61 protein-coding genes (2 of these 61 only partly in view) are annotated in these 56061 nt (G+C 48.6%); 26 read left to right on the plus strand and 35 right to left on the minus strand.

From position 1 onward, the window contains the following. Positions 1 to 134 carry the 3' portion of an aldehyde dehydrogenase family protein gene (locus E4K71_RS10340; protein WP_135079270.1) on the plus strand. It extends 1369 nt beyond the left edge of the window, so 134 of the gene's 1503 nt are visible here — the last part of the coding sequence; its start codon lies beyond the left edge, outside the window; it ends in the stop codon at positions 132 to 134. 197 nt (positions 135 to 331) lie between these two features. Here the strand turns inward: E4K71_RS10340 and E4K71_RS10345 are convergent, their stop codons facing one another. Continuing rightward, entirely contained in the window at positions 332 to 883 is a 552-nt protein-coding gene (locus E4K71_RS10345) for an SLOG family protein (protein WP_135079272.1), read from the minus strand. A 91-nt stretch (positions 884 to 974) separates the two neighbouring features. Continuing rightward, the gene (locus tag E4K71_RS10350; protein ID WP_135079274.1) at positions 975 to 2543 is read right to left on the minus strand and encodes a helix-turn-helix transcriptional regulator; all 1569 of its coding nucleotides are present in this window, start codon (positions 2541 to 2543) and stop codon (positions 975 to 977) included. 267 nt (positions 2544 to 2810) lie between these two features. On the opposite strand from E4K71_RS10350, the gene E4K71_RS10355 reads away from it, so the two are divergent. The 6 genes from E4K71_RS10355 to E4K71_RS10380 all read left to right on the plus strand — a co-directional run bounded on the left by E4K71_RS10355 (position 2811) and on the right by E4K71_RS10380 (position 8653). Then, positions 2811 to 4139, plus strand: a complete 1329-nt coding sequence (locus tag E4K71_RS10355; RefSeq protein ID WP_135079276.1) for a substrate-binding protein — start codon at positions 2811 to 2813, stop codon at positions 4137 to 4139. Between the two features lie 96 nt (positions 4140 to 4235). Further along, positions 4236 to 5252 carry a branched-chain amino acid ABC transporter permease gene (locus E4K71_RS10360; protein ID WP_135079278.1) on the plus strand — a complete coding sequence of 339 codons (1017 nt, stop codon included), beginning with the start codon at positions 4236 to 4238 and terminating at the stop codon, positions 5250 to 5252. Between the two features lie 3 nt (positions 5253 to 5255). Beyond that, positions 5256 to 6362 carry a branched-chain amino acid ABC transporter permease gene (locus tag E4K71_RS10365; RefSeq protein ID WP_135079280.1) on the plus strand — a complete coding sequence of 369 codons (1107 nt, stop codon included), beginning with the start codon at positions 5256 to 5258 and terminating at the stop codon, positions 6360 to 6362. Next, positions 6362 to 7135 (plus strand): ABC transporter ATP-binding protein, encoded by a 774-nt coding sequence (locus E4K71_RS10370; RefSeq protein WP_135079282.1) that lies wholly within the window; start codon positions 6362 to 6364, stop codon positions 7133 to 7135. Before E4K71_RS10365 ends, E4K71_RS10370 begins: the two co-directional genes overlap by 1 nt. Further along, positions 7132 to 7893: an ABC transporter ATP-binding protein gene (locus E4K71_RS10375; RefSeq protein WP_135079284.1), complete on the plus strand. Its 762-nt coding sequence runs from the start codon at positions 7132 to 7134 to the stop codon at positions 7891 to 7893. Before E4K71_RS10370 ends, E4K71_RS10375 begins: the two co-directional genes overlap by 4 nt. A gap of 163 nt (positions 7894 to 8056) precedes the next feature. Further along, a complete protein-coding gene (locus E4K71_RS10380; protein WP_240796790.1) occupies positions 8057 to 8653 on the plus strand; it encodes a c-type cytochrome in 597 nt (198 codons plus the stop codon). A 69-nt stretch (positions 8654 to 8722) separates the two neighbouring features. Here E4K71_RS10380 and E4K71_RS10385 read toward each other — a convergent pair whose 3' ends face one another. The 4 genes from E4K71_RS10385 to E4K71_RS10400 form a co-directional block, all read right to left on the minus strand. After that, positions 8723 to 9373, minus strand: coding sequence for a hypothetical protein (locus tag E4K71_RS10385; RefSeq protein WP_135079286.1), 651 nt, complete (start codon positions 9371 to 9373; stop codon positions 8723 to 8725). Then, a complete protein-coding gene (locus tag E4K71_RS10390; RefSeq protein WP_135079288.1) occupies positions 9373 to 9789 on the minus strand; it encodes an N-acetylmuramoyl-L-alanine amidase in 417 nt (138 codons plus the stop codon). The genes E4K71_RS10385 and E4K71_RS10390 overlap by 1 nt, the downstream gene beginning before the upstream one ends. 149 nt (positions 9790 to 9938) lie before the next feature. Continuing rightward, positions 9939 to 12128: an NADP-dependent isocitrate dehydrogenase gene (locus E4K71_RS10395; protein WP_135079290.1), complete on the minus strand. Its 2190-nt coding sequence runs from the start codon at positions 12126 to 12128 to the stop codon at positions 9939 to 9941. 537 nt (positions 12129 to 12665) lie between these two features. Next, entirely contained in the window at positions 12666 to 12995 is a 330-nt protein-coding gene (locus E4K71_RS10400) for a multidrug efflux SMR transporter (RefSeq protein WP_135079292.1), read from the minus strand. A gap of 195 nt (positions 12996 to 13190) precedes the next feature. Here E4K71_RS10400 and rpmB point away from each other — a divergent pair, with 195 nt between their 5' ends. After that, entirely contained in the window at positions 13191 to 13484 is a 294-nt protein-coding gene (rpmB, locus tag E4K71_RS10405; protein WP_135079294.1) for a 50S ribosomal protein L28, read from the plus strand. 83 nt (positions 13485 to 13567) lie between these two features. Here rpmB and E4K71_RS10410 read toward each other — a convergent pair whose 3' ends face one another. The 6 genes from E4K71_RS10410 to E4K71_RS10435 all read right to left on the minus strand — a co-directional run bounded on the left by E4K71_RS10410 (position 13568) and on the right by E4K71_RS10435 (position 18831). Beyond that, positions 13568 to 13882, minus strand: a complete 315-nt coding sequence (locus tag E4K71_RS10410) for a hypothetical protein (protein WP_135079296.1) — start codon at positions 13880 to 13882, stop codon at positions 13568 to 13570. Between the two features lie 89 nt (positions 13883 to 13971). After that, on the minus strand, positions 13972 to 14853 hold the full coding sequence (locus E4K71_RS10415; protein WP_135079298.1) for an esterase-like activity of phytase family protein: 882 nt from the start codon (positions 14851 to 14853) through the stop codon (positions 13972 to 13974). After that, positions 14854 to 16704 (minus strand): cobaltochelatase subunit CobT, encoded by a 1851-nt coding sequence (locus E4K71_RS10420; RefSeq protein ID WP_135079300.1) that lies wholly within the window; start codon positions 16702 to 16704, stop codon positions 14854 to 14856. 2 nt (positions 16705 to 16706) lie between these two features. After that, a complete protein-coding gene (gene cobS / locus E4K71_RS10425) occupies positions 16707 to 17705 on the minus strand; it encodes a cobaltochelatase subunit CobS (protein WP_135079302.1) in 999 nt (332 codons plus the stop codon). Between the two features lie 13 nt (positions 17706 to 17718). After that, positions 17719 to 18309: a DnaJ domain-containing protein gene (locus E4K71_RS10430; protein WP_240796791.1), complete on the minus strand. Its 591-nt coding sequence runs from the start codon at positions 18307 to 18309 to the stop codon at positions 17719 to 17721. A gap of 147 nt (positions 18310 to 18456) precedes the next feature. Then, positions 18457 to 18831 carry a helix-turn-helix transcriptional regulator gene (locus E4K71_RS10435; RefSeq protein ID WP_135079304.1) on the minus strand — a complete coding sequence of 125 codons (375 nt, stop codon included), beginning with the start codon at positions 18829 to 18831 and terminating at the stop codon, positions 18457 to 18459. Positions 18832 to 19037: 206 nt separating this feature from the next. Between E4K71_RS10435 and E4K71_RS10440 the strand changes: the two genes are divergently transcribed. Beyond that, positions 19038 to 19319 carry a BolA family protein gene (locus E4K71_RS10440; RefSeq protein WP_167730449.1) on the plus strand — a complete coding sequence of 94 codons (282 nt, stop codon included), beginning with the start codon at positions 19038 to 19040 and terminating at the stop codon, positions 19317 to 19319. A 217-nt stretch (positions 19320 to 19536) separates the two neighbouring features. Beyond that, entirely contained in the window at positions 19537 to 19857 is a 321-nt protein-coding gene (locus E4K71_RS10445; protein ID WP_135079307.1) for a ribbon-helix-helix domain-containing protein, read from the plus strand. A 100-nt stretch (positions 19858 to 19957) separates the two neighbouring features. On the opposite strand, the gene E4K71_RS10450 is transcribed toward E4K71_RS10445, so the two are convergent. From E4K71_RS10450 to E4K71_RS10470, 5 genes are all read right to left on the minus strand, one after another. After that, on the minus strand, positions 19958 to 20515 hold the full coding sequence (locus tag E4K71_RS10450; protein ID WP_135079309.1) for a DUF2889 domain-containing protein: 558 nt from the start codon (positions 20513 to 20515) through the stop codon (positions 19958 to 19960). 85 nt (positions 20516 to 20600) lie between these two features. Next, the gene (locus E4K71_RS10455; RefSeq protein WP_135079311.1) at positions 20601 to 21056 is read right to left on the minus strand and encodes a CBS domain-containing protein; all 456 of its coding nucleotides are present in this window, start codon (positions 21054 to 21056) and stop codon (positions 20601 to 20603) included. Positions 21057 to 21141: 85 nt separating this feature from the next. After that, positions 21142 to 22404, minus strand: a complete 1263-nt coding sequence (locus tag E4K71_RS10460) for an HlyC/CorC family transporter (RefSeq protein ID WP_135079313.1) — start codon at positions 22402 to 22404, stop codon at positions 21142 to 21144. A 93-nt stretch (positions 22405 to 22497) separates the two neighbouring features. Next, positions 22498 to 23628 (minus strand): 3-dehydroquinate synthase, encoded by a 1131-nt coding sequence (gene aroB, locus E4K71_RS10465; protein ID WP_135079315.1) that lies wholly within the window; start codon positions 23626 to 23628, stop codon positions 22498 to 22500. Continuing rightward, positions 23618 to 24178: a shikimate kinase gene (locus E4K71_RS10470; RefSeq protein WP_240796792.1), complete on the minus strand. Its 561-nt coding sequence runs from the start codon at positions 24176 to 24178 to the stop codon at positions 23618 to 23620. The genes aroB and E4K71_RS10470 overlap by 11 nt, the downstream gene beginning before the upstream one ends. 173 nt (positions 24179 to 24351) lie before the next feature. Here E4K71_RS10470 and E4K71_RS18250 point away from each other — a divergent pair, with 173 nt between their 5' ends. The 7 genes from E4K71_RS18250 (at position 24352) to E4K71_RS10500 (ending at position 32420) form a co-directional block, all read left to right on the plus strand. Then, on the plus strand, positions 24352 to 24492 hold the full coding sequence (locus E4K71_RS18250) for a hypothetical protein (protein WP_167730451.1): 141 nt from the start codon (positions 24352 to 24354) through the stop codon (positions 24490 to 24492). A gap of 4 nt (positions 24493 to 24496) precedes the next feature. Then, positions 24497 to 26242 carry a hypothetical protein gene (locus E4K71_RS10475; RefSeq protein WP_135079319.1) on the plus strand — a complete coding sequence of 582 codons (1746 nt, stop codon included), beginning with the start codon at positions 24497 to 24499 and terminating at the stop codon, positions 26240 to 26242. Between the two features lie 3 nt (positions 26243 to 26245). Next, positions 26246 to 27175, plus strand: coding sequence for a site-specific tyrosine recombinase XerD (locus E4K71_RS10480; protein WP_135079321.1), 930 nt, complete (start codon positions 26246 to 26248; stop codon positions 27173 to 27175). Positions 27176 to 27347: 172 nt separating this feature from the next. Beyond that, positions 27348 to 28394, plus strand: a complete 1047-nt coding sequence (locus tag E4K71_RS10485; protein WP_135079323.1) for a CoA ester lyase — start codon at positions 27348 to 27350, stop codon at positions 28392 to 28394. Positions 28395 to 28509: 115 nt separating this feature from the next. Further along, on the plus strand, positions 28510 to 29691 hold the full coding sequence (locus E4K71_RS10490; protein ID WP_135079325.1) for a GGDEF domain-containing protein: 1182 nt from the start codon (positions 28510 to 28512) through the stop codon (positions 29689 to 29691). Positions 29692 to 29779: 88 nt separating this feature from the next. Beyond that, positions 29780 to 31357, plus strand: a complete 1578-nt coding sequence (locus E4K71_RS10495) for a SulP family inorganic anion transporter (protein ID WP_135079327.1) — start codon at positions 29780 to 29782, stop codon at positions 31355 to 31357. A 103-nt stretch (positions 31358 to 31460) separates the two neighbouring features. After that, positions 31461 to 32420, plus strand: a complete 960-nt coding sequence (locus E4K71_RS10500) for an acetyl-CoA carboxylase carboxyltransferase subunit alpha (RefSeq protein WP_135079329.1) — start codon at positions 31461 to 31463, stop codon at positions 32418 to 32420. A gap of 53 nt (positions 32421 to 32473) precedes the next feature. Here the strand turns inward: E4K71_RS10500 and E4K71_RS10505 are convergent, their stop codons facing one another. From E4K71_RS10505 to E4K71_RS10515, 3 genes are all read right to left on the minus strand, one after another. Further along, the gene (locus E4K71_RS10505; RefSeq protein ID WP_135079331.1) at positions 32474 to 32878 is read right to left on the minus strand and encodes a hemerythrin domain-containing protein; all 405 of its coding nucleotides are present in this window, start codon (positions 32876 to 32878) and stop codon (positions 32474 to 32476) included. A gap of 12 nt (positions 32879 to 32890) precedes the next feature. Then, on the minus strand, positions 32891 to 33943 hold the full coding sequence (locus E4K71_RS10510; RefSeq protein ID WP_135079333.1) for a quinone-dependent dihydroorotate dehydrogenase: 1053 nt from the start codon (positions 33941 to 33943) through the stop codon (positions 32891 to 32893). Between the two features lie 71 nt (positions 33944 to 34014). Beyond that, positions 34015 to 34617, minus strand: a complete 603-nt coding sequence (locus E4K71_RS10515) for a tetratricopeptide repeat protein (RefSeq protein WP_135079335.1) — start codon at positions 34615 to 34617, stop codon at positions 34015 to 34017. Positions 34618 to 34787: 170 nt separating this feature from the next. On the opposite strand from E4K71_RS10515, the gene E4K71_RS10520 reads away from it, so the two are divergent. From E4K71_RS10520 to E4K71_RS10540, 5 genes are all read left to right on the plus strand, one after another. Further along, positions 34788 to 35450 carry a tetratricopeptide repeat protein gene (locus E4K71_RS10520; protein ID WP_135079337.1) on the plus strand — a complete coding sequence of 221 codons (663 nt, stop codon included), beginning with the start codon at positions 34788 to 34790 and terminating at the stop codon, positions 35448 to 35450. Between the two features lie 12 nt (positions 35451 to 35462). Then, positions 35463 to 36818: a PQQ-binding-like beta-propeller repeat protein gene (locus E4K71_RS10525; RefSeq protein ID WP_240796793.1), complete on the plus strand. Its 1356-nt coding sequence runs from the start codon at positions 35463 to 35465 to the stop codon at positions 36816 to 36818. Between the two features lie 75 nt (positions 36819 to 36893). After that, positions 36894 to 38324: a ribosome biogenesis GTPase Der gene (gene der, locus E4K71_RS10530; protein ID WP_135079339.1), complete on the plus strand. Its 1431-nt coding sequence runs from the start codon at positions 36894 to 36896 to the stop codon at positions 38322 to 38324. 77 nt (positions 38325 to 38401) lie between these two features. Next, positions 38402 to 39175, plus strand: a complete 774-nt coding sequence (locus E4K71_RS10535) for a potassium channel family protein (protein ID WP_135079341.1) — start codon at positions 38402 to 38404, stop codon at positions 39173 to 39175. A gap of 1 nt (position 39176) precedes the next feature. Beyond that, on the plus strand, positions 39177 to 39572 hold the full coding sequence (locus E4K71_RS10540) for a BLUF domain-containing protein (protein WP_135079343.1): 396 nt from the start codon (positions 39177 to 39179) through the stop codon (positions 39570 to 39572). A 75-nt stretch (positions 39573 to 39647) separates the two neighbouring features. Here E4K71_RS10540 and E4K71_RS10545 read toward each other — a convergent pair whose 3' ends face one another. The 4 genes from E4K71_RS10545 to E4K71_RS10560 all read right to left on the minus strand — a co-directional run bounded on the left by E4K71_RS10545 (position 39648) and on the right by E4K71_RS10560 (position 43419). Next, positions 39648 to 40823: a VWA domain-containing protein gene (locus tag E4K71_RS10545; RefSeq protein ID WP_135079345.1), complete on the minus strand. Its 1176-nt coding sequence runs from the start codon at positions 40821 to 40823 to the stop codon at positions 39648 to 39650. Between the two features lie 7 nt (positions 40824 to 40830). Further along, positions 40831 to 41298 (minus strand): GNAT family N-acetyltransferase, encoded by a 468-nt coding sequence (locus E4K71_RS10550; RefSeq protein ID WP_135079347.1) that lies wholly within the window; start codon positions 41296 to 41298, stop codon positions 40831 to 40833. A 3-nt stretch (positions 41299 to 41301) separates the two neighbouring features. Next, entirely contained in the window at positions 41302 to 42144 is an 843-nt protein-coding gene (locus E4K71_RS10555) for a MoxR family ATPase (RefSeq protein ID WP_135079349.1), read from the minus strand. 66 nt (positions 42145 to 42210) lie between these two features. Then, complete coding sequence (locus tag E4K71_RS10560; RefSeq protein ID WP_135079351.1) at positions 42211 to 43419, minus strand: MFS transporter; 1209 nt, start codon at positions 43417 to 43419, stop codon at positions 42211 to 42213. A gap of 72 nt (positions 43420 to 43491) precedes the next feature. On the opposite strand from E4K71_RS10560, the gene E4K71_RS10565 reads away from it, so the two are divergent. Continuing rightward, positions 43492 to 44328: a helix-turn-helix transcriptional regulator gene (locus E4K71_RS10565; RefSeq protein ID WP_135079353.1), complete on the plus strand. Its 837-nt coding sequence runs from the start codon at positions 43492 to 43494 to the stop codon at positions 44326 to 44328. Here E4K71_RS10565 and E4K71_RS10570 read toward each other — a convergent pair. The 11 genes from E4K71_RS10570 to flgB all read right to left on the minus strand — a co-directional run bounded on the left by E4K71_RS10570 (position 44325) and on the right by flgB (position 55086). Further along, positions 44325 to 44900 carry an NnrU family protein gene (locus E4K71_RS10570; protein ID WP_135079355.1) on the minus strand — a complete coding sequence of 192 codons (576 nt, stop codon included), beginning with the start codon at positions 44898 to 44900 and terminating at the stop codon, positions 44325 to 44327. The genes E4K71_RS10565 and E4K71_RS10570 overlap by 4 nt on opposite strands. 25 nt (positions 44901 to 44925) lie before the next feature. After that, entirely contained in the window at positions 44926 to 47562 is a 2637-nt protein-coding gene (gene alaS, locus E4K71_RS10575; RefSeq protein WP_135079357.1) for an alanine--tRNA ligase, read from the minus strand. Positions 47563 to 47774: 212 nt separating this feature from the next. Continuing rightward, a complete protein-coding gene (gene recA / locus E4K71_RS10580; RefSeq protein ID WP_135079359.1) occupies positions 47775 to 48845 on the minus strand; it encodes a recombinase RecA in 1071 nt (356 codons plus the stop codon). A 170-nt stretch (positions 48846 to 49015) separates the two neighbouring features. Further along, positions 49016 to 49201, minus strand: coding sequence for a hypothetical protein (locus E4K71_RS10585; RefSeq protein ID WP_135079361.1), 186 nt, complete (start codon positions 49199 to 49201; stop codon positions 49016 to 49018). Positions 49202 to 49275: 74 nt separating this feature from the next. Next, on the minus strand, positions 49276 to 51768 hold the full coding sequence (locus E4K71_RS10590) for a PAS domain-containing sensor histidine kinase (protein WP_135079363.1): 2493 nt from the start codon (positions 51766 to 51768) through the stop codon (positions 49276 to 49278). Then, a complete protein-coding gene (gene flhB, locus E4K71_RS10595) occupies positions 51768 to 52835 on the minus strand; it encodes a flagellar biosynthesis protein FlhB (RefSeq protein WP_135079364.1) in 1068 nt (355 codons plus the stop codon). The genes E4K71_RS10590 and flhB overlap by 1 nt, the downstream gene beginning before the upstream one ends. A gap of 18 nt (positions 52836 to 52853) precedes the next feature. Beyond that, a complete protein-coding gene (locus E4K71_RS10600; protein ID WP_135079366.1) occupies positions 52854 to 53615 on the minus strand; it encodes a flagellar biosynthetic protein FliR in 762 nt (253 codons plus the stop codon). A 12-nt stretch (positions 53616 to 53627) separates the two neighbouring features. Beyond that, positions 53628 to 53894: a flagellar biosynthesis protein FliQ gene (gene fliQ / locus E4K71_RS10605; protein WP_135079368.1), complete on the minus strand. Its 267-nt coding sequence runs from the start codon at positions 53892 to 53894 to the stop codon at positions 53628 to 53630. 9 nt (positions 53895 to 53903) lie between these two features. Continuing rightward, on the minus strand, positions 53904 to 54221 hold the full coding sequence (fliE, locus tag E4K71_RS10610; RefSeq protein ID WP_240796794.1) for a flagellar hook-basal body complex protein FliE: 318 nt from the start codon (positions 54219 to 54221) through the stop codon (positions 53904 to 53906). 23 nt (positions 54222 to 54244) lie between these two features. Continuing rightward, positions 54245 to 54658, minus strand: coding sequence for a flagellar basal body rod protein FlgC (gene flgC, locus E4K71_RS10615; protein WP_135079370.1), 414 nt, complete (start codon positions 54656 to 54658; stop codon positions 54245 to 54247). A 41-nt stretch (positions 54659 to 54699) separates the two neighbouring features. Continuing rightward, positions 54700 to 55086: a flagellar basal body rod protein FlgB gene (flgB, locus tag E4K71_RS10620; protein WP_206201897.1), complete on the minus strand. Its 387-nt coding sequence runs from the start codon at positions 55084 to 55086 to the stop codon at positions 54700 to 54702. A 216-nt stretch (positions 55087 to 55302) separates the two neighbouring features. Between flgB and E4K71_RS10625 the strand changes: the two genes are divergently transcribed. The 3 genes in view from E4K71_RS10625 to E4K71_RS10635 are tightly spaced (at most 21 nt apart) and all read left to right on the plus strand, a layout consistent with a single transcriptional unit that may run on beyond the window. Further along, positions 55303 to 55701, plus strand: coding sequence for an EscU/YscU/HrcU family type III secretion system export apparatus switch protein (locus E4K71_RS10625; RefSeq protein WP_135079374.1), 399 nt, complete (start codon positions 55303 to 55305; stop codon positions 55699 to 55701). Then, entirely contained in the window at positions 55698 to 56024 is a 327-nt protein-coding gene (locus tag E4K71_RS10630) for a hypothetical protein (protein ID WP_135079376.1), read from the plus strand. Before E4K71_RS10625 ends, E4K71_RS10630 begins: the two co-directional genes overlap by 4 nt. A gap of 21 nt (positions 56025 to 56045) precedes the next feature. Continuing rightward, a protein-coding gene (locus E4K71_RS10635; protein WP_135079378.1) for a flagellar biosynthetic protein FliO crosses the window boundary here: on the plus strand, positions 56046 to 56061 show its beginning. It continues 314 nt past the right edge of the window; only the first 16 of its 330 coding nucleotides appear in the window; the start codon lies at positions 56046 to 56048; its stop codon lies beyond the right edge, outside the window.

Here is a 56061-nt window from a genome sequence, read left to right on the forward strand (position 1 = left end):
GCGGGGAAAAAGAAACCGGCGGGGATCGCGAAACCGGATCAGACGCCTGGAAAAACTACATGCGTCGCACGACAAATTCCATTAACTATTCCTCTGACATGCCACTGGCTCAGGGAATTAGTTTTGGCGATTAAACAGATATCAGAAAAGAAAACCCCACCTTGTAAACCGCAAACACAAGAAAAGTGTAAGCGCCTCAAGGTGGGGCAATGTATTGAATGTGGGGCAGCAAAAAACAAAAACACCCCAAAGCGTCATTTCCGACTTGATCGGGAAACTTCATCCTATTGAAAAGATCCCCGCATTCGCGAGGATGACGGGCTTGGGTGAGTTAGCCACACACCTTCAAAATCGTAACCTGTTCTTCTTCCATCAGGCCCTGGCGGATCAGTTCATTTACCGCTTCCTGGGTAATGCGCGGGGCGTCATCATGATTGATTTCCCAGTCCCAGTGACCACGATTATTGATCAAGCGCCCTTTACCTGCCACGTAATAATCCATGATGGCTTTTTCAGTTTCTTGCAGGGCGGCCATATCCACGCCGTAGATTTGGGTATGCACCGTAATTCCAGCCATATTGGCTTCACGCAGCATACAGCTGGCACCGGGGCTTTTCCCATCCCATAACAAGATCAATTGATCCGCATATTTTGCCATGTCGCGATTGCGCAACTCACCCGCCAAACGACCATGGGTCAGCCAGTCTGCCGGGAAACGCTTCACCGGAACATCATGGTTTCCCCCCCATTCTTCACCCATCATATCCACGCCACGGCATGTACCGGATACAATCTCGCTAATCTCAAAGCCGGAATCTGAAATGGTCTTGGCCAGTGCCTCTTTATCTTCAATCTGGCGCGAACCGGCAATAATGGTTTTCATCTTTTCCTCATTGTTCAAATAAGACGTCTCTACCCTTTATATAACACAGCCTGATCCATGCTGCACCTGCGTTATATCAAGTCGCCTTCAATTATTGGGATAAAATCGGGTCTTCCTCACGATGGGCACAATCTGTCCAGCTGCATAAGCGGCAATTCAGCCCAACTTTGGTTGCCAAACGCTCCGCCCCCATGTCCAGCCCATCGGCATAGACCGTCTGTTCTGCATAATGGGCCTCACATGCCAACATGGTCGCCTTCAAGACACGAGGTTGGGAAAAGCCCATATGTTCAATTGTTTCCGCCTTGGCAAAAAAGAGGAAATGCTCATTATTGGGAAACAGGGCCAACTGGCGCACAATGCGCCCTGGTGTTTGAAAAGACGTATAAATATCCCAAATTGGACAGGCGTTCCCATGACGGGGAATGGGCAAGCGCGACAGGGTTAAACGCTTCAACACATGACCGGCCGGGTTGGTATGCATCAAGGCGAAAGGAATGCCTTCATTACCTGGTCTTCGCAAACTCGCCAGCCGGCTCGCTGCCAACTGAAAGCTGGCCGTATATTTACGTGATAACACATCCACGTCATAACGTTCGCGCAAGGCATCTTCTAAAAAAGCATCATAAGGCATCAACAAAGCTCGTGCGAGATAATCAATCAATTCACTGGCGGCCAGTTCCTGTGCGGCAGGGGAAATCAGCAAGTCCGATTTTTTAATCTCCGCAGAAATCACATCGCTCAACGCCAGTTCGACCAACAGACATGCCATTTCATAGCGCCGTGTATGAGCCGAAGCGTAAGTCGGTACCTCCAAAATCCGTGTCATCTGATTATAAGAACATTGGTGTAGCCCGCCCTGAAGCTTTCGCCCTTCCGGGGCAAACTGAACCTGCACATCAAATTTCTGTGCCAGAAAATCCTGAATGCGTACATCACTGGCCCCGGTTTCCAATCCGGCCTCACAAAAAAGGCTTTGGGCGGCCTGTTCCAATTGCTCAAAATACCCGTGATGTTCCAAAATAAAGTCATCGACTTCTTCTGACGGGGTTAAGGATCGTGTCTGAAATTTCGTATTATCCATAAAGCCGCTTAACCCTTCGGCCACATTTGCCAGTTTTTGGCTTTCTTCTGAAAGAATAGCCAGAAAACGCTTTTTCTCATCTTCTTCAATCTCACCGGACTGACCCAAAATTTCAGATGACGAACGAATGGCTGCCGCATTGGTCAACATACGAAACACGGCTTCGTCGACATAAGGCGCATAATTCAACTTTTCCGATAGCGCCTTAATCGTTTGCGCCTGATCCAAATATGCCCGGTAAAGCGTTTTAAGCGCCCGTGCCCAACGCGGATGCTGCCCAACCAGATTCGGTGCCGTCTTATGTGTCAAATCAACCTTCTGGAAAAGTGGATCAACCGTAAGTTCCTGAAGTTCGAGAATCAAACGCCTGTCACTCTCCCCATCCAGCGCCCCTGTCTCTAATCCCAGCTCCGCTGATATGCGCTGCAACAAGGTGCCCCCAATGGCCCGCTTATTATTTTCAATCAAATTCAGATAAGACGCTGAAATCTCCAATTGTTGTGCCAGTTGGGCTTGAGTAACCCCGAGCTCTTTTCGCCTTTTTTTAATCTTCAAACCAATCGGCGCACGTGCCATTTTCGCCTCTTCACAGGTGGGTTCATACCGCACCGCAATGTCAATAATTTACAACTTAACAAAAATTACAGACATAAAATTGACAAAAAAATGACATTACGTCAAAGACTTATTGAGCTTCATGAAAATTACAGGTAACACTAATTGACAATAATAATGTTACCGCAAGGTTCAAAATTGTCTGGGATTAACGACTAAAAATTCAAATAAGCTCGAAAATCTCATTTTATAATGTCAACCAAACAGGGAGTTAAGACTTTGGTAGATATGAAAGTAAATCGTCGTTCGTTTATGAAGGGCACAGCTGTTGCTGCGGCTGGTGTAGCTGCACCTTCTTTCTTCACGCGCAATGCTTGGGGTGCTGACTTCGTAAACAATCCGGGTAACGCAAAGTCCGTTAAGCTGGGCTTTAACGTTCCACAAACCGGTGCTTATGCTGATGAGGGTGCTGACGAACTGCGTGCTTACAAGCTTGCAGTCAAACACCTCAACGGTGAAGGCGACGGCGGTATGCTCAACACAATGAAGCCGCTTTCTTTGAAAGGGAACGGTGTTCTGGGCAAGAAAGTCGAGTATGTAACGGGTGATACGCAGACTAAATCTGATGCGGCACGTTCTTCTGCGAAACGTATGATCGAAAAAGACGGCGTTTTGATGGTCACGGGCGGCTCTTCCTCCGGTGTGGCGATTGCCGTTCAGTCACTGTGTCAGGAAGCAGGCGTGATCTTCATGGCTGGTCTGACACACTCCAACGATACAACGGGTAAAGACAAGCGTCGTTACGGTTTCCGTCACTTCATGAACGCTTATATGACAGGTCGTGCACTGGGTCCGGTTCTGAAAGAGAACATGGGTACAGATCGTCGTGCTTATCACCTGACAGCTGACTACTCTTGGGGTTGGACACAAGAAGAGTCCATTAAAAACACAACTGAAGAGCTGGGCTGGGAAACTGTGAACACAGTTCGTACACCGCTGGGTGCTGGTGACTTCTCTCAGTACATTACACCGGTTTTGAACTCTGGTGCAGACGTGTTGATCCTGAACCACTACGGTAAAGACATGATCAACTCCCTGACACAGGCTGTACAGTTCGGCCTGCGTGACAAGCAAGTGAACGGCAAGCAGTTCGAAATCATTGTTCCGCTGTTCTCTCGTTTGATGGCACAGGGTGCTGGTGACAACATTAAAGGTATCCTGGGTTCCACAGGCTGGAACTGGGCACTGCAAGATGCAGGTTCTCAAGCCTTTGTTAAATCCTTCGGTCAGGAATATGGCTTCCCGCCGTCACAGGCTGCACACACGTGTTACTGTCAGACTCTGCTTTATGCAAACGCTTGTGAAATGGCTGGCACATTCTACCCGCCAGAAGTGATCAAAGCGCTTGAAGGCTTCAAATTCGACGGTATGGGTAACGGTGAAGTGCTTTATCGTGCCGAAGACCACCAGTGTATCAAAGAAGTACTTGTTGTACGTGGTAACCAAAACCCGTCTTCTCAGTTCGACCTTCTCGAAGTTGTGAAGCAGGTTCCGGCTGAGCAAGTGACTTACGATCCGAAAATCTTTGGCGGCGAACTCGGCCCATACAAAGTATAAAAACGTAAGTTTTGGGATAGTCGCCCTCTTGATTGGGGGCGGCTATTCTTTTGACTACAAAGAGAATTTTTATCCTAATTTTTGGAATTGAGAGCTATGGAAGCTGTATTTTTGCAACTTCTCAACGGTCTTGATAAAGGCGGCGCCTACGCATTGATTGCGCTTGGCTTGACCCTTATCTTCGGTACGCTCGGCGTTGTTAACTTCGCCCACGGTGCGACATTTATGATCGGTTCTTTCTGTGCAGTATCCCTGCAAAAGATCCTGACCATGTCGAAAAAAGTCCGTGATGAAAGCGTTACTTTCTTTGAGGCCTATAAAGAAGTCCCTTATCTGGAAATCTGGTTCGGTGATACCGGCAGAGCGCTGATTGATTACACCGTTCCCCTCGCCCTGATCCTTGCTATTCCGATCATGCTTGCCTTCGGATACATCATGGAACGTGGGCTGATCCAACGCTTCTATAAGCGTACTCACGCCGAACAGATCCTTGTGACGTTCGGTCTGGCAATCGTTCTGCAAGAACTTGTAAAAGCCTATTTCGGTGCAAACCCGATCCCGACTCCGGCACCGGACATTGTGTCTGGTTCTGCAGCTATCGGTTCATGGTTTGGCATGTCTGATGCCATCGTTTATCCGTGGTGGCGCCTGATCTACTTCCTGTTTGCTGCTGCTGTTATCGGTGCGGTCTTTGCCTTCCTGCAATTGACCACCTTCGGTATGGTGGTTCGTGCCGGTATGGCCGATCGTGAAACAGTGGGCCTGATCGGTATTGATATCGACAAGAAATTCACAACAGTCTTTGGTATTGCAGCCGTTGTAACTGGTCTGGCCGGTGTGATGTACACACCAATTCTGCCACCAGATTATCATATAGGTATGGAATTCCTTGTTCTGTCCTTCGTTGTGGTTGTTGTTGGCGGCATGGGCTCGCTTCCAGGTGCAGTTGCTGCGGGCTTTATGCTCGGCATTCTGCAGTCCTTCGCATCCATGTCTGAAATCAAAGCAATCCTGCCCGGTATTGACCAAATCATCATTTACCTCGTTGCCGTAATCATTCTGTTGGTTCGTCCGCGTGGTCTGATGGGTCGCGAAGGTGTGATGGAGGACTAAGACATGCAAGCTAAAGATAATTTACTCATCATCATCTTCGCACTCGCCATTTTGACCATGCCGTTATGGGCTGGCATTTTGGGTGCAGGTTATCCTGACCTGCTGCAGAAATTTGCGATCTTTGGCCTGTTTGCCATCGGGTTTAACATCCTGTTTGGTTTCACAGGTTATCTTTCCTTCGGTCACGCTGCCTTTCTGGGTATTGGCTCTTATACAGCCATGTGGTCGTTCAAGCTGTTGTCCATGAATGCTATTCCGGCAATCATCTTTGCAACACTGATCTCTGGCCTGTTTGCAATGGCCATCGGCTTTGTGGCACTGCGTCGTTCTGGGATTTATTTCTCCATTCTGACACTGGCCTTTGCCCAGATGTGCTACAATCTGGCCTATTCTGTACTAACACCTGTCACAATGGGTGAAACTGGTCTGACGCTGGCCGCTGATGATCCCCGTATCTTCGGTGGTACCTCCACAGATGGCGGCGCATTGCCGTTGCCGGACCTGTTTGGTATGGGTCTGGGGGGCTATAATGGCTTCTATTTCTGTGCTGTGATCCTGATCATCGGTTTCTATATCTCTGTTCGTCTGTATCGTTCCTCTTTCGGTCTGATGCTGCTGGCAGTGAAATCTAACCAGAACCGTATGAACTACACAGGTTTGAACACAAAACCCTACCTGCTGTCTGCTTTTGTAATCTCTGGCATGTATGCTGGTCTGGCTGGCGCCTTGATGGTTGTCATCGATCCGCTGGCAGGTGCAGAACGTATGCAGTGGACGGCGTCTGGTGAAGTTGTACTCATGACCATCCTTGGTGGTGTCGGCACTCTGCTTGGCCCATTCATCGGTGCTGTTGTGATCAAATACTTCGAGAACATCTTCTCTGCATTCAACGATGCTGTTCTCAACCAGGTCTTTGGTTTCCTTCCTGACTTCATTCAGGGTGCGTGGGTTTCCTTCGCCGGTCTGTTCGTGGGTAAAGGTTGGCACCTGACACTTGGTGTGCTGTTCATGCTGATCGTAATCTTCCTGCCAGGTGGCGCAATGGAAGGCTTCCGTCGCATCAAAGAAAAGTTCTTCAAAAAAGAAGCTGCAACAGAAGGAGCTGAATAATGTCATCTATTCTTACTGTTGAAGGCGTAAACAAGAACTTCTCAGGCTTGAAGGCTCTTGATGATGTGAATATCACCATCGAGCAAGGTTCTGTTCATGCGATCATCGGTCCAAACGGTGCAGGTAAGTCAACTTTCCTGAACTGTTTGGTTGGCCGCTTGATCCCGGATACGGGGACCGTTACCTATTTCGGCCAGGGCAAACCGGAAAACCTTTCCGGCGTTGCCCCGCACGAAATTAACCAAAAAGGTATTTCTCGTGTATTCCAGACACCTGAAGTTTTTGAAGATCTAACCATCTTTGAAAATGCAATGATCCCGGTCATGGCCCATCTGGATGGGGCTTACAAACTCAATTCATGGGGCGGCGTACTGTCTCGTGGCGAGGTTGTGGACCATGCAGAAGAAATCCTGACGGAAATGGGGCTCATTGAAAAGCGCGATTTCCATTCAGGTTCCCTGTCTCGTGGTGATAAGCGTCGTCTTGAGTTGGCCATGTGTCTGGCACAAGATCCAAAGCTTCTTCTTCTCGATGAACCGACTGCTGGTATGGCGCGTGCTGATACCAACAACACAATTGATCTTCTCAAGAAGATTGGGGAAGAACGTAACATCACAAAAGTCATCATTGAGCACGACATGCATGTCGTATTCTCTTTGGCGACAAAAGTGAGCGTTTTGGCCCGTGGTCATATTATCGCAGAAGGTGCCCCTGAAGAAATGAAGGGCGATGCCCGCGTACAAGAAGCTTACCTCGGAGGAGCGCACCTATGAGTGATCCTAAGTTCCAAAAAACACTTAAACCTGTTAAGTCGCATGGTTCAGACCCTGCTTTCTTCTCGGTTTGGGATGTTCATGCCTATTATGGCGAAAGCTATATCGTGCAAGGGGTTAGCTTCGATATTCACGAAGGTGAAATCGTGGCACTTTTGGGCCGTAACGGTGCAGGTAAAACATCAACTTTGCGCGCAATTGCCCGTACAGATGATCCACAAGTTACCAAAGGTGAGATTTGGCTTGATCACGAAGCTCTGCATGACATGAAGTCATTCCAGGCGTCTCGTGCTGGTCTTGCACTGGTACCGGAAGATCGTCGCATTATCCCTGGTCTGACCGTTCAGGAAAACCTGGAACTGGCTCAGATTGAAGGGAAAAAAGGCTGGTCGATTGAGCGTTTGTATGACCTGTTCCCACGTCTTGGTGAACGTAAAGCTCAGATCGGCACCACCCTATCCGGTGGTGAGCAACAGATGTTGGCTGTGGCCCGTGCCCTGGCAAAAGACATTAAACTGTTGCTGCTGGATGAGCCCTATGAAGGTCTCGCCCCGGTTATCGTTCATGAGATCGAGAAAACACTTGAGGATATCAAGAAGCTCGGCATCACGACGATCATCGTGGAACAAAATGCGATTGCCGCCCTTCACTTGGCGGACCGCGCTATCATCATGGACTCCGGTCAAATCGTCTTTGACGGTACGGCCCAAGAAGTTCTGGATGACGAAGCGCTTCGTCAGGAATATCTGGCAATCTAACCCTATTCTAGGGAGGAGAGGGCCTTTCCCGGCGTAAAGCCGGGGGGCCTGATCTCATAAAAAGAAAAGCCTGCACCCCTCCCGGTGTGGGCTTTTTTATTGCCAGATCAACGCCCCTCCCCCATGATGAGAACAATCAGCACATCATAAAAAAGGATAAGCTATGCGGCGCACCCTCACTTCACTCGCCTTAATCAGTTCTCTCACTCTGGCCCTGACAGCCTGTAATGACGAGGCCCCGAAGGTTGAAAAGAAAGAATCGGCAAAGACTGTTGAAAAAACAAAGCCTGCACAGGACATGACGCCTACAGAAGCCTTGGATAATATGAAGCGTGATGCTCAAGCTGTTGCCAATAAGGCAACCTCTCTTGCCAAATCTGCCGAAGAGGCCACGCAAAATGCCCTGTCCGATCTCACCAATATGATCGCATCCGGTGATGCCACACGCGGGGCGAAAGTCTTCAAAAAATGTAAAAGCTGTCATACGGTGGATGCAGGAGGCAAAAATAAAGTTGGCCCCAATCTGTTTGGGATTGTTGGCCGTGTGCCGGGGACGTATGAGGGCTTTAAATATTCCAAATCCATGCAAGGCTATGGTGCCCCGTGGAGAGAAGACACTATTGCTGATTATGTTGCCAACCCGACAGCCTTTTTGAAAGAAGTGACAGAAAGCAAATCTGCCAAAAGCAAAATGACGTTCAAACTGAAAGACAAACAATCCCGTCTTGATGTCGCGGCTTATCTTACCACATTGAAGTAATGATCATCCGCAACTTAATTGAGGATCCAGACTAACTCAAAGCTGACTGGATCCTCGTATCAATTCACCCTATTTAAACAAGCCGCGCAAGTTCCCCCAGAAACTGTTCACCGACCCGGCCACATCAGATACGCTAACGCCATCTTTGACCCCACGGGCCTTACCGATTTCACGAACGCCCATGTAAGCCATAATGACTCCAGCTGCCCAGCCAATCATATCGCCATAAAGCCCATTGACCACATTGCCCATTTCAACCAACCCAATGGCATTAGGCGTCTTTGCCCAGGCAGCGTTCAGAACATTATAGAGGGAAATGATCATATTGATCATCACCAGCATCACCGGGGGGAAGACAACAGCAATCACCATCCAGCGCACCGCCCAGGGTCGGGTTGTCATACGCATAACCGCAATGCGGCCACGCTCTTCTGCCGGGATAGCATTGAGCGTTTCCGCATCAATCTTACCGCCTTGTACTATCAGGCGTGTGGTGATGGCTTCATACGCCTGAATTTCAGTTTTCATGCGGGTAACAAACTGCTCTGATTGCTCAGGCGTTAACTTATCCACCTCGGTTGCCAGTTCTTCCGGTGTCGTGGCAGTTGAAGGTTCACCCTTTACTTCTTCAACCACTTTTTTACCAATATTAAACAGTTCAGCACCACTTTTCAGGACACTGAAAATTGCTGGAATTGCAGCTAAAAACGGAGCAACCATTACACACCTACCAAACTTTTAACATCGAAAGACGGGCATGCCTTATTCGCAACATCACAATGACCAATAATCTTGGCCTGTGGATATTGTCCTTTCATTTCCTCTAACAAATTAGCCAGGGCTGCATATTGCGCGAAAGTAAAATTCGATTGCGCCTGACCATCCGGCCCGAGTCCGCCAACCAGACAAATGCCGATCGACTTGTCATTATAGCCTCTGGCATGGGCACCAATGGCGTCGTCATGACGGCCCTGTTCAATGGTCCCGTCTCGTTTAATCACCCGGTTATAACCGATATCGGCCCAACCGTTTTCATTCACATGCCAGTCGCGAATTGTCTGGGCGTCAATATCCATATCCGCCTTGGTCGCACTGCAATGAATGATAATAAAATCCGTCCTCTCTCTTACAGGCATAACAACCTCCTCAAATTGTTTTTATTAAGTAAAGCACCATTTAAGAGGATACGCCTTTTTCACAACCCCTAAAAGAAAAAAAAGGCTCCAGACAACTCCAGAGCCTTTTCCTCATTTCTTCAAAAGAAGAAAAAATGAACAATCAGCACTTAGCCAATGATTGCATTCAATGTCGCAGATGGGCGCATCGCAGCGATACGCTTGTCTTGATCCTGATGGTAGTAACCACCCAGATCAACAGCATTGCCTTGGCAATCAATCAGTTCAGCACGGATTTTGTCTTCGTTAGCCGCCAGCTCTTCAGCGATCGGTGCGAAGAAGGCTTTCAGGTCCGCATCATCGTCTTGCGCTGCCAGTGCTTGTGCCCAGTACAGTGCGATACAGAAGTGAGAACCACGGTTGTCGTGTTCGTTCACTTTACGAGACGGTGATTCGTTTTTGTCCAAAAGCTTCGCTGTTGCTTCATCCAGTGTTTTACCCAGGATAGAGGCTTTTGCATTGCCTTTAACGTTTGCCAGATGTTCGAAAGACGCACCCAATGCACAGAACTCACCAAGGGAGTCCCAACGCAAGTGACCTTCTTCAACCATTTGCTGAACGTGTTTCGGCGCAGAACCACCCGCACCTGTTTCAAACAAGCCGCCACCGTTCATCAACGGAACGATAGACAACATCTTCGCAGATGTACCAACTTCCAAAATCGGGAACAGGTCAGTGTTATAGTCACGCAGGACGTTACCTGTTACAGAAATCGCATCTTCGCCTTTAGCAATCATTTCACAAGACAGCTTACATGCATCAGCCGGTGCCATGATCTTGATGTCCAGACCAGATGTGTCGTGGTTCGGCAGGTAAGCGTTTACTTTCTTGATCAGCTCTGCATCGTGTGCACGGTTTTCGTTCAGCCAGAAGATCGCTGTAGAACCAGTTGCACGGGCGCGAGAAACAGCCAGTTTCACCCAGTCTTGGATCGGGGCATCTTTGGCCATACAGGCACGCCAGATGTCGCCTGCTTCAACGTCGTGTGACAGCAGCACGTTACCGTCCGCATCAACGATACGGATTGTACCGTCAGCCGGTGCAGTGAATGTTTGCGGGTGAGAACCGTATTCTTCCGCTTTTTGCGCCATCAGGCCAACGTTTGGCACAGAACCCATTGTTGCCGGGTTGAATTCACCGTTTTCTTTACAGAATTCGATAACCGCATCGTAAACGCCAGCATAAGAGCTATCCGGGATCACACATTTTGTGTCGCCTTCGTTGCCGTCTGGGCCCCAACCGATACCACCAGCTTTAATAACAGCCGGCATAGACGCATCAATGATCACGTCAGAAGGGACGTGCAGGTTTGTGATGCCTTTATCAGAGTTCACCATGTACATGTCAGGCTGTGCTTCGTAAACCGCTTTGATGTCAGCTTCGATCTCAGCTTTCTTATCAGCAGGCAGAGAGGCGATTTTAGCTTCGACATCGCCAAAGCCGTTGCTTACGTCAACACCCAGCTCTTTAAATGTGTCGCCGTGCTTTTCGAACAGGTCTTTGTAGAAAACTTCAACACAGTGACCGAAGATCACCGGGTCAGAAACTTTCATCATTGTCGCTTTCATGTGCAAAGAGAACAGGATGCCTTGTTCTTTTGTTTCAGCGATTTGTTCTGCCAGGAATGTGCGTAGTGCTTTAACGGACATGAATGTCGCGTCCAGAACTTCGCCTTCTTGCAGCGGCAGGCTTTCTTTCAATGTAGATGCAGCGCCGTCTTTACCAACGAATTCGATTTTCGCCGTTGTTGCAGCAGACAATGTTGTGGACTTCTCATTAGAGAAGAAGTCGTCTTTGCCCATTGTGGCAACGTGTGTCTTGCTGTCTTTTGTCCATTTACCCATACGGTGCGGGTTATTTTTGGCAAATTCTTTAACCGCAAACGGTGCGCGACGATCAGAGTTACCTTCACGCAGAACCGGGTTTACCGCAGAACCTTTAACCGTGTCGTATTTCGCACGTGCTTCTTTTTCAGCGTCTGTTTGCGGGTTTTCCGGGTAATCCGGGATGTCAAAACCGTGCTCTTGCAATTCAGCGATCGCCGCTTTCAACTGAGGAACGGAAGCAGAAACGTTCGGCAGCTTGATGACGTTAGCTTCCGGTGTTTTCACCAGATCGCCAAGTTCAGCTAAATCGTCAGAATGCAGATCGAAGAGTGCGAGGATACGTGCAGCAACAGAGATGTCCTTTGTCCCCACTTCGATGCCAGCTGCGCCTGCGAACTTCTGGATGATCGGCAGGAAAGAACCGCTAGCCAGTTCCGGCGCTTCGTCGACGATTGTATAGATAATGTCAGTCATTTTGTTTCAAAACTCCCAAATGGCGACTATTTAAATTTCTGGGCGTAATTTGTAGTCATTGCCCGTGGTCCCTGCAACTAATTTGCGTTTTTTTTCGGTATTACCAAAGGGATAGCAGGATTTCACCCTTGAAAAACAGCATCATAGGAAGAATGATGGCACAAAAAAAATCGCCCCATTTTTCAACAAAGGAAGCGATTTTTAAAATTCAGCTCAAAACAGCCTGCCGATTCTCTTAAAATGTCGTGATTTGTAATACCAATTACAGCCCAACCCATTGGAAAAACAGCAAAAAAATCACATTCTGGTCATACCAACAGAACTTATTTTTCCTGCAGGTATTTTGCCCCGCTCGGGTTCAAGAAAGAGAGAAGAGAATTCATTAGACGATTAAAGGCTGTTTGTTTTGTTGCTGCATGTTTCTTTGTCATTGTCTTAACTACCTTAACTTGATCAATGTGTTTAACTGCACAAGACCATACAACCGTATGAAGGGTGCGACATTGACAATTCGCATTTATCAAAAAGTTTCAAAAATCAATGCACATTCATTTTTGAAAAGACATTCAACACAACGACACCAGCCACAATCAAGCCGATTCCAATCATCGCCCCCAGGTCAGGGATTTGTTTATAGAGAAAGCCACCAGCCACCGTGACCAGAACAATCCCCACACCAGACCAGATGGCATAAGTAATGCCAATAGGAATCGTGCGCAGGGCCAAGGTCATAAAGTAAAAGGCCGCGCCATAGCCGATAACCACAATAAGACTCGGCCACAGACGGGTGAATTCTTCGGATGCTTTAAGGGCACTTGTGCCAATGACTTCTGCTAAAATAGCAATGGCAAGATAGATGTAGCTCATCTCTTCTTTCCTGTTGTTTTCTGCCGATTTGCATAGAGAAGTCGGCCTTTTTGAAAAGAATGTCAATTTTCTTTATGAATAGAGTCAGATTCACCTTGACGAATTTGGAACATTTGCGTAAAAGGCGGGTCTCTCATGAGGGCGGGACTATGTCTGGCCCCACCTTCAATGTTTTTGAGATTAAGGATTTATATTATGGCACGTCGCTGCTCACTTACTGGTAAAGGCGTTCAAACTGGCAACAACGTAAGCCACGCTAAAAACCGCACTCGTCGTCGTTTCTTGCCGAACCTGCAAGACGTAACTCTCGTTAGCGACGCACTTGGCGTTTCTGTTGGCCTGCGTGTTAGCGCTGCTGCACTGCGCACCATCGAACACAAAGGTGGTCTGGATGCGTATCTGCTTGATACAGCTGCTGACAAGCTTCCGCGTGAAGCTCGCCGTCTGAAAAGCCGCGTTAAAAAAGCTCAAGCCAAGAAAGCTGCTTAATTCAGCACTTAGCTTTAGTTAAAGAATAACCCGCCCTTCTTTCTTGAAGCGGCGGGTTTTCTTTTGTCTCTCTTTTAAAACGATCACGGGATCGGCGCACCAAAGGCTCTAAGCCCCTTAATCGCCGTATCAGGGTTATCTGAAATAATATCAGCTGCCCCTTTAATGGTTGCTACGGTTACATCAGCCCCTGCCTCAATCACTGTTGTTGTTACAGGAACCAAGACATCACCGATTGCAAATGCAGCAACATCATAAGTTGCCCCGCCAACGGCAGAAACAGCCGAACAAGCCGAAAGGGACATCAGCCCAACAGCAAGAACACCTGCCTGCATCAGTTTCCTGATCGTAAAAGACATTTTAAATTGAGCGGACTTCTGCCCTAAATCAGCACGCATCAAGATTCTCCTTTTGCTCATTTCTGCTGTTTTCATCATTTACAGAAGAAGAATACTTACCCATTCCTTAACAAAGGCTTAGCAAAAGGTTAACGCAATAAAATTTTCATGACCAAGGTCCGTTGCAGCACGCTGAAATTATCATCTGCCACCAACGTTATAACCCCATTCGCCCCCACTGAAAGACCTTCAAAATTATCAATGGGCAATGGTTTATCCAATCTTGCCAAAACAGCCCCCCGTTCCCCTGCATGGATATCCAGCTCAGATAAACGGATACGTGTGCCGATTAAGGGGGAATAGAATCGCTCCAGCAAGATCAGACGATCTGTTTTAGGGATACGCGCCAGGCCCGTTGGACGGAAACGGCCCTTATTTTCAATTTCAAAATAGGTCCAGCGGCGATCTTCTCCTTGAACCCAAACAGGAAAGCTTGAAAAATCGGCTTTTCCTTCACCGATCAGAACCAGACGACCATCTTGCAGGCTTTCAATCGCCTCTAACCCGCCATTTTTCGGCAAACCAGTAATGGCCTGTGGCAGTTTGGCTTCTTCCAGCACCCTGCCCTTCAGGTCATATCTCACCACACGGTGCTTGCGTTCAAAAGATACCCAGAAGGACCCGTCAGACGCCACGGCCAGACTTTCGGCATCTCGATATTTTTTCTTTTCAAAAGCTTGCCCGTCACGGTCTAAAAGGGCAGTTACCTCTGCTTTGGAAAAATCACCTTGAGAAAAAACAAACAATTGCCCCCGATCACTCACCGCAATCATATCTTCGCCAAGAGATAACAGGCCCGATAAGCCCCCCAAACGCGCATCAGCTGAGGTAAGCTGCGTGACTGATAAGAGCTTGAGCTGATCATTTTCAAAGGAAGAAAAAGCAAGTTCCTCTTGCCCCACGCTAATAGGATCAGCCCATGCCGTGTTTGCGACCAGACATAAGGGAAGGAGCCATTTTTTCAATGCCACCTAGCCTCTCATATGCATATGATCGAGCTTGGCATCAAACAGGTCTGCCAAATTTTGCAAGATGGTGCCCCCCAAATCTTCCGGGTTACTCAATGTCACGGCATTTCGGTAATAACGCGTGACATCATGACCGATTCCAATTGCGGTTAACTGCACAGGGGTCTTGGTTTCCATCCATTCAATCACTTCACGCAAATGCGCTTCTAGATAACTGCCCGGATTTGAGGAAAGAGTCGAATCGTCCACAGGTGCCCCATCGGAAATCACCATCAAGATTTTACGATCTTCCGGGCGTCCCATCAGACGCTTATAGGCCCAAAGCAACGATTCCCCATCAATATTTTCCTTGAGCAAACCTTCTTTCAACATCAGGCCCATATTATTTTTGGCCCGACGCCACGGTACATCGGCGGGTTTATACACCACATGGCGAAGATCATTCAGGCGACCGGGATTGGGCTGCTTTCCTTCTTCCATCCATTTATCACGCGATTTGCCCCCTTTCCACGCCCGCGTGGTAAAGCCAAGCACTTCAACCTTTACCCCACAGCGTTCCAGGGTGCGCGCCAAAATATCCGCACTGATCGCCGCCACTGTAATGGGGCGTCCCCGCATGGAACCGGAATTATCAATGAGCAAAGACACCACCGTATCTCTAAATTCCGTTTCCTTTTCCCATTTATACGAAAGAGAATGGGTCGGGTTGGCAACGATCCGGGCCAGACGGGCACAATCCAGCAAGCCTTCTTCCAGGTCAAAATCCCAGGAACGTTGCTGCTGCGCCATAAGGCGGCGCTGTAAACGGTTGGCAATACGTGCGACCACGCCTTGAAGATTGGCAAGTTGCAAATCAAGCTGACGACGTAAACGCTCCAGCTCTTCTTCATCAGCAAGATCAAGGGCCTCGACCTCTTCATCAAACTCGGTCGTATAGGCTGTATAATCAATCTGAATCGCCTGTTCCGGGTCCCACCAGTTTTGGCGACTGGTTGGCCCTGCCGGGGCTTCTTCGCCTTGACCGGGGCTTAAGTCTTCTTCCTCGCCTTCTTCCGGCTCCCCTTCCATGGTGCCCATTTCATCACTTGGCGCAGATGGCATTTCCATGTCATCAGCCACCTCACCACCGGAACCAACACTTTCGATTTCCTGCTCAGACGGGCTGTCTTCGCCTTCCGTTTCCTCAGATTGTGAGTTTTCTTCTTCTTCCTCACGCTCGCCACTGGGGGGCTCTAATAATTCCAGCTCTTCCAGAAAACGGTAAACCGCTTCACCATAGGCACGTTGATCATCGGCATTGGCAACCAGCCCATCCAGCACTTCTGCGCCATGTTCTTCTAAAAACGGGCGCCATAAATCTGCTGCCTTTTTCGCTACAACAGGCAATTCCCGCCCCGTCAAACGTTCACGCACCAGTAAGGCCAGCCCGTGAGCCATGGGCACTTCATCACGATTTAATGCCTTGTTCCAGCCATTTTCCTGACAGCGGATATTCAAAAGAGAACGCAGGTTCTCAGCAACCCCTTTCATACGGCGCGACCCGAGTGCCTCCACCCGAACCTGTTCCACCAGCTCAAACACCTCGCGGGCATTTTGATCAGACGGCATCTTTTCACGGTGCAACGCCGCATCATGAAAACGCAGACGCAACGATGCGGCATCGGCTGTGCCACGTAAACGCTTAAGGTCGTCTTTTGAAATCCCACCACGCGATGGCAGGGGCAAGCGTACCGAACTTGGCGACACACTGGCGGCCCCTGGGGAATAATTGACCATCAGCTCGGCTTCACCAGACAAAGAGCGCACCGTCGCTGTCGTCACCCGTTTTAAAAGATCGCGTCCTTCTTCCTGCATGATCAGCTCAACGCCACGCGGGCAACACTTAAAGGCAGCTCTTCATTAAAACAACGCTGATAGAATTCAGCCACAACTGGGCGTTCCATCTCGTCACATTTATTTAAGAAGGTCACACGGAAGGAATAAGCCAAATCTCCACCAAAGATTTTTGCATTTTCCGCCCATGTAATCACAGTACGCGGAGACATCACCGTTGAAATATCCCCATTGATAAAGCTTTGGCGCGTCTCATCAGCCAATTCAACCATGGCACTGACATTCTTGCGCCCCTCTTCGGTATTCATCTCCGGCAATTTGGCCAGAATGATCTCACATTCTTCATCATGGGGAAGATAATTCAGCGTCTGTACAATCGACCAACGGTCCATCTGGCCCTGGTTGATTTGCTGTGTACCATGATACAAGCCTGTTGTATCACCCAAACCAATGGTGTTGGCTGTGGCAAACATGCGAAAATGGTCATGGGGGCGGATCACCCGGTTTTGATCCAGCAAGGTCAGCTTGCCTTCTACTTCCAAAATACGCTGAATAACAAACATCACATCCGGGCGACCGGCATCATATTCATCAAAGACCAGCGCACAAGGATGCTGCAACGCCCAAGGCAGAATCCCTTCACGAAATTCAGTCACCTGCTTGCCTTCTTTCACCACAATGGCATCCTTGCCGATCAGGTCAATCCGGCTGATATGGCTATCCAGATTGATGCGTACACAAGGCCAGTTTAAACGGGCAGCCACCTGTTCGATATGAGACGATTTCCCGGTACCGTGATAACCCTGCACCATCACGCGGCGGTTATGGGCAAACCCGGCCAAAATCGCCAATGTGGTTTCCCGGTCAAAACGGTAACTTTCATCCTGATCGGGCACATATTCATTTTTCTGGGAAAAGGCGGGAACCTCCATATCCACATCAATGCCAAAGGTGGAGCGCACATCCACAGTCGTATCCGGGGCATTTAAAGGAAAAGCTTGTGTGCCTGCAATGTCAGTCATATTTTTTGTCTTTCTAATCGAGAATTACATTTTTAAGCAATGTATAGGCTTGGCTGATAATTTTGAAGCGTTCTTCTGCATCTTTATCGCCATTATTGGCATCCGGATGATATTTTTTGACAAGCGTCTTATAGCGGGTCTTGAGTTCATCCTGTGTAACGCCGGGTTTTAAGTCCAAAACGGCAAAGGCTTGGCGTTCTTCATGGTCAAACTGGCTGTAATCATCTTCCGGTTCGTTCTTGAAACTGCCGTCTTCGTTGAAAAAGCCGAAATCATCCTTGAAGCCACCGCCCCCAGCACCCGGTGCCTTTTTGAACGTGCCAAAATTCCAGCTTGGGCGGTCCCATGTGTAATCTTTACGCATGTCACGTTCGATATCAGCCGTGGACATGCCCTCATAATAATTCCAGCGTTTATTATATTCACGCACATGGTCCAAGCAAAAAAAGTGATACGAACGTAAGGTATCACGGGATTTTGGAGCTTTGAATTCGCCAATATCTTCGCAGTCCGGCCATGCGCATCTGGGCGCATCCGGGTCAATCTCGCTTTCTGGCTCTTCCCAGAAACGACTATTGAAACGAAGATCACTTTTAAAGCTCACGTCTTCAAATCCACCAAGTTATAAAATCCCATGGCTGATATGGGACAGACCCTTGCTTATAGCAAGCCAGCGACATTTGAAAAAGCCACAAAAAATCCGGTGAAAATAAAATTCACCGGATTAATCAAACAAAGGTGCGTTCAGGAATTATTTTTCATCCGCCAGCGCACGCGCCAGACTGGAAATAGCTTCCTGATGTTTTTCATTGCGAATCATGGAGAAATGACGCGACAATTCCAGCCCCATACGTTCACGCGGGTTGCTTTCTCGCGGGGCTTCCCCACCGACACCTTCAAAAAAGAATTCAACAGGTGTGTTCAACATACGGGCAATTTCAAACAAACGGCCCGCAGACACACGGTTTACACCTTGCTCATACTTATGAGCTTGCTGGTAAGTTACACCAATACCTTTGGCCAGCTCTTGCTGGGTAAGGCCCAACATAATACGACGCTCACGGATTTTTTCACCGACAAAACGGTCAACATCATCTGCGCGTTTTTTGTTTACTATATCCGACATCGGCTTATAGCTCCCATTATCATAGTTAGCGACTCAGCATCTCTAAAGAGTCAAAATTGCCCTCAGAATTATCTTTTAGTTATACTTCCTTAGTATAGTATTGCAAAAAAGTTATCAAGCTTTACATTTCATAATCTTTTGGTTGAAACGATCAATCAACCCTAAGTCATTATAATTTAACAATTTATTGGCGTGAGGACAATAGTATGTCAATTGCAAAAGTCATGGAAGAAAAACTCCAAAAGGCCCTAAACCCCAAGATTATAAAACTGGAAGACGAATCTTTTCGCCATGCCGGCCATGCAGGAGCCAACCCCGAAGGCGAAAGTCACTTCCAACTTCTGATCGTTTCTGCTGCATTTGAAGGGGTTTCACGGGTTCAACGACAACGTATGGTCTATGACATTCTCGCCGAAGAAATGAAAGGCCGTGTCCATGCCCTGGGGCTCAAAACCTTGAGCATCACAGAATATGAGAAAAGTGAATAATATCGTATGCAATCAGGGATTTATTTTAATTATATGGTATGCAAGCTAATTGACATAAATCAACTTTCACCCTAAAGTAGGCCCAAAGCATCCGTTTGCGAGATCAATAGGGGTATTGAGAGGTTGGATGCGCTGTCTACCGACTGTCTGCTAGATAGATAGATAGATAGATAGATAGATAGATAGATAGATAGATAGATAGAGACTGGGGTAGTGAATGACTTTATCTTTGGTAAGTCGTAACGTTGTCATTGCGGGGCAGCGTACCAGCTTCCGTTTGGAACCGGAAATGTGGTCAGCACTTGATCATATTTGCGAAGAAGAACATACGGACGTACATACGCTATGCACATGGATCAGCGATTATAAGCCACGTTCCAATCGCACCTCTGCGATTCGCGCATTTATCGTGGCCTACCTGCGTGCGCAGCTCAATGGTAAAGGAAAATCCGAACATGGCCCGGATTGCCCGTGCCATACTGAAGATATGAGTGAAGGACTGTGCAGTATTCTCACCGAAGACTGCCAGACACACTAAACACATCTTGTCATCCCCAGCTTGACTGGGGATCCAGAATTATATGATATCAAAACATACTGGATTCTCAGTCAAGCTGAGGATGACGTTTTGTGCTGCCTTACTCACCACCGACATAATATTCCGGCCAGCGTTCCTTAACCAGCTCCCCGGAACTGTCCATCGCATGGCACCCATCAATCAGAGATGGCTTATCACGTTCTTCTTCCGGCAGATTTTCCCTTCTGCGTTTTAAGGCCGGATAGAGCGTTTGATAAGTCGCTGTGGCAATCGGGGCCAGCATTTCCACCAAATGGGTACAGCCTTTTACACCACCCAGTTTTTCACGGACACGACGGTTCCAGCCCGGACCAATTTGCATCCCACTCAGTACATCAAAGGCAGGGGTGATATTGCCACACATATTAAACGGGCTGTCATCAATCGCAACGGCAACCTCACGCACCGTCATGGTTTCATCCACTGTTAAGCGAATGCGCATATTGTGAATCGGCTCACCCGCCTTAATTTCTGTGCGGTCTTTATTGGGAAAGGAATAGGTCTTGGTATCCACCAAATGACCTTCTACATCAAAAAGACCGTCGTCACGTTCATATCCGGTAAAGGCAACCTTGCGCGTATGCAGGTGTTTGCGTTGTGCAGGCGTTGGTAAGGGCATCAGACCACCTATACTCAAAAATCATACAAAACAGCCAAGCGACTGAATTTACGGACATAAGAGGTAGGCGGTTATCTTCAAGGCGTCAAGCCCCGATCCCGTATCCATCTTCCCCATGAACATAGGCTTCACAGGCATGAAGGTCTTCTGCCAAACCAGCCTGTACAGCCTGATACAAATCACGCACGGAAACCATGCCAATCGGCTTTTGATCCTCATCTACAATCGGAAGATGGCGATAGCCTTTTTCCACCATCATATCCAATGCCTGACCTGATAACATATCCCCGGTCACAGTATCCGGGTTCGGCGTCATCACATCCTTGACAAGGGTTGCGTCTGGCTCAAGACCGACGGCCACCACTTTACGCATTAAATCACGTTCGGTAATAATCCCGACAATCCTGGTCCCTTTGACCACGACCAAAGCCCCGATATTTTCATTTGTCATCAAGGCCGCAGCCTGATGGACTGTTTTGTCCGGTAAAATCGTCAGACACCGACATTCCTTAATAACATCTGGTACTAGTTTTTTCTGCATTTCCTTCCTCCCAAAAACTCTAAAGGTTGAGTCATAGATAGGAAGCTAAAAAAACAGTTTCAAATGCAATTTTATAAATCGCCGTCTATTCGTCCAGATGGGGTGAAAACACCCGAATGGACGTAATTTGATTTCTTTTGCGTTCCAGCACCTCAAAACGGAAATCAAAGAAATGGAAAATCTGCCCAACTTCGGGAATACGGCGCGCTTCGTGTAGTAATAACCCCGCAATTGTCGCCGCTTCCTCATCAGGCAGGCGCCATTCAAACTCACGGTTTAAGTCACGAATGGTCACAATCCCGTCTACGATATAAGAGCCATCGGCCTGGGCCTGTACCCCTTCAACCTGATCATCATGTTCGTCTTCAATTTCCCCGACAATCTCTTCAAGGATGTCTTCCAGCGTGACAATCCCCATGACCGAACCATATTCATCAATCACAATCGCAAAATGTTCACGCCGCGCCCGAAAAGCCTCCAACTGCCCCATCAACGAGGTCGCTTCGGGGATAAACCAGGTTTTACTTGCCAGTTCCTCAATCTTAAGGCCGGATAAATCCCCTTTTTTAGCCCGGATGGCCCGCAACAATGCCTTGGCATGCAAGACACCAACAATATTATCCGGTTCTTCGCGGTAAAGCGGAATTCGGGTAAAGGGGCTATCTAAAACCTGTTCCACAATCTCTTCGGCAGGTAAATCCGCATCAATCATCACCACAGATTTGCGATGGGTCATGATCTCACGCACTTCAACATCTGTCAGATCAAGGATGCTGTGCAACATGGTGCGTTCCTGATTGACAGAATCATCATGATCACTGTCATGCAGGTTAATCGCCCCGCGCAATTCTGCCTCAGACTGACCGCCAGCTTCGGAATTTGTGGCCCCAAACAAACGCAAGGTGCCTGCGACAATAAATTGAATGGTCGCCGTAATCGGGGCCAGAATAAAGACCAGCACCTTCATCACAGGGGCGATACCCAGCGCCATTTTATTGGCATTTTGCAAGGCAAAGGTCTTGGGCATGATCTCTGCAAAGATCAGGACCACAACTGTCATGATCAAGGTTGCCCATACCACACCGGTTTCCCCAAATAACTGGATCATCACACTGGTCGCCAAGGCAGATGCGAGAATATTGACCAAATTGTTTCCAAGCAAAATGGCACCAATCAGGCGTTCCTTGCGATCCAGCAGGCGGTTCACAATCCCTGCGCGTGTGTTATCTTCATCCTGTTCCAGTTGATGCATCAAGGGGCGAGAAGCGGCCGTCAGCGCCGTTTCAGAACCGGAAAAAAAGGCTGAAAATAAAATCAGCAATACAATCGCACAGATAATCAGGGTCATAGACCGATACTCCTAATAGGCGTCATCCCAACTTGATCGGGACTCTCCTGCCCCGTCACAAAGATCCCCGCCTACGCGAGGATGACGCTATTTTTATTTCGAGCGCGAACGCTCAAGCAAGTCATTCAGGTAAGCTTGTAAATCCGCATCTTCCACATCGCGACTGAGATAGGCTTGCCCGATGCCACGCACAAGGACAAAAGTGACTTTACCGTCTTTCACCTTCTTATCCTTCATCATATGCTTCATCAGCAATTCAGCGCTCCAGTCCTGACATGGCAGGCCAGACAGATCAATCGGCATATTCAGGCCCCTCAGGTGTGCTTTCACCCGCTCTGCATCTGCTTGTGGGCAAATCCCTTGGGCTGCACAAAATTCAAACGCCATGACCATACCGATGGACACCGCTTCACCATGCAGCAAGTCGCCGTCATAACCACACTCTTTTTCCAGTGCGTGACCAAAAGTATGGCCCAAGTTCAACAAGGCACGCACCCCGCCTTCTTTTTCATCCTGGGCAACCACATCCGCCTTGGCGGCGCAGCTGCGCAAAATGGCTTGGCGGCGCAAATCCTGATCGCCATTTACAAGAGCGGCCCCGTTTTCTTCCAGCCAGCTGAAAAATTCTTCATCACCCAACAGGCCATATTTCACCACCTCGGCATAACCGGCCAGAAGTTCACGTTTAGGCAGGGTGTTGAGGCTTTCCGTATCAATCAACACAAGGCGTGGCTGGTGAAAAGCCCCGATCAGGTTTTTCCCAGCCTTAGCATTGATACCCGTTTTCCCGCCAACCGAACTATCGACTTGAGACAGCAAAGTGGTTGGCACCTGAATAAAATCAATCCCGCGCAACAAGGCAGAGGCCGCAAAGCCTGTGATATCCCCAATCACCCCACCGCCCAGCGCAACCAAGGTTGTGCCACGTTCAATCCCCATGGCAAGGATATCTTCCAACAGCCCTTCAAATTTGGAAATGCTTTTGGTCGCTTCGCCAGCAGGTAGCGTCACAGCCTCGTGCTTAATCCCTGCTCCACCCAGAACAGAACAGAGCTTATCGAGATAAAGCGGCCCCACATTACTGTCCGTCACAATCACAACCCGTTTGTTTTTTAACAAAGGGGCAAACATCTCGCCTGCCTGAGATAAAACACCAGGGCCAGCCACAATATCATAACTACGTTCGCCAAGGTCTACATGAAGGGTATTTTGATCAGTTGTCATCTTTTACGCTCAATTTCTTCAAAGTTGCCACGACCCGTTTCACCGTGGCATCCAGGGGTTCGTCTTTGGTTTCCACCACAATATCTGCTTCGCCATAAACCGGATAGCGTTCCTGTGCCAATTTGCGCAAAACATTCGCCGGATTCCCCTTATTTAAAAGGGGACGGTGTTTGCGCCCGGAGGTTCGTTTAATCAAAACTTCCACATCGGCTTTTAACCACAGGCTTGTCCCGGTTTGGGAAATCAATTTTCGCGTTTCCCCATTCATAAAAGCCCCGCCTCCTGTTGCCAGAATGCAAGGCTCGCCTTCTAAAATACGTTTAATCACCCGGCGTTCCCCATCACGAAATTCCGCTTCGCCATAGATTTCGAAAATATCGGCAACGCAACAGCCTGCGGCCTCTTCAATCTCGCGATCAGCATCGACAAAGGGGATACCGTAATATTTAGCCAAGTTGCGCCCGATGCAGGATTTTCCAGCCCCCATCAACCCAACAATCACCAACGTATTTCCTTTTGGCAGTTTTAGCTTTTTTTGTTTATTTGGCACGATCTACCATTTTGGATATCTGAATTACTCATAAATTTTGCCCTACTTTAATTAAGAATTTAGATTTTCGGTAGTAGAATTCTTCATAGATTGCGTTGAAACTGTCACAAGAGACGGTTAGACTGCGCACACAACATCTGATTATTGACACAGAAAAGTAGAAATTTTCGACCATGAAGGCTCTTTCGAAGTTCTTGCTGATACTTGTTTTGCTCACCCTTGGCGGTGCTGGTGTATTTTTGGCGACATGGGATATCCCTGCCCCGACAGCCCCGGTCAGCAAAACCATTGCTGACGACCGTTTCCCCCGTTAAGCCCATGCATTCTTTTCTGAAAGCGTCTGCTACTGCCCTTGCTTTGTTAAGCGCAGCTTCTGTTTCTTATGCCCAAGAGGCAGGCCCACGTACCTTGGCACCGCGCACACTCAGCCCTGCGGGAAGCGAAGCCAAAACGGTTCCTGACGTCACACCTGTTGCGGTCAAAACCATATCCGGTGGCATCAATGTGCAATCACTGGATCAGGTCAGTACAGAATCTCTGGGCGTTTTAAGTGGTCGCAAAGCCTTTCCTTCGACCATGTGGTCCGGCACAGACCGTCCCCTTGTTGAGGCGATGCTCCAAAAATTGCCCACGCGCCCCTCTGCGCCTTACCTGCGGATTTTACAGCGCCGCCTGTTGCTCAGTGCCGCCCAGCCCCCCAAAGGCAGAAGTGGGGAAAAATCCCTTTTATCCTTACGCGCTGCCAAACTGGCAGAAATGGGCCAAACACAAGATGTGATTTCCCTGATCAACAGTGCCCCAAAAGATGAACGCAACAACGATCTTGCTATTTTAGAAACCGAAGCCCTGTTGTTAAATAACGAGATTTCCAAGGCTTGTGCCTTGGCAGCTGCAAACTTTGCGGCTTCTCAAGATTCTTTCTGGGTAAAAACCATGGCCTTTTGCCGTATGCTCGCCAAGCAAAAGGATCAGGCCATGCTGTCTCTGTCCCTCTTGCGCGAGAGCGGGGATAGCGATCCGACCTATTACAATCTCATGGATGCGCTGAATAACGGGGAACGAGGCAAAGTCGACCATCTGGCAGACCCAAAAGCCCTGGACCTTGCCCTGATTAATGCTAACAAAGCCGTTCTTTCCAAAGAGGTACGTGCCTCTGACGATCCGATCATGTTGGCCTTTTTGACCAAGGCAGGCGATGTTCAGGCGATTCAAAAGGCGGTTGAGCATAATATTGCCAGCGTGGATTTCTTGCGTGAAACCTTTAAACGGATCCAGTTCAATAAAGAGGAACTGACTGATTCCTTAAGCGCTGCACAAAATTTTGAAGACCCGCTAAAAGCACAAGCCCTGCTTTATCAGGTCAGTGCCAAGCCCAAGCAACTGGATGTGATCCGCACAGAAACCATGTCTTTGGCCTTTGAGCTGGCGAAAACCAATGGCACCTTTTTTAGCATTGCCCGCCTTTATCGCCCCATGATCAAGGACGTGAGACGCAGTATTGACCTTTTGTGGTTTGCGCCCAAAGCCATGCGTGCCTTGCTTGCTGCCGGGGACTGGGAAGCTGCCAAATCCTGGTATCTGATGTTGCGCAATGCCGCCTTTACCGATTCAGAAGCGGCCAAAACATGGACAGCCATTCGCCCGTTGGCCGTCTTTGCAGGCTTTGATGTGGCAACAGAAGCGGTGAACCAGACCCTTTACGGCTGGTGGAAAGCACAACCGGAAAAACCAACCTCCTTTGCCAAGGCCAGTCATATTTTCAGCATTGCCGACGGATTGGGCCTGAATGTAGCCGACCGCCTGTGGCTGGAACTGATGGACGGCCCAACCCTGCCCGCACGCCAGGTGCCCAAGGCCGGTATCTGGGTCAAGATGGATAAAGCAGCCATGGCAGGCCGTGTGGGTGAAACCGTTCTCATGGCCCTTCAGGGGCTTGGTCATCAAAACACCGCCCACATGAACAGCACCTTTATTCGCGACGTCCTTTTTGCCTTACGTTCTGTTGGGCTGGAACGTGATGCCCGTGCCCTCGCCGTTGAAACTGCCCTGCAAGCCGGATTTTAGAAGGTGAAAAAAGCCTCACGCCACATTACATCATTCCTGCAAATGATGTCTGTGGAACGTGGGGCTGCTCCCAATACACTGGAAAACTACCGCCGCGACCTTGAAAAGCTGGAAACCCATTTGCTCAAAAAAAACAAAAGGGTAGAAACGGCAAATACGCATGATTTGCGCAGCTTTATCAAGATGATTCATGACAGTGGCTATGCCCCGCGCACCGCTGCACGCCGTCTATCGGCGATGAAACAATTTTTCAAATTCATGTATGGGGAACGATTGCGCGCAGATGACCCGGCGGCAACTTTGGACAGCCCAAAACTCGGGCGTCCCTTACCCAAATACCTGACAGAAGAAGAAGTCGATCAGCTTTTAAAAGAAGCCCGCACCGATCACAGCCCCAAAGGGTTGCGGCTTTTGGCACAGCTGGAAATTCTCTATGCCTGTGGCCTGCGGGTCTCCGAACTGGTTGGCCTGCCCCTGTCTGCCTTTAGCCGCCAGGATGGCATGCTGATCGTTATGGGCAAAGGCAGTAAGGAACGTATGATCCCCATTACAAGCACCGCCCTTGAAGCTGTTGAAGTATACCGCACCGTACGTCATAAATTTTTACGAGAGGGCCAGGAAAGCCCCTGGCTTTTTCCCTCACGCAGCGCCAAGGAAGGCCATGTCTCACGCATGACCTTTGATAAGGAACTTAAAAACCTGGCGCTTAAGGCCGGAATTACCAAGAAAGTCTCCCCCCATGTCCTACGTCATTCTTTTGCCAGCCACTTGTTGGACCGTGATGTGGATTTGCGGTCTTTGCAGCAAATGCTTGGCCATGCCGATATCTCTACCACCACCATCTATACCCATATGATTGGGGAGCGCGAAAAGCAATTGGTGCTGAACAAACACCCACTGGCCGCCTTGTTTAATCCGGATGAGGATGAATGAGGACCTTTTTAAAAGAGGATAAAGATCCCCGATCAAGCCGGAGATGACGTCCCAAGACTTAACAAGTTGCAAATGCAACTTCATTTCTTGAAAAAATACTTGTGCAGTGCATCGCCGCAATGCACAATCCCTTTCAGATTCCCTTAAATGAAGAAAAATGGAAACGTTTAACATGACCAAACCTGCAAAGAAGTTTTTTGAGCCCCTCGCCATCGGTGCCCCGCAGCCGTACCGCGAAGTCCCGGTGAAACTGGAGCGCATGATCCACTTCTTCCCGCCGCACATGGAAAAAATGCGTGCAAAAGTGCCGGATATGGTCAAGAAAGTTGATGTGATCCTTGGCAACCTAGAAGATGCCATCCCGGCTGATGCCAAAGAAGAAGCCCGCGCCGGCTTTATCGAAGTGGCGAAAAATACGGATTTTGGCAACACATCCCTATGGACACGTGTGAACTGCCTGAACTCTCCTTGGTTCCTTGATGATGTCACAGAAATCGTTGCAGCCGCTGGCGATAAGCTGGACGTTCTCATGCTACCGAAAGTAGAAGGCCCGTGGGATATTCACTACGTAGACCAGCTGCTGGCCCAACTGGAAGCCAAGCACAATGTTCAAAAGCCGATCATGATCCATGCTATTTTGGAAACTGCGCTGGGTGTGGAACAAGTTTCTGAGATTGCTGCTGCGTCCCCGCGTATGCACGGTATGAGCCTCGGCCCAGCAGATTTGGCGGCTTCTCGTGGCATGAAAACAACACGTGTCGGCGGTGGTCATCCGTTCTATGGCGTTTTGGAAGATGCCCGTGAAGAAGGTGCTGCACGTACCCTCTACCAACAAGACCTGTGGCACTTCACTGTGGCAAAGATGGTTGATGCCTGTCAGTCCAACGGCATCAAGGCATTCTACGGCCCGTTCGGTGATTTCTCCGACAATGATGCGTGTGAAGCACAGTTCCGTAATGCCTTCCTCATGGGGTGTGTAGGTGCCTGGTCCCTGCACCCGAAACAAATTGATATCGCCAAGAAAGTCTTTTCCCCGGATATCGAAGAAACGAAATTTGCCATTCGTATCCTTGAAGCCATGCCAGATGGCACAGGTGCTGTCATGATTGATGGTAAAATGCAGGATGACGCAACCTGGAAGCAAGCAAAAGTTATCGTTGACCTTGCGAAACAAGTTGCCGCGAAAGACCCAGAATTGGCAGAAGCATACGGTTTGTAAGCCTTTCTATGCATATCTACTTAAGCAAAGGCCCGGAATTTTCATCCGGGCCTTTTTTATTACTATGAGTTGAACGACACCAAAAAGGCAGATAATACCTTATAGGGACAGGAAAATGAGCGCCTATACAAATCCAGAAAAACTGCCAAATGGGGTCTTCAACCCGATTAAATGGTTGAAGGCCAACAGTGACCTGTTCACGCCCCATCGCCATTCTGAACATATCCAGCGCCACCGCTCGCGTATTATTGCCAGCCGGGTTGGGTTTCTCAGCCTCCTTTTTGCCATCACCGTCCCCTTTGGTATCGGGCTGGACCTGATGGCTTTTGCCTGGCCCTATTGGGGGTTACTGGCGCTTTTACGTGTCAGTTCGGCCTTTTTCTTTTTCTGGCTCTATCGCCTTGCGCCAACATTCAGCCAGATGAAAAATGTGTATCTGCTGATTTGTGGCATGTTTGCCATTCCCCTGGTCTTTTATCTCATTTCCCACCCCTTCTTGCTCAAAATGGATCATACCCATCTCGGTGAAATTCTCACCGGGGTTTATGAACTCACTCCATATATTATTGTCGCAGGCATGAGTATCTTCCCACTCGCCGTTGTCGAGACTTTAAGCGTAGGCGGCATTGTCTTTCTGATTGTCATTCTAGAGGCCATCCAGCAATCATCTCTTGATATTGAGGGTTTTATCAAAGCAATCTGGCTGATGGTTGTCTTTTTGGGGATTTCATTGATTTCCGGCACCAGCCAGTTGCAGTATCTGATTTCACTGGTCAATGATACCCTGCGCGACAGCCTGACCGGGGCCTATACCCGCCATTCAGGGGAAGAATTCCTTGATCTGCAATATCGTATGGCCATACGCAACGAAACCGCCCTGGTTGCCTTATTTATTGATATTGATAACTTCAAACCCGTAAATGACAAATATGGTCATGCCCGCGGTGATGATGTGCTGAAGCAATTTTCAGAAAAGCTATTTCATTGCCTGCGCCGCACCGACCTTCTCATTCGTTGGGGGGGCGAGGAATTCCTTTTGCTCTTACCCAATACCCCCAAAGATAATCTAAATGTCATTTTAGACCGTATTCAGGAAAAAGAATTTGGCGAGCGCCCTGACGGCAAACCGTTAACTGTCAGTATCGGTGTTGCAGAACTGCATGAAGATGGCTGTAAGGACTGGATGGAACTGGTTGAAACCGCCGATACGCGCATGTATGAAGCCAAGCGTTCCGGGCGTAATCGCATCATCACCATGGATGCTTCTCTTAACCGTATCCCCTTTATTCAGGCATAGATTCTATTTGCGGTCATAGCCGAATACTGCTATGACCCGCATAATTTTTTGCATTGCACAATAGATTTTTATCCTGAGGTTCCCCCTTATGTTTCAGCTTGTCTCCAAAGCATCCGCCAACGCGCGTGTGGATCTTCTCTCCGGTTTGACAGTGGCGCTTGCCCTTGTCCCGGAAGCCGTTGCCTTTGCCTTTGTTGCTGGTGTTCACCCGCTTGTCGGTCTTTATGCCGCCTTCATGGTCGGCTTGATCACAGCTGTTTTTGGCGGTCGCCCCGGTATGATCAGTGGGGCAACAGGGGCCTTGGCCGTTGTCATGGTGACACTGGTTGCCCAACATGGCGTGGAATATCTTTTTGCCACTGTCGTGCTGATGGGGATATTACAGGTCATTGCAGGCGCACTTCATCTGGGGAAATTCATCCGCCTTGTACCGCACCCCGTGATGTTAGGTTTTGTCAACGGTTTGGCCATTGTGATTTTCCTGGCCCAGCTCGGCCAGTTTAAGGTTGAAGATGTCACAGGTCAGCTGCAATGGATGACAGGCGAGCCCCTTTACCTCATGCTTGGCCTTGTCCTTGTGACGATGGCGATTATCAAATATCTGCCCAAATTCACAACCTTAATCCCTGCCCCGCTCGCAGCAATTGCCGTGGTCTCTCTCGTGGTGATTTACGGCGGATTGGATACACGCACAGTGGGTGACATGGCAAGCATTGCCGGGGGCCTGCCGGAATTCCATATCCCAAGCGTTCCCCTGAACCTTGATACTCTTTACATCATCCTGCCTTATGCCGTCATTCTGGCTGCGATTGGCTTGATTGAATCCCTGCTAACCCTGACACTGGTGGCGGAACTGACTGAAACACGTGGTCGTGCCTCTCAAGAATGTATGGCTCAAGGGGCTGCAAACATCGCAACAGGTTTCTTTGGTGGTATGGGCGGTTGTGCGATGATCGGTCAATCCATGATCAACGTGAACTCTGGCGGTCGTGGCCGTCTGGCAGGTATTGCAGCAGCTCTCTTCCTGCTCTCCTTCATCCTGTTTGCCTCCCCTTTGATTGAACAAATCCCGCTGGCAGCTCTCGTCGGTGTGATGTTCATGGTGGTCATCGGCACCTTTGAGTGGAGTTCGTTTAGGATCCTGACCAAAATTCCGCGCACAGATGCGTTTGTATTGATTTTGGTTTCTGGTGTAACCGTGATCAGTGACCTGGCAATTGCCGTTGTCGTCGGTGTCATTGTCTCTGCCCTTGTCTTTGCCTGGAAAGCGGCCAAGCGCATTGATGTCAGCACTGAAATGTTACCCAATGGTTCCAAAGTCTATCGACTGCACGGCCCATTGTTTTTTGGCTCCATCGCCAGCTTTAAAGAACTGTTTGATCCAAAGAATGATCCCGATGATGTGGTGATTGATTTCGTAGAATCGCGTGTGTGGGATCATTCAGGTCTGGAAGCCATTGATGCCTTGGCTGATCGCTATCTAAAAGCAGGTAAGCAACTCCATCTGCGCCATCTTAGCCCGGACTGTCAGGTTCTGTTGGAAAAGGCAGGCGACATGGTTGAAATCAACGTGATTGAAGACCCGCTTTATGGGGTTGGCGTGGATTACCCGCAAGATGCTGACAAAAAAGTCAGCAGCCATATCAGCCCAAGCCAAACCAGCTAATACTTAAAAAGCTTGCATTCTGTGAACCGCTGGCGCAAAAAGAGCGTCGGCGGTTTCTTTTTGCCTCCATTTCTTTACGACTATTTGCCAGCTTGAGGGTTTCATGCATACGTATCTTGATTTCGAAAAGCCAATTGCCGAATTGGAAGGTAAGATTAAAGAGCTGCGCCACGTCAGTGCCTCTGGTGAAGAAATCAATATCGCAGAAGAAGTCGGTCGCTTGCAGAACAAAGCTGAAAAGCTGCTGCAAAACACCTATTCCAAACTGACACCCTGGCAAAAAACACAAGTTGCCCGCCACCCCGAACGCCCGCATACCGTTGATTATATCGAAAACCTGATCGAAGATTTCACCCCGCTGGCAGGGGACCGTCTTTATGCAGAAGATTGTGCCATCGTCGGTGGCCTTGGCCGTTTTGAAGGCCATAGCGTTGTTGTTATGGGCCATGAAAAAGGCAATACCACGGAAACACGCGTCAAACATAATTTCGGCATGGCAAAACCCGAAGGCTACCGTAAAGCCCAACGTTTAATGGATATGGCTGAACGTTTTAACCTGCCGATCATTACTTTTGTCGATACCGCAGGGGCCTTCCCCGGTGCCGATGCAGAAGAGCGCGGCCAGTCTGAGGCCATTGCCCGTTCCATTGAAAAATGCCTGCAAGTCAAAGTGCCCTTTACCTCACTGATTATCGGTGAAGGGGGCTCAGGGGGTGCAATTGCCATTGCCTGTGCCAACGATATCTACATGCTGGAACATTCCGTTTATTCCGTTATTTCACCGGAAGGCTGTGCTTCTATTTTGTGGCGTTCCAATGACTATACAGAAATGGCTGCTGATGCCCTGAATATCACGGCACAAGACCTGCACCGTCTGGGTGTCATTAACGATGTGATTGACGAACCGCTTGGTGGTGCACACCGTAGCCCGCAAGAAACCTATGAGTCTGTACGCAAGGTGATCGACAATTCCATTCGCGGACAGCTTAAACACGATGGCGGTGTCCTGAAAGCCCAGCGCCGTGAGAAATTTCTCGCCATGGGTCGCCTGAGCGGGGCTTAAGATCAAAAAACAACGTCATCCTCGCGCATGCGGGGATGACGTTCTATCTACTCTCAGCTTTTGATCAACTGGTCATAATGTTCATAGATGACCTGTTCTTCATTGCGGATGCGTTGTGTCAGCAAGGATAAGAATTCTGTAAAGTCGGCTTCGAACTGATGGCTTTGCGCTGCATTTTCATATTTATCAAAAAATGCCAGTGCCTTTTCGCTTACCGCCTGAATATCTTTCATAAACAGGTCAACGGTTTCAGCCAGTTTTTCGTCGTTTTGCGCAGCCTCTTGCAAAACGGGATACAGCTCTTCATCCTCACGTTTAAGATGGGTCAGGAAAGATTCCTTTGCTGCAATCAAGCGCTCACGCCCATCCGGGGTATGCGCACCATAGAGCATGACTTCGCTTAAAATTTGCGCGATATTCAGATGCTCAGCTTTTAAAATACGGATCAAATTTGACATGGGCTGAGTCTATCACAAATCCACACCAACAGCCTGAGAAATATTTTCAAAACCATCAGCCTTCAACCGGGTAATCAGGCCCCGATTGATCTCGCCAACCAATTCCAGCCCGCCATAAACCAAAGCAGAATACAACTGAACCAGTGAAGCCCCGGCACGGATTTTGGCATACGCCTGATCCGCGTTTGAAATACCGCCAACCCCGATAATCGGGAAACGGCCATCAACCAGTTTTGCGATTTCTTTTAACACCTGGGTTGACGGTTCAAACAAAGGCTGGCCACTCAAGCCACCGCCTTCGCCCTTATCAGCACTTTTCAACGTATCAGGGCGTTCAATGGTGGTGTTGGAAACAATCATCCCGTCAATCCCTGTTTCAAGGGCCGCTTCCACAATATCCGCCTTGTCTTCATCGGTCAGATCCGGGGCGACTTTTAACAACAAGGGCGCTTTGCCTGTATTCACCACGCTATTGCGTGCTTCCAAAACCGGGGCAAGCAGGGCAATCAATTGATCTTTGCCTTGCAGGGCACGCAAGCCGGGTGTGTTGGGTGAAGACACATTCACCACCAGATAATCAGACAAGGGAGCCAGGGCTTTGGTACCTGCAACATAATCAGCAACCGCATCTTCCTGCGTTTTGTTTTTCCCAAGGTTTGCCCCAACGATGCCAACGCGTTGACGTGCTCTCAACCGGGCCGCCACAGCATCCAGACCTTCGTTGTTAAAGCCCATGCGGTTGATTACAGCCTTGTCATCACTTAAGCGAAACAAGCGTGGCTTGGGGTTGCCCGGCTGCGCCAATGGGGTAACAGACCCCACTTCGGTAAAGCCAAAACCTTGATTGAGGATTGCATCAGGCACTTCCCCATTTTTATCAAACCCTGCGGCCAACCCCACCGGGTTTTGAAAATCCATTCCCCACAGCGTTTGCACCAAAACCGGGTCCTCAACCGCAGACGTTTTCGGCAAAATGCCGTTTTTCAAGGCGCTGATGGCAAGACCGTGTGCTTTTTCAGGCGACACTATACGTAAAAGCGGACCAGCCAGTGCATAAAGACCCATGGGAATGTTCCTTAAATCAAATCGAATCAATCGCGCCTGACCTTATAGAAAACCCGACCAAAGGGCAATCGCTAACGCGCCTTCCAACGGGCCACACGTTTGCGTGCCTGTTCACGGTCAAACCGGCTCATGACCGCATCCATTTCCGCCAGGGCAACTGTGGGGTCAAAACGTGGGTCTTCTGCACGAACCAACGCTGCTTTACGGTTTGACAGAAGGAACCATTTATATGCCTCAATATAATTATCCTTGCGCTCCCATCCATCACGATAGGCAATGCCAAGGAAATATTGCGCCCGCACGTCGCCTTGGGCCGCAGACTTTCGAAACCAGCTCATCGCTGCAGGTAAGTCGTTTTCCACGCCCTGGCCATTCATATAAAGCTGTGCCAGTTTGTATTGTGCACCTGCATGCCTGCCCTTTGACGCGGCAACACGAAACCATTTTTGTGCCGTCAAATAATCTGCCCGAGCATTTTGATAATAAATTCCCAATTGGTATTGCGCTTCTGCATCACCTTGCCTGGCCTGTTTTCGCCATAATTTAATCTGTTCTGTCCGGCCCAGTTCCGCTTGGGCTTTTTGGGCCTCTTCTTCCCAGTTTTTGCCGATAACATAGCCAACCACCGTCAAAATGGTCAGTCCCAAAGCAAGCAGGTACAAAGTACGTTTCATCGGTTGTTCTTCTCAAATTCAATCGGGCGATTTTCTATTTTTATCAGCTTGTCCTTATTTTGGTCACAAAAAAACAAATTTTCCCGCATGGAAAGTGAAAGCGCATTTGCATTGGCGGTGTTGAAAAGCTATGTTATCGCAACGATTTTGAATTTTTAGGAATATGAGCTGTGGCTGAAGAAGACGCTTCCGTAAACAATCTTTTTAAAGAAATTGATGAAGAACTACGCCAGGACAAAGCGACCCTGCTGTGGAAACAATATGGCAGCACTTTAATCGCTGCGATTGTAGCTGTGGTTATTGCCGTGGCTGGCTATGAAGGCTGGAAAGCGTATGACATGAACAAGCGTGAAAAACTGGGCAATCAATATGCCGCTGCGCTTGAGCTTGCCCGTCAAAATAATTTTGATGAAGCCTCCACTGCCTTTCAAGCCCTGGCAGGTCAAGGCAGCGGCTATAGCGCACTGGCCCGTATGCAGGCCGCAGGTCTTTTGGCCCAACAAGGCAAAGAGAAAGAAGCCTCAGACGCTTATTTTCTGATTGCCCAAAATGGCGAAATTGATCCTATCTTTCGCGATATGGCCCTGATTTTAGGCACGCTCAATGGTTTGGATACCATGGAAGGCGCAGACATCGTTCGTCGTTTGGAAACACTGGCTGCTGGTGCAAACCCGTGGCGTCACAGTGCACAGGAAATCATCGCCTTTGCCGAAGCGAAAGCCGGCAACACAGCCAAAGCTGCTGAAATGATGAAAACCCTGGCCGAAGATGCCAGCGCCCCTCCCGGTGTGCGCCAACGCGCAGGCGAATTTGCCCAAGCTTACGCAAACTAAAGATAAAACAACATGAAAACGTTCCTTCAAGATACGGAGACCCCAAAGATGTTACGCCGTTTTCTCATGGCAGGACTCTGCACCATCACGCTGAGTGGATGTAGCGATATGTGGTTTGGGGAAAATGAAGCCCCGCCTTTGCCGGGTGAACGTATTTCCGTACTCCTGCATGAACGCGCTGTCAAACCCGATCCGAATCTGGACGGACGGGAAGTTCTGCTGCCCCCACCGGCACCAAACCTGAACTGGCCGCAAGCTGGTGGTTTTGCCAACCATGCCATGCATCATATCGAAGTGGCCCAGAACCTGAGCAAGGCATGGCGCACCAGTGTGGGGGCTGGTTCTGATGATTCAGAACGGATTGTGGCCCAACCGATCGTGGCTGATGGCAAGATTTTCACCGTTGATTCTGAAAATATGGTCAGCGCCTTTAATGCAGATACGGGCGAAAAAATCTGGGAACAGGAACTGACCCCGGAACATGAAGATGACGGTCACATTTCCGGTGGCCTGGCCTATGACAATGGTCGCCTGTATGTGGCAACCGGATTTGCCCTGCTGTTTGGAATTGAAGCCAAGACGGGTAAAACCATCTGGGTCAGCAAAACAGATGCCCCCATGCGTGCGGCCCCAACCGCACGGGGAAATCGTGTTTTTGCCATTACTCTCAATAACGAACTGGTTGCCTATGATGGTCGTAACGGGAATAAGCTATGGGACCACAAAGGCATTGCCGAAACCGCCAGCATTTTGGGCGGGGCCAGCCCGGCAGTAGATCAAGGTGTTGTGGTCGCGGCCTTTTCCTCCGGTGATATTGTGGCCTTGAAAGTTGAAAACGGCCAACAGATTTGGGTGGAAAGCTTAACCGGTGCACGCCGTGTGGATGCTATTTCAGCCCTCACCGCCATTCGGGGGCGTCCGATTATTGATCGGGGCCGGGTGTATGCCATTTCCAACTCCGGGACGTTCACAAGTATTGACTTGAAGACCGGGCGTCGTTATTGGTCCAAGGAAATTTCAAGTCAGGAAACACCGTGGATTGCGGGTGATTATCTATATGTTGTTACCCCGAATGCAGAACTCCTGTGTGTAAACCGTTTGGATGGTAAAATTCACTGGGTTACGCTCCTTCCCCGATGGGAAGACCCGGAAGAGCGCACAGGCAACCTGACCTGGAGCACACCGATTTTGGTCTCTGATCGTTTGATCGTAGCGGGCAGCAATGAACAAGCCTATTCTTTCTCCCCTTATAGCGGAGAGCTTTTAGGCCGTGTTGAAATGCCCGATAAGATCATCGTTCCACCATTGGCAGCCAATGGGTCTTTGTACTTCCTGTCTGATGGTGCAGACCTGGTTGCATATCGCTAAGACCTGAAGTCTTAAGCGTTTCATGTGTCCCCTTGTGTAAACAAGGGGCATGGTACAGTTATAGGAAATAACGTTATGCCCTTTACCGTGGCAATTGTTGGTCGCCCTAATGTAGGGAAATCAACCCTGTTTAACCGTCTTGTCGGCAAGAAGCTCGCCATTGTCGATGACACTCCCGGCGTGACACGTGATCGTCGTGAAGGCATGGGGCGTGTTGGCGATCTTGAATTCAAGGTTATTGATACCGCCGGGCTGGAAGAAGCCTTTGATGATTCGCTGGAAGCGCGCATGCGCCAACAAACAGAACTTGCCCTGGATGAAGCCGACATCACCTTGTTCATGATTGATGCGCGTGCGGGCATTACCCCACTGGACAGCCATTTTGCCGACTGGCTGCGTGGGCGCGATAAAGAAGTCGTCCTGCTCGCCAATAAATGTGAAGGCAGTGCGGCTGATAACGGTCTTTACGAAGCCTATGGTCTGGGACTGGGCGATCCCTATCCATTTTCAGCAGAACATGGCGTGGGCATGAACAATGTCTATGATGCCATTCAACCCATTTATGATAAATGGATGGAAGACAACGCCGCCCTGATTGAAGAGGAAAAGCTTCTCTCACGCGTGCAGACCCGCACCATCATCACCGAAGATGGTGAAGAGATTGAAGAAGAAGACTTTTCAAAATCCCCACTGCAAATTGCCATTGTCGGGCGCCCCAATGTCGGTAAGTCCACCTTGATCAATCGCCTTTTGGGGACAGAACGCCTGCTTACCGGGCCGGAAGCCGGGATTACACGTGACTCGATTGCACTGGACTATGAAGTCGATGGCCGCAAGATCAAGCTGATTGATACAGCTGGTATGCGCAGACGTACCAAGGTCAATGAGAAAGTCGAAACTCTGTCTGCGGCAGATTCGCGTCGGGCCATCCGTTTTGCCCAGATCGTCTGCCTGGTATTAGATTCCAACGTTATGTTGGAAAAGCAAGATTTGGTCATTGCCAAGGAAACCATTGATGAAGGCCGCGCACTTGTCATCGTCTGTAACAAATGGGACGATGTGAAAGAGCGTAAGGAAGCCCTGCAAAAACTGTCAGACCGGATGGAAACATCCATGCCACAAGTACGTGGCATTCCGGTTATTACACTTTCTGCCAAAACAGGAAAGGGAACAAACAAGCTCTTTCCTGCGATTTTCAAACTCTACGAAAACTGGAATGCGCGGGTACCGACCGGACAGCTCAATCGTTGGTTGGAACAAATGACCGAAATGCATCCCCCGCCCCTGGCCTCTGGTCGTCGACTACGCCTGCGTTATATGACACAGGCCAAAACCCGTCCGCCGACCTTTGTCATTTTTGCCAATAAGCCAGGGGACCTGCCGGGTTCGTACCTGCGCTATCTTGCCAATGGCATTCGCGAAGATTTCGAGATTGATGGCGTCCCCATCCGTGTCATGCTTCGTAAAGGCGACAACCCTTACGAGAGCAAGAAAAAGAAACGCTAAAACGCCATAACCCTGCACTTGATGCAGGGTTATTTCTTTTGGTAAGGTTTCAAAAAAGAGAAGGTGGGACAGGCGCAATGGCAAAGATACGCCAATCGTTAAGAGACCTCTATTACGGGGATTCAACAACAGCTTTATATTTTCGATACAGCCTGTTGGTTTTTGATGTGGTGACGATCAGCTTCTTTATCGTTGCTTCCATGATTGAACATAATGAAACCTTCTTGATGTTCGATTACGCCATCGCCGTTATCCTGATTATTGATTATTTTGCCCGCATGATTGCCGCCAACAATCATTGGCGTTTTATCATTCGCCCCATGAATTTGGCTGATGTAATTGTCATTGCCACCTTGCTTGCCCCCCTATGGATCGAAAATTTTGCCTTTTTAAGGGTGGTGCGGGCCTTGCGCTTGCTGCGTTCTTACCATGTGCTCAAGGATTTTCGCGATCAGTTCAGCTTCTTTCGCGAACACGAACAGATTTTAATGAGCATCTTGAATTTGATGGTCTTTATTTTCTTTGTGACCGCCCTGGTCTATGTGTTTGAAGTTGACCAAAACGATCAGATCAATACCTATATTGATGCGCTTTATTTCACGGTGACGACCCTGACGACAACAGGATTTGGGGATATCACATTGGAAGGCCCCTTTGGGCGCATGCTCAGTGTCATTATCATGGTTTTTGGAATTTCGCTGTTCTTGCGCCTTGTCCAAACCATCTTTCGCCCCGCCAAAGTCAACCATACGTGCCCGATTTGTGGCCTGCAACGTCACGAACCGGATGCGGTCCATTGTAAACATTGTGGTGAAACCCTACATATTAGAAATACCGGGGATGTAATCTAAAATGATACAGCTATTTTACTATTCAAAAGCAGCCCGCAATATAAAATCGAAAGACATCGAAGATATTATCGAAGTCGCACGGCGCGAAAACATCAAACGCAATATCACAGGCGTTTTGATTTATCATAACAGCATCTTTGTTCAGGTTCTGGAAGGGGAGAAAGACGACGTTTACCAGCTGTTAGAAAACATCAAACGCGATGAACGCTGCACAGGTGTCAGTGTCTTAATGGAACAAATTGTTGATGAACCCGCCTTCAAAGACTGGTCCATGGGCTATTTGAATGCACCCGTCATGGGCATTGGGGTTAAATCAATTGCCGAAGTCGCCAGTGACTTAAAAGACGATGATAAATGGATCAGCACCTTCGTTGAGGAATGTCTTAAACTCGGCTGATAATAAGGTCATCCTCACGTATGCGGGGGTCTCTTCGCCCTATAGATTCCCAATCAAGTTGGGAATGACTATTCACTATTTATTCAGCTCCTGAATCGCCAGATCAATCCCCTCCAGCGTTAAGGGATACATGCGATCACTCATCAACTGCTTAATCATCTGAATGGACATGGTGTGACGCCACCAGTTTTGTTGCACCGGGTTAATCCAGACGGCATGGGGGTAGACCTGAAGCACCCGTTCCATCCAAACCGCACCAGCCTCTTCATTCCAATGTTCCACCGCCCCGCCGGGATAGCTGATCTCATAAGGGCTCATGGACGCATCACCGACAAAGATCACCTTATAATCACTGGGATAGGTATGCAGCACATCCCATAGGGGGATCACATCGTTATGGCGACGTTTGTTATCTTTCCACACCCCTTCATAGATGCAGTTGTGGAAATAAAAATATTCCAGATGTTTAAATTCTGTACGGCAGGCAGAAAACATCTCTTCACAGACTTTGACATAATCATCCATGGACCCGCCAACATCAAAGAACAACAGAACCTTCACCGCATTGTGGCGTTCTGCTACCATCTTGATATCCAGAAATCCCTTGTGGGCTGTGGATTTAATAGTGTCATCCAGATCAAGCTGGGTCGCCGCCCCTGTGCGGGCAAATTTACGCAAACGACGCAGCGCCACCTTGATATTGCGCGTGCCCAGTTCTACTTGGTCATCAAGATTTTTAAATTCACGCTTATCCCAAACTTTCACTGCCCTGCGATGGCGTGATTCATGCTGACCAATACGGATACCTTCCGGGTTATAACCATAGGCACCGAAAGGCGAGGTACCTGCCGTGCCAATCCATTTATTGCCGCCTTGATGGCGTTTTTTCTGTTCTTCAAGACGCTTTTTAAGCGTCTCCATCAGATTATCCCAACCGCCCAAGGACTCAATCTGCTTTTTCTCTTCTTCGCTTAGAAATCGTTCCGCCATCTTGCGCAGCCATTCTTCGGGGATTTCATGGGCATCGCCTTCCGAAGGTGCCTCCAATCCCTTGAACACATGGCCGAACACACGGTCAAACTTATCCAGATGCCGTTCATCCTTAATCAAAGCCGAACGTGCCAGATAATAAAAATCATCCAGCGAATATTCTGCGACACCCTTGTCCATAGCCTCCATCAACAAAAGATATTCTTTTAAGGAGACCGGGACATTGGCCTGTTTAAGTTCGAAGAAGAGATTGAGAAACATAGCTCTTTTACACAGCCTCCAGCTCTTTTTCCATAAACAAGCTCAGCGGGTCCCGCTTGTAATCTCCGAAAGGTTCAATCTCCTTGTAACCTTCCGCCTTATAAAGGCCAATGGCTTCCGGTTGCGCAGTACCTGTTTCTAAGCGCAGAAACGGTAACTTAAACTGACGTGCTGCCTGTTCCAAAACGCACAATAGATCACGCCCTGCCCCTGTACCACGTGTCTCTGGCAAGACAAACATACGCTTAATCTCCCCATAGTCAGAATAACTGACAAGGGCGGCACAGCCGACAATCCTCGCATCCTCAATGTCGCGAGCCACAAAAAAATGTGTATTGTCATTCATTAAGGCATCCACATCCAGCAAGTGATTACTTTCTGCGGGATAAAGCTCTGCATAATAGGCATCACTCAGTTCTAATAACTGAATAACAGTTGGTTGATCCGGTGTTGCCAAAGAGATTTCATATTTCATGGATTATTCACCACGTCGCGCCATAAATGCCAGGCGTTCAAACAGGTGGATATCCTGCTCGTTTTTCAACAAAGCACCATGCAGCGGCGGAATGGATTTCTTGCTGTCATTCTCACGCAAAGCTTCCGGCGGAATATCTTCCACCATCAACAGCTTGATCCAATCCAGCAGTTCCGATGTGGACGGTTTTTTCTTCAACCCCGGTACATCACGCAAGTCATAGAAAGCATTAAGCGCTTCTGAAACCAGACGTTTTTGCAAGCCCGGATAGTGGACTTCCACAATCTCTGCCATAGTGTCCTTATCGGGGAAACGGATATAGTGGAAGAAACAGCGACGCAGGAAGGCATCGGGTAATTCTTTCTCATTGTTTGACGTAATCACAATGATCGGGCGGTTCTTTGCCTTGACCGTTTCCTTGGTTTCATAAACATGAAACTGCATACGGTCCAGTTCCAGCAACAGGTCGTTGGGGAATTCAATATCGGCCTTGTCAATTTCATCAATCAACAGGACGGGGCGTTCTTCACGCTCGAACGCCTCCCATAACTTCCCACGCACGATATAGTTGGAAATATCATGGACCCGTTCATCACCCAATTGGGAATCACGCAGACGTGACACCGCATCATATTCGTACAAGCCTTGCTGGGCCTTGGTGGTGGATTTCACATGCCATTCAATCAAGGGCGTGTTCAGGGCCTTGGCAATTTCATGGGCCAGAACGGTTTTCCCCGTGCCCGGCTCGCCCTTCACCAAAAGCGGACGTTCCAGATTGATCGCGGCATTCACCGCAACGCGAAGATCATCAGTGGCGACATAATTGTCTGTGCCTGTAAAGCTCATATCATAAACCTGTTAGCTAATCGAACGATTTGCCCTAAGGTAAGGGGCAAACCATGGATGATCAAGTTATTCTGCACCCTGTTCAACAGTTTGACGAGAACGCCAGCAAACTTCCCGGCCCTCTTCAGGCACCAACGGGACAAAGCGCGACAGGATCAAAGACATAAAGGCAAGCCCTGCCCCCGTGATAAAGACCGCAGCCGGGGAAATCAGCCATAACACACCATAAGCCGCAGGCAGCACCACCGCCGCAATATGATTAATGGTAAAAGACACCCCAGCGGTCGGCGCAATATCACGCGGGTCAGCAATTTTCTGAAAATAGGTCTTCATCGCAATCGCCATAGAGAAAAACAAATGATCCAGAATATATAACGCCACGGCCACCCATGGGTCCTGCACAATGGCATAACCAAGGAACACAATAACCAAGCCGATATATTCCACGGTTAAGGAACGACGTTCCCCCCATTTGCCAATCAGTTTACCGATTTGTGGGGCTAAAACCATATTCAGCGCCCCATTGACCAAAAACATGGCAGAGATCGCAGCAGCATCAAACCCAAACTTTTCCACCATCAAGAAGCCCGCAAACACCACAAAGATTTGACGGCGTGCCCCACTGAGGAACTGCAAGGCATAATAGAGCCAATAGCGTTTGCGCAGGATGATCTTTTTATGTTGTTCGACCTTTTCAGGAAAACGGGGAAAAGCCATCCAGCAATAAAGCGCCAACAACACAGTCGCCCCTCCGCCAATGACATAGACAATTTCCATAGACAGGTTCATCACATCCAGACACAACCAGCCTACACCAAAAGCCACAAGTGCCCCGAAAGAACCAATCGCACGCACCCGTCCCATGTTATAGGCAGCTGTTTCCTTATCAAACCATTGCAGTTGTAAAGACTGGTTCACCGTTTCAAAATAATGAAAACCAATCGACATCAAAACAGTGGTTACATAAAGCTCGAGAGCAGACGGGAAATACCCGGTTATGGCCGTCCCAATCCCTAAAATAAGCAACGATAGGATTGCCAAAGTCTGTTCGCGCATCAAAAGCAGTACAAACACCACGGCAAAAGCCATAAAGCCGGGAATTTCACGCAAGGACTGGAGAATACCGATCTCCACACCAGTAAAATTAGCGCGTTCAATCGTGAAATTATTCAGCAAAGCCTGCCAAATCCCAAAAGCCAACGGCATGGCGGCGCCCATGACAAACAACAGGATTTCAGGTCGTTTCCATTTTGTTTCTTGAGATATAGAGGGCATGGGGAACTTCCTCAAAGATTTAAAAGACCAGGAAACTTTAAACCTTTCAAAAAATGTCATATATACACATATATGACAAAACATAGCTTAAAAGAGACATCCCCTTCGACATTTCAGTCTGTGATCGGCAATGACGGCATTGAAATCACCCAGCTGGAAGATATCCCGCGTGACATCACCTTACGCCAGGGCGTGCGCAAAAGCGGGCTACGATCGCCTTTTCATTCCCATGACTGGGGGCAATTGCTTTATGCCTCCAACGGGGTCATGCAGGTCATGGCCGAAGAACGCATCTGGGTCATCCCACCACAACGCGCTGTGTGGATCCCGCCCCAAGTCATCCATGCCATCAAGGTGATCCATACTGTAACCATGCGCAATGTCTATGTCGCGCCTCATGCCCTTCATGACTTGCCAAGCCACTGTCAGGTCATGGTCATTACCCCCCTATTGCGCGAACTGATTGCCACGGCAGTGACCTTCCCGGCCCTTTATGACCAAACCGGTGCGCAAGGGCGTCTTGCCCATGTACTACTGGATTGTCTGACTGCGGCACCGCTTAGTCCGCTCCACCTCCCTGTTCCCAGTGAAGGGCCGATCAAAACCATTGCTGATTACCTGAAAGACAATCCTGCAGATGAAACCACGCTGGATCAATGGGCTGAACATCTGGGAACAACCAGCCGTACATTAGCGCGTAATTTCAAAAAACAAACAGATATGACTTTTGGACAATGGCGCCAGCAAGCTCGTTTATTAGAGGCTTTGGGCAGGCTGGCAAACAAACAACCCATTGCCCATATCGCACAGGATTTGGGCTATTCCTCACAAAGTGCCTTTAGCGCCATGTTTAAAAAAGCACTGGGAGCAACACCGGGAGCCTATTTTACAGATGCCTCAGGCTCTTAATGCTGTTTGGTCGACAGGTCGATCCCTGAAACATATTCATGACCTAAAACCGCAGCAATAAATACGCAGAACCCCACTGTCACAACAATGGCACCTTTATGGGGCAGTTCCTTTGCCGGTGGCGTAAACGCCCCATCACGTTTATTCAACAAGAAAATCGTTGCAACAGACCAAAGCGAAAGCCCACCAAAAAGCAAAACACCGCGCACATCCCCATTCATCAATACATGGGCTACAGACCAAAGGGTAAACCCTGTCAGTTGAGGGTGGCGGATGGTACGTTTGAAATTGCTTTTGATTTTTGCCGCAGCCATCAACACAAAGCCAAGCAAGATCATAATCAGGCAGGGAACAGCCACAATGGCGTAAATATCATAAAGCGGCTGCGCTGGCCCAATTGAACGCCAGCCCAACACCATAAGACCAACGGAAGCCAAAACGACCAGAGCAAACAGCCCCTTATAAGGCATTTCACCAAATCGTTCTGCCAGACGGGCACGCAAATCAGGCGCAGCGACAGGAACCATATGCGCCCCTGCCCAGATCACCAGACCGAGAATAAGAAATTCCATCTGCCCTGTCCTTTATCGTCTGAGATTAACCCGCAATGGCTGCTTCAATCGCAGACAAGGCTTCCTCTGCCTTGGAACCATCAGGGCCACCGGCCTGAGCCATATCCGGGCGACCACCGCCGCCTTTCCCACCCAGGGCCTGAGAACCGACACGCACCAAATCAACCGCATTAAATTGATCTTTCACATCATCGGTGGACCCAACCACGATGGAAGCTTTGCCGTCATTCACAGAAATAGCCGCACAAACGCCACTGCCGATTTGATTTTTCATCTCATCAACCATGGACTTCAGCTCTTTACCCGGAATGCCATCCAACACTTTACCGAGATATTTGATGCCGTTGACATCCTTGACTTCAGATGTTGCAGCCCCGCCCCCTGTTGCGAGTTTTTTGCGCAGATCAGAAATTTCACGTTCCATTTTCTTGCGCTCATCCAGCAGGCTTTCTACACGACCCGCCACTTTGGCAGGTGTGGTCTTCAACAAAGCAGCTGTTTCATTAAGGCGTTCTTCCTGTTCTGCCAGATACGCCACCGCAGCTGAGCCCGTCAGCGCTTCAATCCGGCGCACACCAGCCGCTACAGCGCCTTCATTCAAAACCTTGAACAAGCCAATATCACCTGTGCGTTTCACATGCGTACCACCACACAGCTCAACAGAGAAGTTTTTACCATTTTCATCGCCCATGGACACCACACGCACTTCATCGCCATATTTCTCCCCAAAGAGCGCCATAGCCCCTTGTTCAATGGCTTCATCCGGGGTCATCAAGCGCGTGACCACTTCGGTATTGGCACGCACTTGTGCGTTAACCTTGGCTTCGACAGCCGCAATTTCATCTGTGCTCAGCGCCTTATTATGGGCAATATCAAAACGCAGACGCTCTTCTGCGACCAAGGAACCTTTCTGCGTCACATGATCACCCAGCTCCTGTTGCAGGGCTTTATGTAACAAGTGTGTGGCAGAGTGGTTAGAGCGCACAGCCGAACGGCGCGTATGATCCACTTCGGCAGACACATCGGCCCCGACAGAAATCACGCCCCCCTTCACCTTACCGATATGAAGGTAAAGTGAATGGATGCGTTTTTGTGTATCAGAAACTTCCACTTCGGCAATATCACCAACTTTTAAAAGGCCGCAGTCACCTTCCTGACCACCACTTTCGGCATAAAACGGCGTCTGGTTCAACAAAACAGTAACTTCGGTCCCCGGCTGGGCACGATCAACTTCTTTGCCGTCTACCACGATAGAAACAATCTGGCCTTCTGCAATTTCTGTATCATAGCCCAGGAAGTCCGTCGCCCCGACTTTTTCTTTTAAGTCAAACCACAGGGCTTCATCGGCTTGTCCTCCAGAACCCGCCCAGTTTTTACGTGCCTCTTCACGCTGTTTTTCCATGGCTGTTTCAAAGCCTGGCATATCAACGGCAATCCCTTTGGATTTCAACGCATCCTGTGTCAAATCAACCGGGAAGCCATAGGTATCATAAAGTTTAAAGGCCACATCTCCCTTAAGCTCATCGCCTTCACCCAATTCTTTGGTTTCCGCATCCAGTAGGCTCAAACCACGATCCAGCAGTTTCTTAAAGCGGGCTTCTTCCAGTTCCAGCGTTTCAGTGATCAAGGCTTCGGCGCGCACCAGTTCCGGGAAGGCTTGCCCCATCAGGCCGGTCAATGTCGGCACCAGTTTGTGCAACAATGGGTCTTTCGCTCCAATGATATGGGCATGGCGCATGGCACGACGCATGATACGGCGAAGCACATAACCACGCCCCTCATTAGAGGGCAAAACGCCATCGGCCAGCAAGAAAGCAGAAGAACGCAAATGGTCGGCAATGACGCGGTGCGATGTATTAAAATCACCATCCGGGTCTGTTGAAGATTTATCGGCAGAAGCCTCAATTAATTTGCGCAGAAGGTCGACATTATAGTTATCATGCGTGCCCTGCAAAACAGCTGCAATACGCTCCAGCCCCATGCCCGTATCAATAGACGGCTTGGGCAGGTTCAAACGTTCATCAGCGGTTTGTTCATATTGCATGAAGACAAGGTTCCAAATCTCGATGAAACGGTCCCCGTCTTCTTCCGGACTCCCCGGAGGGCCACCCCAGATATGATCGCCATGATCAAAGAAAATCTCAGAACAAGGACCACAAGGACCGGTATCGCCCATGGCCCAAAAGTTATCAGAAGTTGGAATACGAATGATTTTATCGTCAGACAAACCTGCGATTTTTTTCCACAGGTCAAATGCTTCATCATCTTCATGATAAACCGTAACCAGCAGCTTGTCTTTAGGTAGACCAAATTCCTTGGTGATCAGGTTCCAGGCCAGTTCAATGGCATTATCCTTGAAATAATCCCCAAAAGAGAAGTTGCCGAGCATTTCAAAGAACGTATGGTGACGTGCGGTAAAACCAACATTTTCCAAATCATTATGCTTGCCACCGGCACGCACACATTTTTGCGACGTGGTTGCGCGGGAATAATCGCGTTTTTCCACCCCGGTGAAGACGTTTTTAAACTGCACCATCCCCGCGTTGGTAAACATCAGGGTTGGGTCGTTTCTGGGCACCAGCGGAGAAGAGTCAATAATCTCGTGACCGTTTTTACCGAAATAATCTAGAAACGTTTTACGAATATCGTTCGCACTTTGCATGGGTCTTCACTTTTAGTGGTTATCATGAATTCGAGAGGCTTGGTTTTACCGCGCTGTAAAGGGGCTGTCTAGTTTTTCAATCCTCTACAGGCGGAAAAGGCCAAAACCTTGGCTTACACATAGACAAGCCCCCGGTTGAAACGGGGGCTTGCATAAAACCATTGATGAATTTAGAACCGGATTCCCTTATTTCACGGGACTGGTTTTAAAATTTAATCATCGCCATCTGAGCTTTTTTCCCCAGTTGTCATGGCTTCTGAAATCAACCCGGCATTTTGGCGAATGGCCGTTTCAATCTCATTGGTCATTTCCGGGTTATCACGCAAAAACTGCTTGGCATTCTCACGCCCCTGCCCCACACGGGTGGAATTATAAGAGAACCAGGAACCAGACTTTTCAACAATCCCGGCCTTGACCCCCAGGTCAAGGATTTCACCCATCTTGGAAATCCCTTCCCCATACATAATGTCAAATTCGATGGTGCGGAACGGCGGTGCCATCTTGTTTTTAACAACCTTCACCCGCGTCTGGTTCCCAACAACTTCATCACGATCCTTGATCTGACCAATGCGGCGAATCTCCATACGGATAGAAGAATAGAATTTCAGTGCGTTACCACCTGTCGTGGTTTCCGGGTTGCCAAACATCACACCGATTTTCATCCGGATCTGGTTGATGAAGATGACCAGACAGTTGGAACGCGATACCGAAGACGTCAGCTTCCGCAGGGCCTGTGACATCAAACGTGCCTGAAGCCCCACATGGGTATCGCCCATCTCGCCTTCCAGTTCTGCACGCGGGACAAGCGCGGCCACACTATCAATAATCAACACATCAACGGCCCCAGAACGCACCAGCGTATCGGTAATTTCCAATGCCTGTTCCCCGGCATCAGGCTGGGAGATCAACAACTCGTCAACATTACAGCCAAGCTTTTGTGCATAAACTGGATCCAAAGCGTGTTCAGCATCGACAAACGCACAGGTGCCGCCATTTTTCTGAGCTTCCGCCACAATATGCAGCGCCAGAGTTGTTTTACCGGAACTTTCAGGACCATAAACTTCAATGATGCGGCCCTTAGGCACGCCACCGATGCCCAGCCCGATATCAAGGCCGAGTGAGCCTGTTGAAACAACTTCTGTTTCCACCGCGTTTTCACGCTGGCCCAGTTTCATAATGGAGCCTTTGCCAAAAGATCGCTCGATCTGGGCAACTGCTGCTTCCAATGCTTTATTTTTATCCATGGTATCCTTATCCACGAGCTTAAGTGCGGTCTGAGACATATCTGTACTCCCTTATTCCACAAGTAACAGGGCCGTTGCAATTGATTTAAATGTACACTAAATGTTCTCATCCGCAAGAACATTTGAGAACACACTGTTTTCAAACAACTTTTCAGATAATGTTCTCCCTAAGTTCTACGCGAATCGGAAATCATGAAGAACAAACTGGATTACAGTTTATCAATTTGCTTAAACTCAATCCCACTAATTTTACCCAGTGTTGAAGCATAGTGCGCTTCGGCTTTTTGAGTAAATTTGTTTTTTGCTTCATCTTCACTTTGAGCTGTAACTTTAAGACCAACCTTCTTAATAGTCTTTGCAAAAGTGAGGTTTGCTTGAATTTGATATTGTGTCATAGCTTTAAACTCCAAGTTATTGGAGCGCACAATATCCAATTTATTTTTTCTTGTCATTTACACATAGGGGTAAATTAAAGCTCCCCTAATACATCTTTTACCTTAAAGGCGAGGTCTTTCAGCTTAAACGGTTTGGGTAGGAAGTGAAGCGTCGGATCATTTTCGATCCCTTCCGGGATGACATCTTCGGCATAACCGGACATGAAGATCACCTTGATTTTAGGGAAACGTTCATGCACGAGTTCCACCAAATCCGGCCCCTTCATCCCCGGCATCACCACATCGGTAATAACCAGATCAATTTGATGACCTTTGGATTTAACAATTTCCCAAGCCAAATCACCACTGGCCGCTTCCAACACTTCATAGCCCTTGGCACTCAATGCACGTGCACCAAACAGGCGAACCGGGTCTTCATCTTCCACCAACAAAATTGTTGCTGTTCCCGTTAAGTCCGCATGGTCAAACAAGTCCGGTTGCTGCTTGGTTTCTTTGGGGATAATGACCTCTTCCTCAATAGCCGGGAAGAAAATGGAAAAAGTCGTGCCTTGCCCCACCACACTATCAACAAAAATATAGCCATCGGTTTGGCGCACAATACCATAAACTGTTGAAAGGCCAAGTCCGGTTCCCTTATCCACATCCTTGGTCGTAAAGAAGGGTTCAAAAATTTTCGTCAGGTTTTCCGGGGGAATACCACAACCGATATCGGTGACTTCAATACAAACATATTGCCCCGGTGGCATAGTGTCATGGCCCTGTTCAATCGGTTCTTCAATGTTGGCATTAGAGGTACGGATCATCACCTCTCCCTCGCCATCCATGGCATGACCTGCATTCACAGCCAGGTTAACCACCACCTGTCCCAACTGCCCGGTATCCACCCGAATTTGCTTTAAGTCACGGCCATTTTCGATCCGTAATCGAACCGTTTCCCCCAAAGAACGATTAAGCATGGAGGACAGGTCGGAAATCACCTCCGATATATCCACAATTTCCGGGCGCAAAGTTTGCTTGCGCGAAAAGGCCAAAAGCTGACGGACCAAATCCGTCGCTCGATTACCACTTTGATAAATTTGCTGGAGTTCCTGATGATCCGGATCACCCTTGGGATGACGTTCCAAGAGGATTTCACAAAAGCCCGTCAAGGCAGTCAACACGTTATTGAAATCATGGGCAATCCCGCCGGCCAACTGACCAACCGCCTGCATTTTCTGGGCTTGAGAAAACTGGAGTTCCAAATCACGTTTTTCTGTTGCATCAATAAAATGTAAGACCAAACCATTGATTTCTCCGGTTTCATCTTCCATATGGCCGGCAAAAACACTCACGGTTAGCAAGCGCCCCTTAGCCGTCTGCATCTGCACATCAAAACGCACAGCCGCAATGGTTCCCATGGCAACTTTACCCAGCTGACGGGTCGCGTCTTCATGATAATCAGCCTTAATCTGATCAAACAGCGCACGCCCGACAATCGCATCCTGATGACGTCCCAGCATTTTCAGGAAAGCCCGGTTGCAGTCCGTTACATTGCGTTCCATATCCAAAACGGCGATACCGATCGGAGCTTCATTAAACAACCAACGCACCCGTGGGTCGTAGCCCAAAGCCGCTTTCTTGGATGCGGTTTGCTCCACCCGTTTAGGAGCAATTTCCCCACATTCAATCCCTTGGCGCAAAACGACACAACGATTGTGAACAAAACGCCCCTGTTCATCATAAAGTTCCGTCTGACGCACCAATACGCCAAAAGGCTTGCCATCAGCCCCCTTCAACGTCATGGTTCCTTTGGTACCATCATCCAGTTCAACGACGAAATCTGCCAAGCCAAAACCACTGGCCCGCACCATTTCCGGTGAAACGCCCAGCCAGTCACCCAAGGTCTGGTTTACAAAACGAAAACGCCCCTGCTGATCTGAGCTGAAAAAGCCGATGGGCAAGTTATCGACAAAATCAAACATCTGGCGAAATTCTGTATTTTGGGCATTCTCCATCTCACGTCGGGCAGAAATATCGCGCACCAACCATAAAGAAAACCCAACAGGCTTCCCCAGCGGAGCCACAGAAATCCGACGCCATTCCCGCATGCCATTGGCAAGGCGGATCGGAACTTCACTATGATCGCCAATGCCATTGCGCGCATTGGCTTGTAAGCGATTAAATTCTTCAATCGCCCAGTCCCCATCCAGCAAATCCAGAATGCCCGCCAGTTCTACCTTTCCCGGCATCAAGGGGAGCAAACGTTTAAATCCCGGATTGGCATAAACTGTGGAACCATCACGTGCTGTAATCAGGCGAGCCTCGGGTAAAACATCAATGGCTTGGCGCAACAAATCCCCAAAAGCCCCTGCATTCCCCGCAGACCCGATTGCCCAGCCCAGTAGGCTGAGCCCCATCATCGAACAAACCAGAGGGACATATGTCCATAAGACATTGAAGTGGAATAAAAAATGATTCCCCGCAGCAATCAACAACAAAGCCCAGGCCAACAGTCCCCATGTCACAGGCTGGCGCACAAGCCTTTTGAAACGGCGCTTTACACGCGTGGACATGTTTAAGGGTTTCATCAGTTCATCTGCCCTTTAAGACGCATGACATAACCAATAACTTCAGCCACAGCGGCATAATGTTCTGCCGGAATTTCTTGATCTATTTCCACACTGGCATAAAGGGCACGTGCCAGTGGTGGGTTTTCAACAATCGGCACTTCATTTTCTTCGGCAATTTCACGAATACGAAACGCAAGATTATCCATCCCCTTTGCCACCAGCCTGGGAGCTGTCATCATTTCCTGTTTATATTCCAACGCGCAGGCATAATGGGTCGGGTTGGTCACAACGACATCAGCCGTGGGGACGGCTGTCATCATACGCTGGCGGGCACGCTCCATACGGAGCTGACGGATTTTTGCCTTGATCTGCGGATCGCCCTCAGACTGTTTATGTTCATCCTTAACTTCCTGCTTAGTCATTCTCATTTGCTTCATAAAACTGTAACGCTGATAAGAATAGTCAATCGCTGCAATTACAGTCATCAAGGCGGTCACGGTAATCAAAAGATAAATAGATACGTCATACATAACTTCCAAAATTTGGAACATGTCATAAGAAGGCAAAATTTCCACATTGGTATAAACCGGCAAAACGACAAGAAATGCCGCAGCCCCAACCAGTGTCATTTTAAAAATTGTTTTGACCATTTCCATAAGGGATTTGGCTGAAGCAATTTTCTTAATACCTTTTTTAACGGAAATATTCGACAGTTTTGGCTGTAATTTCTTTGGGGCCCAGATCAAACCTGTCTGGAAAACACCAGATACCATTGCTGTAATCAAAAAGGCAAACAACAAAGGTAAAACCCTGATCCCCATATCTTGGACAAGCTGTTCAAACAAAACGACAATACTATTTTGGTCCAAACGAATTTGATAGCCGTCAGCCCAGTAAAAAATAATCGGTTCAACAACGCTTTGTGCAAAATACGGCCCTAGAAAAAGGACAAAGAGCGCAGCAGAAAAGAAAGTCGCCCAGCTTTTAATCTCTTGCGACTGTGTTACCTGACCTTCTTCCCGCGCCTTGGAAAGTTTTTTGTCGGTTGGTTCTTCCGTTTTCGACGCGTCGTCTTCTTCTGCCATCTTTTCCCCTTCTGACCCTTATGGCTCCAAGAAACGAATAAGGCCCTTCTGATAGTAGGTTAAGAATACCATCATAATACCTGAAACCGTAAACATTAGCATCAGCACAGAGAACATAATTTGCGCGGGCATCGCTACAAAGTAAATCTGAAACTGTGGGTTCAAACGGCTGATCAGCCCCATTGCCAACTGGAATCCAAAAGATAAAAGCAAAAAGGGAGCTGCCAGCTGCACACCAATTTTAAACGCATCAGCCACTGTGCGTGCCACAAATTGCGTAAAATCTCCAATCGGCGGCATTTTTCCTGGCTCAAACAAGGAATAACTATCCACAATCGCTGTTAACATCAAGTGATGCATATCAGTTACAAACAAAACCACCAACGCCAAATTAACAAAAAACGTGGAAATAATGGACCCTTGGGACTGTGACACCGCATCAAAAGAAAAGGCGTTGGACAAGGAAGAGACAAAAGCCACGATTGTCCCCAGCACCTGCATGGCACTCAGCATAATCGCCATCAACATGCCAAAGAAAAATCCAACCAGAATTTCCCCTCCAATCAAAATCATCAATTCAAGAGGATGAATGGGAAAGGGTGGAAAATTTGCAGAAACAATTGGAACAAGAACAAAAGCCAGCATCAAGGCCAGCAACAAACGGATACGTGTGGAGACAAATTGAGCACTGACCCCTGGCATGACAAACAAAGCCCCACTCATACGGGCAAAGATCAAGCCAAAATGAAAAATATTGAAGGTGAAAATATCACTGAGCATCGCACCAGCCCGCTACCCAAGGGCAATGATCTTATCAAAGATCGACTCACCAAACACCAGCATATGGTTGATCATAAAGGGCAACATGATCACAAGAGCAACAAAGATCACCAAAATTTTCGGCACAAACACCAACGTCATTTCCTGAATAGAGGTCAGCGCCTGAAACAAGGCAATCAATAGACCAATGACCAAGCCCGCAATCAGGACCGGGCCACTGACCACCAAAATTACCCAAAAAGCCTCGCGACCAATTTCAATTACACCGATATCATTCATGAAAACCGCCTAGATCGGCATTTTAATGATTTCTTGATAAGCCTGAATGACCTTATCACGCACGGTTGTCACCGCCTGTAACGTCACTTCGGCTTCTGCGACCGCTGTCACCACCTCGTTGACATCCGCCTGACCGGCTGCGGCTTTCAAAGACATACGTTCAGATTTATAACCAATATCAACAGCTTCCTGCACCGCCTGCTTCAACAGGTCGGAAAAGTCATCCTGAGAGACTTCTTTCGCATTATCGAAAGTCGGTAGCTTGTTAATTTCCTGACTTTGCTTGGCATAAGCGGCGGCCGCAGATGCGATCATTGAATCAGCCATATCCGTGTTCCTTCCTTATGCGATTATCGCAAAATCCCAATACTTGTTTGCAGCATTTTCTTCGTCGCCTTCACCGTGTTAACGTTGGCTTCATAAGAACGCTGCGCTTCACGCATATCCATCATCTCGATCATAGTATTGACGTTGGGGCGTAAAACATATCCATCTTTATCTGCTGCCGGGTGGGCAGGGTCAAAAAACTTCTTAAAATTTGCCGTACTATCTTCTTTGACTTTATGGACACGCACCGTATGGGCGTCAATATTTTTATCCAATTCATTGCGAAAGAGGATTTTTTTACGACGATAAGGGTTTTCCCCCGGCTTAGTTGGCAAGGAGTCGGCGTTGGCCACGTTTTCCGCAATCACACGCAAGCGTGCACCCTGAACTTTCATTCCGGCGGTGGAAATACGCATGCTTTTAAACATTTCATCCATAATAAAACCTCTGTGCCCTCATCCACAAAACAAAAAGCGCCCTATCTTTTGCCCAATGCAATTTTAAACAGACTCATATTTTTCTTATAAACCTGCGTGGTCAGCTCGTGATCAACCTGGGATTCGCTCATTTTCGTCATCTGCTCTTCCAAGACGACCTGGTTTTTGTTGATGGTGGATTCATAAGGCTTAGGCTCATCAACCGCATATTCCTTAATACGCGCAGCCTTTACCCCAATATGGTTCGGGTCTGTTCCAATCGGCTTGACATGCATGGCTTGGCGCCGCATCAAATCCTTGAAATCAAACGGTTTTAAATCTTTGGCGACATACTTGGGCGTATCGGCGTTTGCAATATTATCCGCCAACACTTCCTGTCTATTTGAAATATAATCCATTCGCTTTTTCAAGACAGCGAACAGAGACATATTACCTAAGTCCATTTTGAACTCCTAATACTGACACATGCCCTCGACCTCCCAAGAACAAAATCAGCACACAGCGTTTCATCAAGGCCCATTTTTGCCCATTGGTACCTTTTTACTATGCAACGCCCATATTAACAAATGGTAAAGCCAGATGTAAGCCTTTTTATTCAAACAACTTCTTTAAGCTTTTTTAAAAATCTTTAGAAGATTATAATTATGCCAAATCAACAACAGGCGCATGTTATTTTGACCGACACAAAGAACCCCCTTCCCAAACATTTTGATCCTGACCAGATTGCCGTAGCCCTTCAATATGATGGCATTGAAGATAAGGCCCCGGAGATTGTTGCCTCAGGCCAAGGTGCTGTGGCTGAACAGATTTTGCAAATTGCCTTTGCCGAAGGGGTGCGGGTCCGTGAAGATGCAGACCTGGCGCAAATCCTGAATCTGATGGATGTAGGAGAAGAAATCCCGGTTGAAGCCTTTGCAGCAGTTGCAGAAATCCTCACTTACGTTTATCAAGCCAACAACCAGCCCCTGCCCGGTGTGGACACGCCACTGGCCCCAAACGACAATCAAGGTCTGGATCATAGAGATGAGGATGACACCACATGAGCCCCCTTGCTGATATTGAACAACAGATTGAGCAGATCACAGCCTTTATTGAAACGGCTGAAAAACTGATTTATCAGGAAAAGATGGTCGATGTGGGCGCTTTGGCCCCTCATACCGCCGACCTCTGTCAGGCATTGGAAAAACTCCCCCCCGCTCAGGCCAAAGCCATCTTACCCCAAATTGAAAAGCTGTTTGAATCCATCGAACGACTGGAAAATGATTTGAATATGCAGCATGATGCGCTAACAGAACGCTTGCAGTTTAGCCAAGGCCATGCCAATCCTTTGATGGCGCAAGAAGTCATTGATGATGAAGACCAATAAATAAAGGGCAGAAAAACACTCATGGAAATCACAGATT

The sequence above is a fragment of the Terasakiella sp. SH-1 genome, assembly GCF_004564135.1.
Lineage (GTDB): Bacteria > Pseudomonadota > Alphaproteobacteria > Rhodospirillales > Terasakiellaceae > Terasakiella.

Bases quoted from the DNA above. Each gene is read 5' to 3' on its own strand.
- E4K71_RS10345 (WP_135079272.1), bottom strand. From the start codon at position 883: ATGAAAACCATTATTGCCGGTTCGCGCCAGATTGAAGATAAAGAGGCA.
- E4K71_RS10350 (WP_135079274.1), bottom strand. From the start codon at position 2,543: ATGGCACGTGCGCCGATTGGTTTGAAGATTAAAAAAAGGCGAAAAGAG.
- E4K71_RS10355 (WP_135079276.1), top strand. From the start codon at position 2,811: ATGAAAGTAAATCGTCGTTCGTTTATGAAGGGCACAGCTGTTGCTGCG.
- E4K71_RS10360 (WP_135079278.1), top strand. From the start codon at position 4,236: ATGGAAGCTGTATTTTTGCAACTTCTCAACGGTCTTGATAAAGGCGGC.
- E4K71_RS10365 (WP_135079280.1), top strand. From the start codon at position 5,256: ATGCAAGCTAAAGATAATTTACTCATCATCATCTTCGCACTCGCCATT.
- E4K71_RS10370 (WP_135079282.1), top strand. From the start codon at position 6,362: ATGTCATCTATTCTTACTGTTGAAGGCGTAAACAAGAACTTCTCAGGC.
- E4K71_RS10375 (WP_135079284.1), top strand. From the start codon at position 7,132: ATGAGTGATCCTAAGTTCCAAAAAACACTTAAACCTGTTAAGTCGCAT.
- E4K71_RS10380 (WP_240796790.1), top strand. From the start codon at position 8,057: ATGCGGCGCACCCTCACTTCACTCGCCTTAATCAGTTCTCTCACTCTG.
- E4K71_RS10385 (WP_135079286.1), bottom strand. From the start codon at position 9,373: ATGGTTGCTCCGTTTTTAGCTGCAATTCCAGCAATTTTCAGTGTCCTG.
- E4K71_RS10390 (WP_135079288.1), bottom strand. From the start codon at position 9,789: ATGCCTGTAAGAGAGAGGACGGATTTTATTATCATTCATTGCAGTGCG.
- E4K71_RS10395 (WP_135079290.1), bottom strand. From the start codon at position 12,128: ATGACTGACATTATCTATACAATCGTCGACGAAGCGCCGGAACTGGCT.
- E4K71_RS10400 (WP_135079292.1), bottom strand. From the start codon at position 12,995: ATGAGCTACATCTATCTTGCCATTGCTATTTTAGCAGAAGTCATTGGC.
- rpmB (WP_135079294.1), top strand. From the start codon at position 13,191: ATGGCACGTCGCTGCTCACTTACTGGTAAAGGCGTTCAAACTGGCAAC.
- E4K71_RS10410 (WP_135079296.1), bottom strand. From the start codon at position 13,882: ATGCGTGCTGATTTAGGGCAGAAGTCCGCTCAATTTAAAATGTCTTTT.
- E4K71_RS10420 (WP_135079300.1), bottom strand. From the start codon at position 16,704: ATGCAGGAAGAAGGACGCGATCTTTTAAAACGGGTGACGACAGCGACG.
- cobS (WP_135079302.1), bottom strand. From the start codon at position 17,705: ATGACTGACATTGCAGGCACACAAGCTTTTCCTTTAAATGCCCCGGAT.
- E4K71_RS10435 (WP_135079304.1), bottom strand. From the start codon at position 18,831: ATGTCGGATATAGTAAACAAAAAACGCGCAGATGATGTTGACCGTTTT.
- E4K71_RS10440 (WP_167730449.1), top strand. From the start codon at position 19,038: ATGTCAATTGCAAAAGTCATGGAAGAAAAACTCCAAAAGGCCCTAAAC.
- E4K71_RS10445 (WP_135079307.1), top strand. From the start codon at position 19,537: ATGACTTTATCTTTGGTAAGTCGTAACGTTGTCATTGCGGGGCAGCGT.
- E4K71_RS10450 (WP_135079309.1), bottom strand. From the start codon at position 20,515: ATGCCCTTACCAACGCCTGCACAACGCAAACACCTGCATACGCGCAAG.
- E4K71_RS10455 (WP_135079311.1), bottom strand. From the start codon at position 21,056: ATGCAGAAAAAACTAGTACCAGATGTTATTAAGGAATGTCGGTGTCTG.
- E4K71_RS10460 (WP_135079313.1), bottom strand. From the start codon at position 22,404: ATGACCCTGATTATCTGTGCGATTGTATTGCTGATTTTATTTTCAGCC.
- aroB (WP_135079315.1), bottom strand. From the start codon at position 23,628: ATGACAACTGATCAAAATACCCTTCATGTAGACCTTGGCGAACGTAGT.
- E4K71_RS18250 (WP_167730451.1), top strand. From the start codon at position 24,352: ATGAAGGCTCTTTCGAAGTTCTTGCTGATACTTGTTTTGCTCACCCTT.
- E4K71_RS10475 (WP_135079319.1), top strand. From the start codon at position 24,497: ATGCATTCTTTTCTGAAAGCGTCTGCTACTGCCCTTGCTTTGTTAAGC.
- E4K71_RS10485 (WP_135079323.1), top strand. From the start codon at position 27,348: ATGACCAAACCTGCAAAGAAGTTTTTTGAGCCCCTCGCCATCGGTGCC.
- E4K71_RS10490 (WP_135079325.1), top strand. From the start codon at position 28,510: ATGAGCGCCTATACAAATCCAGAAAAACTGCCAAATGGGGTCTTCAAC.
- E4K71_RS10495 (WP_135079327.1), top strand. From the start codon at position 29,780: ATGTTTCAGCTTGTCTCCAAAGCATCCGCCAACGCGCGTGTGGATCTT.
- E4K71_RS10500 (WP_135079329.1), top strand. From the start codon at position 31,461: ATGCATACGTATCTTGATTTCGAAAAGCCAATTGCCGAATTGGAAGGT.
- E4K71_RS10505 (WP_135079331.1), bottom strand. From the start codon at position 32,878: ATGTCAAATTTGATCCGTATTTTAAAAGCTGAGCATCTGAATATCGCG.
- E4K71_RS10510 (WP_135079333.1), bottom strand. From the start codon at position 33,943: ATGGGTCTTTATGCACTGGCTGGTCCGCTTTTACGTATAGTGTCGCCT.
- E4K71_RS10515 (WP_135079335.1), bottom strand. From the start codon at position 34,617: ATGAAACGTACTTTGTACCTGCTTGCTTTGGGACTGACCATTTTGACG.
- E4K71_RS10525 (WP_240796793.1), top strand. From the start codon at position 35,463: ATGAAAACGTTCCTTCAAGATACGGAGACCCCAAAGATGTTACGCCGT.
- der (WP_135079339.1), top strand. From the start codon at position 36,894: ATGCCCTTTACCGTGGCAATTGTTGGTCGCCCTAATGTAGGGAAATCA.
- E4K71_RS10535 (WP_135079341.1), top strand. From the start codon at position 38,402: ATGGCAAAGATACGCCAATCGTTAAGAGACCTCTATTACGGGGATTCA.
- E4K71_RS10540 (WP_135079343.1), top strand. From the start codon at position 39,177: ATGATACAGCTATTTTACTATTCAAAAGCAGCCCGCAATATAAAATCG.
- E4K71_RS10545 (WP_135079345.1), bottom strand. From the start codon at position 40,823: ATGTTTCTCAATCTCTTCTTCGAACTTAAACAGGCCAATGTCCCGGTC.
- E4K71_RS10550 (WP_135079347.1), bottom strand. From the start codon at position 41,298: ATGAAATATGAAATCTCTTTGGCAACACCGGATCAACCAACTGTTATT.
- E4K71_RS10555 (WP_135079349.1), bottom strand. From the start codon at position 42,144: ATGAGCTTTACAGGCACAGACAATTATGTCGCCACTGATGATCTTCGC.
- E4K71_RS10560 (WP_135079351.1), bottom strand. From the start codon at position 43,419: ATGCCCTCTATATCTCAAGAAACAAAATGGAAACGACCTGAAATCCTG.
- E4K71_RS10565 (WP_135079353.1), top strand. From the start codon at position 43,492: ATGACAAAACATAGCTTAAAAGAGACATCCCCTTCGACATTTCAGTCT.
- E4K71_RS10570 (WP_135079355.1), bottom strand. From the start codon at position 44,900: ATGGAATTTCTTATTCTCGGTCTGGTGATCTGGGCAGGGGCGCATATG.
- alaS (WP_135079357.1), bottom strand. From the start codon at position 47,562: ATGCAAAGTGCGAACGATATTCGTAAAACGTTTCTAGATTATTTCGGT.
- recA (WP_135079359.1), bottom strand. From the start codon at position 48,845: ATGTCTCAGACCGCACTTAAGCTCGTGGATAAGGATACCATGGATAAA.
- E4K71_RS10585 (WP_135079361.1), bottom strand. From the start codon at position 49,201: ATGACACAATATCAAATTCAAGCAAACCTCACTTTTGCAAAGACTATT.
- E4K71_RS10590 (WP_135079363.1), bottom strand. From the start codon at position 51,768: ATGAAACCCTTAAACATGTCCACGCGTGTAAAGCGCCGTTTCAAAAGG.
- flhB (WP_135079364.1), bottom strand. From the start codon at position 52,835: ATGGCAGAAGAAGACGACGCGTCGAAAACGGAAGAACCAACCGACAAA.
- E4K71_RS10600 (WP_135079366.1), bottom strand. From the start codon at position 53,615: ATGCTCAGTGATATTTTCACCTTCAATATTTTTCATTTTGGCTTGATC.
- fliQ (WP_135079368.1), bottom strand. From the start codon at position 53,894: ATGAATGATATCGGTGTAATTGAAATTGGTCGCGAGGCTTTTTGGGTA.
- fliE (WP_240796794.1), bottom strand. From the start codon at position 54,221: ATGGCTGATTCAATGATCGCATCTGCGGCCGCCGCTTATGCCAAGCAA.
- flgC (WP_135079370.1), bottom strand. From the start codon at position 54,658: ATGGATGAAATGTTTAAAAGCATGCGTATTTCCACCGCCGGAATGAAA.
- flgB (WP_206201897.1), bottom strand. From the start codon at position 55,086: ATGTCTCTGTTCGCTGTCTTGAAAAAGCGAATGGATTATATTTCAAAT.
- E4K71_RS10625 (WP_135079374.1), top strand. From the start codon at position 55,303: ATGCCAAATCAACAACAGGCGCATGTTATTTTGACCGACACAAAGAAC.
- E4K71_RS10630 (WP_135079376.1), top strand. From the start codon at position 55,698: ATGAGCCCCCTTGCTGATATTGAACAACAGATTGAGCAGATCACAGCC.